This window comes from Pseudomonas sp. FFUP_PS_473, assembly GCF_002858665.1.
Taxonomy (GTDB): domain Bacteria; phylum Pseudomonadota; class Gammaproteobacteria; order Pseudomonadales; family Pseudomonadaceae; genus Aquipseudomonas; species Aquipseudomonas defluvii.
In genome coordinates this window covers 1-57,443 of the sequence record NZ_PJQQ01000025.1, presented here as the reverse complement: position 1 = coordinate 57,443, position 57,443 = coordinate 1, and the positions used below count along the sequence as shown (strand labels likewise).

Annotated in this window: 56 protein-coding genes, 1 tRNA gene and 2 pseudogenes (1 of these 59 running past the window's edge); 23 read left to right on the top strand and 36 right to left on the bottom strand. The window is 55.2% G+C overall.

Going from position 1 to position 57,443, the window contains the following annotated elements:
* The 3 genes from CYD26_RS17400 to CYD26_RS17390 all read left to right on the top strand — a co-directional run.
* Positions 1–765, top strand: the 3' portion of a protein-coding gene (locus CYD26_RS17400; protein WP_102053193.1) for an MFS transporter. The gene continues 429 nt to the left of window position 1, outside the view; only the last 765 of its 1,194 coding nucleotides appear in the window; its start codon lies off the left edge, out of view; it ends in the stop codon at positions 763–765.
* Between the two features lie 102 nt (positions 766–867).
* Positions 868–1,254 carry a hypothetical protein gene (locus tag CYD26_RS17395; RefSeq protein ID WP_065761888.1) on the top strand — a complete coding sequence of 129 codons (387 nt, stop codon included), beginning with the start codon at positions 868–870 and terminating at the stop codon, positions 1,252–1,254.
* A 233-nt stretch (positions 1,255–1,487) separates the two neighbouring features.
* Positions 1,488–3,638 (top strand): TonB-dependent siderophore receptor, encoded by a 2,151-nt coding sequence (locus tag CYD26_RS17390; RefSeq protein WP_102053192.1) that lies wholly within the window; start codon positions 1,488–1,490, stop codon positions 3,636–3,638.
* A 64-nt stretch (positions 3,639–3,702) separates the two neighbouring features.
* Here CYD26_RS17390 and CYD26_RS17385 read toward each other — a convergent pair whose 3' ends face one another.
* Entirely contained in the window at positions 3,703–4,218 is a 516-nt protein-coding gene (locus CYD26_RS17385) for a hypothetical protein (protein ID WP_099775476.1), read from the bottom strand.
* A gap of 78 nt (positions 4,219–4,296) precedes the next feature.
* Positions 4,297–4,386: transfer RNA gene (locus CYD26_RS17380), tRNA-Ser, on the bottom strand.
* 289 nt (positions 4,387–4,675) lie between these two features.
* On the opposite strand from CYD26_RS17380, the gene CYD26_RS17375 reads away from it, so the two are divergent.
* From CYD26_RS17375 to CYD26_RS17365, 3 genes are all read left to right on the top strand, one after another.
* The gene (locus CYD26_RS17375) at positions 4,676–5,365 is read left to right on the top strand and encodes a crotonase/enoyl-CoA hydratase family protein (RefSeq protein WP_065759895.1); all 690 of its coding nucleotides are present in this window, start codon (positions 4,676–4,678) and stop codon (positions 5,363–5,365) included.
* A 176-nt stretch (positions 5,366–5,541) separates the two neighbouring features.
* Positions 5,542–6,264 carry a 1-acyl-sn-glycerol-3-phosphate acyltransferase gene (locus tag CYD26_RS17370; RefSeq protein WP_099775477.1) on the top strand — a complete coding sequence of 241 codons (723 nt, stop codon included), beginning with the start codon at positions 5,542–5,544 and terminating at the stop codon, positions 6,262–6,264.
* Between the two features lie 62 nt (positions 6,265–6,326).
* On the top strand, positions 6,327–7,298 hold the full coding sequence (locus CYD26_RS17365; protein WP_065759893.1) for a magnesium and cobalt transport protein CorA: 972 nt from the start codon (positions 6,327–6,329) through the stop codon (positions 7,296–7,298).
* A gap of 9 nt (positions 7,299–7,307) precedes the next feature.
* On the opposite strand, the gene CYD26_RS17360 is transcribed toward CYD26_RS17365, so the two are convergent.
* Positions 7,308–8,036 carry an amidotransferase gene (locus CYD26_RS17360; RefSeq protein ID WP_099775478.1) on the bottom strand — a complete coding sequence of 243 codons (729 nt, stop codon included), beginning with the start codon at positions 8,034–8,036 and terminating at the stop codon, positions 7,308–7,310.
* Positions 8,037–8,565: 529 nt separating this feature from the next.
* On the opposite strand from CYD26_RS17360, the gene CYD26_RS17355 reads away from it, so the two are divergent.
* Positions 8,566–9,369: a cytochrome c gene (locus tag CYD26_RS17355; RefSeq protein WP_099775479.1), complete on the top strand. Its 804-nt coding sequence runs from the start codon at positions 8,566–8,568 to the stop codon at positions 9,367–9,369.
* 2 nt (positions 9,370–9,371) lie between these two features.
* On the opposite strand, the gene CYD26_RS17350 is transcribed toward CYD26_RS17355, so the two are convergent.
* The 14 genes from CYD26_RS17350 to aroC all read right to left on the bottom strand — a co-directional run bounded on the left by CYD26_RS17350 (position 9,372) and on the right by aroC (position 22,573).
* On the bottom strand, positions 9,372–10,169 hold the full coding sequence (locus CYD26_RS17350; RefSeq protein ID WP_099775480.1) for a transglutaminase family protein: 798 nt from the start codon (positions 10,167–10,169) through the stop codon (positions 9,372–9,374).
* Positions 10,166–11,116, bottom strand: coding sequence for an alpha-E domain-containing protein (locus tag CYD26_RS17345; protein WP_099775481.1), 951 nt, complete (start codon positions 11,114–11,116; stop codon positions 10,166–10,168). The genes CYD26_RS17350 and CYD26_RS17345 overlap by 4 nt, the downstream gene beginning before the upstream one ends.
* Positions 11,117–11,119: 3 nt before the next feature.
* Positions 11,120–12,529, bottom strand: coding sequence for a circularly permuted type 2 ATP-grasp protein (locus CYD26_RS17340; RefSeq protein WP_065759888.1), 1,410 nt, complete (start codon positions 12,527–12,529; stop codon positions 11,120–11,122).
* A 184-nt stretch (positions 12,530–12,713) separates the two neighbouring features.
* Positions 12,714–13,046, bottom strand: a complete 333-nt coding sequence (locus CYD26_RS17335) for a ribonuclease E inhibitor RraB (RefSeq protein WP_065759887.1) — start codon at positions 13,044–13,046, stop codon at positions 12,714–12,716.
* A gap of 248 nt (positions 13,047–13,294) precedes the next feature.
* Positions 13,295–15,379 carry an LTA synthase family protein gene (locus tag CYD26_RS17330; RefSeq protein WP_099775483.1) on the bottom strand — a complete coding sequence of 695 codons (2,085 nt, stop codon included), beginning with the start codon at positions 15,377–15,379 and terminating at the stop codon, positions 13,295–13,297.
* Between the two features lie 207 nt (positions 15,380–15,586).
* Entirely contained in the window at positions 15,587–16,447 is an 861-nt protein-coding gene (speE, locus tag CYD26_RS17325; protein ID WP_065759885.1) for a polyamine aminopropyltransferase, read from the bottom strand.
* Between the two features lie 127 nt (positions 16,448–16,574).
* On the bottom strand, positions 16,575–16,766 hold the full coding sequence (locus tag CYD26_RS17320; RefSeq protein WP_099775484.1) for a PLDc N-terminal domain-containing protein: 192 nt from the start codon (positions 16,764–16,766) through the stop codon (positions 16,575–16,577).
* Between the two features lie 70 nt (positions 16,767–16,836).
* Positions 16,837–17,367, bottom strand: a complete 531-nt coding sequence (locus CYD26_RS17315; protein WP_065759883.1) for a hypothetical protein — start codon at positions 17,365–17,367, stop codon at positions 16,837–16,839.
* A gap of 58 nt (positions 17,368–17,425) precedes the next feature.
* Positions 17,426–17,947: an ankyrin repeat domain-containing protein gene (locus CYD26_RS17310; RefSeq protein ID WP_102053191.1), complete on the bottom strand. Its 522-nt coding sequence runs from the start codon at positions 17,945–17,947 to the stop codon at positions 17,426–17,428.
* A gap of 463 nt (positions 17,948–18,410) precedes the next feature.
* A complete protein-coding gene (gene mtnC, locus CYD26_RS17305) occupies positions 18,411–19,094 on the bottom strand; it encodes an acireductone synthase (RefSeq protein WP_065759881.1) in 684 nt (227 codons plus the stop codon).
* An 11-nt stretch (positions 19,095–19,105) separates the two neighbouring features.
* Complete coding sequence (locus CYD26_RS17300) at positions 19,106–19,651, bottom strand: acireductone dioxygenase (RefSeq protein WP_102053190.1); 546 nt, start codon at positions 19,649–19,651, stop codon at positions 19,106–19,108.
* Positions 19,652–19,677: 26 nt separating this feature from the next.
* Positions 19,678–20,298: a methylthioribulose 1-phosphate dehydratase gene (locus CYD26_RS17295; RefSeq protein WP_102053189.1), complete on the bottom strand. Its 621-nt coding sequence runs from the start codon at positions 20,296–20,298 to the stop codon at positions 19,678–19,680.
* Positions 20,295–21,443: an MFS transporter gene (locus tag CYD26_RS17290; RefSeq protein WP_102053188.1), complete on the bottom strand. Its 1,149-nt coding sequence runs from the start codon at positions 21,441–21,443 to the stop codon at positions 20,295–20,297. The genes CYD26_RS17295 and CYD26_RS17290 overlap by 4 nt, the downstream gene beginning before the upstream one ends.
* Before the next feature lie 38 nt (positions 21,444–21,481).
* Entirely contained in the window at positions 21,482–22,573 is a 1,092-nt protein-coding gene (aroC, locus tag CYD26_RS17285) for a chorismate synthase (protein ID WP_065759877.1), read from the bottom strand.
* A gap of 136 nt (positions 22,574–22,709) precedes the next feature.
* Here aroC and CYD26_RS17280 point away from each other — a divergent pair, with 136 nt between their 5' ends.
* Complete coding sequence (locus CYD26_RS17280) at positions 22,710–23,669, top strand: alpha/beta hydrolase (protein ID WP_102053187.1); 960 nt, start codon at positions 22,710–22,712, stop codon at positions 23,667–23,669.
* 106 nt (positions 23,670–23,775) lie between these two features.
* Complete coding sequence (locus CYD26_RS17275; RefSeq protein WP_102053186.1) at positions 23,776–24,573, top strand: hypothetical protein; 798 nt, start codon at positions 23,776–23,778, stop codon at positions 24,571–24,573.
* 82 nt (positions 24,574–24,655) lie between these two features.
* Here CYD26_RS17275 and prmB read toward each other — a convergent pair whose 3' ends face one another.
* Positions 24,656–25,564 (bottom strand): 50S ribosomal protein L3 N(5)-glutamine methyltransferase, encoded by a 909-nt coding sequence (gene prmB / locus CYD26_RS17270; protein WP_065759874.1) that lies wholly within the window; start codon positions 25,562–25,564, stop codon positions 24,656–24,658.
* 187 nt (positions 25,565–25,751) lie between these two features.
* Between prmB and CYD26_RS17265 the strand changes: the two genes are divergently transcribed.
* The 5 genes from CYD26_RS17265 (at position 25,752) to CYD26_RS17245 (ending at position 28,388) form a co-directional block, all read left to right on the top strand.
* On the top strand, positions 25,752–26,342 hold the full coding sequence (locus tag CYD26_RS17265; protein ID WP_065759873.1) for a cysteine hydrolase family protein: 591 nt from the start codon (positions 25,752–25,754) through the stop codon (positions 26,340–26,342).
* Positions 26,343–26,410: 68 nt separating this feature from the next.
* Entirely contained in the window at positions 26,411–26,731 is a 321-nt protein-coding gene (locus CYD26_RS17260; RefSeq protein WP_102053185.1) for a hypothetical protein, read from the top strand.
* A 53-nt stretch (positions 26,732–26,784) separates the two neighbouring features.
* The gene (locus CYD26_RS17255; protein WP_065759871.1) at positions 26,785–27,342 is read left to right on the top strand and encodes a Smr/MutS family protein; all 558 of its coding nucleotides are present in this window, start codon (positions 26,785–26,787) and stop codon (positions 27,340–27,342) included.
* Between the two features lie 69 nt (positions 27,343–27,411).
* On the top strand, positions 27,412–27,957 hold the full coding sequence (folE, locus tag CYD26_RS17250) for a GTP cyclohydrolase I FolE (RefSeq protein WP_102053184.1): 546 nt from the start codon (positions 27,412–27,414) through the stop codon (positions 27,955–27,957).
* Positions 27,958–28,016: 59 nt separating this feature from the next.
* Positions 28,017–28,388 carry a glutathione S-transferase N-terminal domain-containing protein gene (locus CYD26_RS17245; RefSeq protein ID WP_099775493.1) on the top strand — a complete coding sequence of 124 codons (372 nt, stop codon included), beginning with the start codon at positions 28,017–28,019 and terminating at the stop codon, positions 28,386–28,388.
* A 95-nt stretch (positions 28,389–28,483) separates the two neighbouring features.
* Here CYD26_RS17245 and CYD26_RS17240 read toward each other — a convergent pair whose 3' ends face one another.
* Entirely contained in the window at positions 28,484–29,086 is a 603-nt protein-coding gene (locus CYD26_RS17240) for a glutathione S-transferase family protein (protein WP_102053183.1), read from the bottom strand.
* 147 nt (positions 29,087–29,233) lie between these two features.
* Between CYD26_RS17240 and CYD26_RS17235 the strand changes: the two genes are divergently transcribed.
* Entirely contained in the window at positions 29,234–30,427 is a 1,194-nt protein-coding gene (locus CYD26_RS17235; protein ID WP_102053182.1) for a benzoate/H(+) symporter BenE family transporter, read from the top strand.
* A 32-nt stretch (positions 30,428–30,459) separates the two neighbouring features.
* Here CYD26_RS17235 and CYD26_RS25995 read toward each other — a convergent pair whose 3' ends face one another.
* Together CYD26_RS25995 and CYD26_RS25990 are read right to left on the bottom strand one after the other, a co-directional pair.
* Positions 30,460–31,323, bottom strand: coding sequence for a methyl-accepting chemotaxis protein (locus tag CYD26_RS25995; protein ID WP_371917241.1), 864 nt, complete (start codon positions 31,321–31,323; stop codon positions 30,460–30,462).
* A 3-nt stretch (positions 31,324–31,326) separates the two neighbouring features.
* A pseudogene (locus CYD26_RS25990) lies at positions 31,327–31,545 on the bottom strand (HAMP domain-containing protein); the annotation flags it as partial.
* Between the two features lie 1,194 nt (positions 31,546–32,739).
* Here CYD26_RS25990 and CYD26_RS17225 point away from each other — a divergent pair.
* Positions 32,740–33,744 carry an NADP-dependent oxidoreductase gene (locus tag CYD26_RS17225; RefSeq protein ID WP_102053180.1) on the top strand — a complete coding sequence of 335 codons (1,005 nt, stop codon included), beginning with the start codon at positions 32,740–32,742 and terminating at the stop codon, positions 33,742–33,744.
* Here the strand turns inward: CYD26_RS17225 and pyrF are convergent.
* Positions 33,734–34,435 carry an orotidine-5'-phosphate decarboxylase gene (gene pyrF, locus CYD26_RS17220; protein ID WP_102053179.1) on the bottom strand — a complete coding sequence of 234 codons (702 nt, stop codon included), beginning with the start codon at positions 34,433–34,435 and terminating at the stop codon, positions 33,734–33,736. The two genes, CYD26_RS17225 and pyrF, sit on opposite strands and share 11 nt — an antisense overlap.
* A gap of 146 nt (positions 34,436–34,581) precedes the next feature.
* On the opposite strand from pyrF, the gene CYD26_RS17215 reads away from it, so the two are divergent.
* On the top strand, positions 34,582–34,749 hold the full coding sequence (locus CYD26_RS17215) for a DUF2897 family protein (RefSeq protein WP_065759863.1): 168 nt from the start codon (positions 34,582–34,584) through the stop codon (positions 34,747–34,749).
* Between the two features lie 175 nt (positions 34,750–34,924).
* Here the strand turns inward: CYD26_RS17215 and CYD26_RS17210 are convergent, their stop codons facing one another.
* Positions 34,925–35,245, bottom strand: a complete 321-nt coding sequence (locus CYD26_RS17210; RefSeq protein ID WP_102053178.1) for a helix-hairpin-helix domain-containing protein — start codon at positions 35,243–35,245, stop codon at positions 34,925–34,927.
* A 273-nt stretch (positions 35,246–35,518) separates the two neighbouring features.
* On the opposite strand from CYD26_RS17210, the gene CYD26_RS17205 reads away from it, so the two are divergent.
* The 6 genes and pseudogenes from CYD26_RS17205 to CYD26_RS17180 all read left to right on the top strand — a co-directional run bounded on the left by CYD26_RS17205 (position 35,519) and on the right by CYD26_RS17180 (position 42,676).
* Entirely contained in the window at positions 35,519–36,373 is an 855-nt protein-coding gene (locus CYD26_RS17205; protein WP_256588043.1) for a lipopolysaccharide kinase InaA family protein, read from the top strand.
* A 1,053-nt stretch (positions 36,374–37,426) separates the two neighbouring features.
* Positions 37,427–38,452: a UDP-glucose 4-epimerase GalE gene (galE, locus tag CYD26_RS17200; protein WP_102053177.1), complete on the top strand. Its 1,026-nt coding sequence runs from the start codon at positions 37,427–37,429 to the stop codon at positions 38,450–38,452.
* A gap of 192 nt (positions 38,453–38,644) precedes the next feature.
* Positions 38,645–40,090 carry an undecaprenyl-phosphate glucose phosphotransferase gene (locus CYD26_RS17195; RefSeq protein WP_305886598.1) on the top strand — a complete coding sequence of 482 codons (1,446 nt, stop codon included), beginning with the start codon at positions 38,645–38,647 and terminating at the stop codon, positions 40,088–40,090.
* A gap of 32 nt (positions 40,091–40,122) precedes the next feature.
* Positions 40,123–41,346, top strand: a complete 1,224-nt coding sequence (locus CYD26_RS17190; protein WP_102053175.1) for an O-antigen ligase — start codon at positions 40,123–40,125, stop codon at positions 41,344–41,346.
* A gap of 308 nt (positions 41,347–41,654) precedes the next feature.
* Positions 41,655–41,810, top strand: a complete 156-nt coding sequence (locus tag CYD26_RS25560) for a hypothetical protein (protein ID WP_256588042.1) — start codon at positions 41,655–41,657, stop codon at positions 41,808–41,810.
* A pseudogene (locus CYD26_RS17180) lies at positions 41,803–42,676 on the top strand (transposase). The gene CYD26_RS25560 and the pseudogene CYD26_RS17180 overlap by 8 nt, the downstream one beginning before the upstream one ends.
* 250 nt (positions 42,677–42,926) lie before the next feature.
* On the opposite strand, the gene CYD26_RS17175 reads toward CYD26_RS17180, so the two are convergent.
* The 13 genes from CYD26_RS17175 to ihfB form a co-directional block, all read right to left on the bottom strand.
* The gene (locus CYD26_RS17175) at positions 42,927–44,795 is read right to left on the bottom strand and encodes an acyltransferase family protein (RefSeq protein WP_158240138.1); all 1,869 of its coding nucleotides are present in this window, start codon (positions 44,793–44,795) and stop codon (positions 42,927–42,929) included.
* The gene (locus CYD26_RS17170) at positions 44,792–45,484 is read right to left on the bottom strand and encodes a WecB/TagA/CpsF family glycosyltransferase (RefSeq protein WP_158240137.1); all 693 of its coding nucleotides are present in this window, start codon (positions 45,482–45,484) and stop codon (positions 44,792–44,794) included. The genes CYD26_RS17175 and CYD26_RS17170 overlap by 4 nt, the downstream gene beginning before the upstream one ends.
* The gene (locus tag CYD26_RS25025) at positions 45,459–46,403 is read right to left on the bottom strand and encodes a hypothetical protein (protein WP_145991799.1); all 945 of its coding nucleotides are present in this window, start codon (positions 46,401–46,403) and stop codon (positions 45,459–45,461) included. The genes CYD26_RS17170 and CYD26_RS25025 overlap by 26 nt, the downstream gene beginning before the upstream one ends.
* A gap of 233 nt (positions 46,404–46,636) precedes the next feature.
* Positions 46,637–47,335: a 6-hydroxymethylpterin diphosphokinase MptE-like protein gene (locus CYD26_RS17165; protein WP_158240136.1), complete on the bottom strand. Its 699-nt coding sequence runs from the start codon at positions 47,333–47,335 to the stop codon at positions 46,637–46,639.
* Between the two features lie 84 nt (positions 47,336–47,419).
* On the bottom strand, positions 47,420–48,067 hold the full coding sequence (locus CYD26_RS17160; RefSeq protein ID WP_102053171.1) for an HAD family hydrolase: 648 nt from the start codon (positions 48,065–48,067) through the stop codon (positions 47,420–47,422).
* Positions 48,064–48,750, bottom strand: a complete 687-nt coding sequence (locus CYD26_RS17155; protein ID WP_102053170.1) for a cytidylyltransferase domain-containing protein — start codon at positions 48,748–48,750, stop codon at positions 48,064–48,066. Before CYD26_RS17155 ends, CYD26_RS17160 begins: the two co-directional genes overlap by 4 nt.
* Before the next feature lies 1 nt (position 48,751).
* A complete protein-coding gene (locus CYD26_RS17150) occupies positions 48,752–50,371 on the bottom strand; it encodes an aldolase catalytic domain-containing protein (protein ID WP_178081718.1) in 1,620 nt (539 codons plus the stop codon).
* Between the two features lie 6 nt (positions 50,372–50,377).
* Complete coding sequence (locus CYD26_RS17145; protein WP_158240135.1) at positions 50,378–51,688, bottom strand: flippase; 1,311 nt, start codon at positions 51,686–51,688, stop codon at positions 50,378–50,380.
* A 295-nt stretch (positions 51,689–51,983) separates the two neighbouring features.
* A complete protein-coding gene (locus tag CYD26_RS17140; protein WP_102053168.1) occupies positions 51,984–53,324 on the bottom strand; it encodes a Wzz/FepE/Etk N-terminal domain-containing protein in 1,341 nt (446 codons plus the stop codon).
* Positions 53,325–53,501: 177 nt separating this feature from the next.
* Complete coding sequence (locus CYD26_RS17135) at positions 53,502–54,575, bottom strand: LPS O-antigen chain length determinant protein WzzB (protein WP_102053167.1); 1,074 nt, start codon at positions 54,573–54,575, stop codon at positions 53,502–53,504.
* Between the two features lie 353 nt (positions 54,576–54,928).
* Positions 54,929–56,380 (bottom strand): MBL fold metallo-hydrolase RNA specificity domain-containing protein, encoded by a 1,452-nt coding sequence (locus tag CYD26_RS17130; protein WP_102053166.1) that lies wholly within the window; start codon positions 56,378–56,380, stop codon positions 54,929–54,931.
* 145 nt (positions 56,381–56,525) lie between these two features.
* Positions 56,526–56,768 carry a LapA family protein gene (locus CYD26_RS17125; RefSeq protein ID WP_102053165.1) on the bottom strand — a complete coding sequence of 81 codons (243 nt, stop codon included), beginning with the start codon at positions 56,766–56,768 and terminating at the stop codon, positions 56,526–56,528.
* Positions 56,769–56,792: 24 nt separating this feature from the next.
* On the bottom strand, positions 56,793–57,086 hold the full coding sequence (ihfB, locus tag CYD26_RS17120) for an integration host factor subunit beta (RefSeq protein WP_099775518.1): 294 nt from the start codon (positions 57,084–57,086) through the stop codon (positions 56,793–56,795).
* Positions 57,087–57,443: the final 357 nt, after the last annotated feature.

The following is a 57,443-nucleotide window of genomic DNA, read 5'->3' as shown; positions in this document are numbered from 1 at the left end:
TTGCTGGGCATCCTGCTGGCGCGCACCGCAGCCGGTTTCATGGCAACCCTGGGGGACTGGCGCAGTATTTACCTGCTGGCAGCCGGGCTGATGACCCTGTGCACCCTTGCCCTGCTGCGCGCCCTGCCATCGCGCCATCAACCTGCAGGCATGCGCTATCCCGCCTTGATCGGCTCGGTGTTCCGCCTGTTCGCCGAAGAACCGGTGTTGCGCCTGCGCTCACTGCTCGGCCTGCTGGCCTTCAGCCTGTTCGCGCTGTTCTGGACACCGCTGGCCTTCCTGCTGTCTGCCGAGCCTTATCACTACACCGACGCGATCATCGGCCTGTTCGGCCTGGCCGGTGCCGCCGGCGCCCTGGCTGCCAACTGGGCCGGACGCCTTGCCGACCGAGGCAAGGGCTCAATGGGCACCCTGGTCGGCCTGCTGGCATTGCTGCTGGCCTGGTTGCCGCTGGCCTTCGCCCAATCGTCACTGGCTGCATTGCTGGTTGGCGTGCTGGTTCTGGATCTGGCGGTACAACTGGTACACGTGAGCAACCAGAATGCGGTGATCGCCCTGCGCCCGGAGGCACGTAATCGGCTGAACGCAGGCTACATCACCTGCTACTTCATCGGCGGCGCACTGGGTTCATTGCTCGGTACACAACTGTTCCAGGCTTATGGCTGGGACGGGATCGCGCTGGCCGGAACGATCATCGGTGGCCTGGCGCTACTGGTATGGCTACTGGCACAGTACAAACGCGCTCGCCTGACCAGTCCCGCCTGAAAATCAGACCACGACCCTCCGTCGCCTGGTGATTGACTTGTCATAGCGCAAAGGGCTGAGTAGGGCGTTGGTCAACAGCCCCTTTACTCACTGGGAAGCGCTATGACAAGACTCACGGTTCAAGCCGGCGATTTCTTGCAAGGTGAGGGCGAGTACCGCAATGGATCGCTCACACTCAAGACCTGCAAAAACCCCATGCCCGGAGAAAAAATCACCCTGTCACGCATCAGGGACATGAAAATCGCCAATCAGGAGTTTAATCGCAGCCTGAGCAGCGCCCTTGGCTGGGGCGTGGCCGGCGCACTGATGGCAGGCCCTCTTGGCTTGATCGCCGGCCTCTGGCTGGGCGGCAAGGAAGAAGAGGTGACCTTCGTGGCCACACTCAAGGACGGGCGCAAACTGATGGCTGTCACCGACGGCAAGACCTGGTCAAAGCTTGACGGCCAGTGGCGTAAACACAAGCCATCGTCGCCGCCGTCAGAGCACTAGAGCCCTCCCCCCTTCTTACAACTCACTGAATTTTCGGTGAACTCAGGGGCGCCTTGTCCATGGCGCCCCTGCTAAGATAGCGGCCGTTTCTCGCCCCCGCAGCTGTCCGGCGCAATGCCGGTAGTTATCGCGTTCTAGCGCACTTAATGTTTCGCCGCACCGGGCCTCCAGCACTTGGGTAGCAGCCGAGCTATAACGGCGCACCCGCTGCAGGCCCTCAAGGAGCTTTTCGCATGACCCTGCACCGCCTGCCCCTCGGCCTGCTGAGCTTCAGCCTGGCCTTGAGCTCATCGCACACCATGGCCGAAAACGGCATCACACTGGCACCGTTGACAGTCTCTGAGCAACTGGACGAGGGCTACCAGGCCCACGAAGCGACCGTCGGTGGCTTCCAGCCCGCCCCACTGCTCGATACGCCCGCCTCGGTCTCGGTGTTTACCGAGTCGCTGATTGCCGACCGCCAGGTGCGTCTGCTCAGCGAAGTGCTGCAAAGCGATGCCTCTGTCGGCGAAAACTATGCGCCAGTGGGCTACTACGAGAACTTCATGGTGCGCGGCTTCAGCCTGGATGCGGCCAGCAGCTACAAGATCAACGGCCAGACCATCGCCGGGGAACAGAACGTAGCACTGGAAAACAAACAGCAGGTGGAACTGCTCAAGGGGCTCTCAGGCTTGCAGAGCGGCGTATCCGCGCCGGGCGGAGTGATCAACTACGTCACCAAACGCCCTGAGGACGTTCGCTCACTGACCCTGTCAGGCGATGATCAGGGTGAGCGCTACATGGCCGCCGACCTGGGCGGCTGGTTCGGCAGCGAACGGCAATTCGGCCTGCGGGCCAACCTGGCACATGAAGACATTCGCTCGTATGTCGAACACGCCGATGGGCAACGGGACTTCGCGTCGCTGGCGTTCGACTGGCAGCTCAACCCCGACGCCCTGTTGCAGTTGGACGTCGAGTATCAGCAGCGCGAGCAGCGTTCGGCGCCTGGCTATCAACTGCTGGGCGGCAACAGCCTGCCGCACAGTGTCGACCCCGAGGATCACCTGGCCTACCAACGTTGGGCCAAGCCCGTGACGATTGACTCGCTGAACCTGGGTGGGCGCTTCGAGTACCGCTTCAGCGATATCTGGACCGGCAGCCTCAGCGCCTCGCGCAGCAAGGTGGTGATCGACGACTACAGCTCGTTTGCCTTTGGGTGCTGGGATGCCACCTGCAACAACCCTCCGCCAGGCAACTTCTTCAGCCCCAGCGGCGACTACGACATCTACGACTACCGCAGCCCCGATGATACCCGACGCATCGACGAAGCCCAGATTACGCTCAATGGCCGTTTTACCGCTGCCAGCCTGGAGCATGACCTGACGGTCGGCAGCAGTGCGCAGCGGCGAACACTGGATCAACGACCTACTGTTTCCAATCCGGTAGGCACTGGCAATATTGCTCAGGATCCTGCAACGATGCCCACAACCGAGGCGGATGTTGGCCAGAGCACCCGCCGCCTCGACAGCCGCCAGTACGGCCTGTTCATCAGTGACCGCATCAGCTTCAACGAACAGTGGCAGACCGTGCTAGGCGCGCGCGAGGTGCGCCTGGATGAGCACGCCTTCGATGAAGACGGCAATTCAACACGCACCACACAGCGCTACGAACTGCTGCCCAATGCCGCGCTGATCTACAAACCGCGCCAGGACATTTCGATCTACACCAGCTACAGCAAAGGGTTGTCGTCGGGCGGCACCGCACCACTTTTTTCCAGCAACGCATCAGAAACCCTGGCCCCTACCCTGTCACGCCAACTGGAAGTCGGCATCAAACGCGACTGGCAACGCCTGAGCCTCAGCGCAGCGCTGTTTCAGTTGCGCCAGGCGTACCAGTACATGCGCCCGGACGGCGCCGGGGCGTTCACCTATGTGCAACAGGGCCAACAGAAGAACACAGGCCTGGAACTGGGCGCGAGCGGCTGGGTGACGTCAAACCTGCAGATCAATGCCAGTGCTGCGGCGATTCGCGCCCGGGTCGAGGGTAGCGACACCGCCGATTACGAAGGCCACCAGGCCCTCAACGTACCGAACTTCCGCGCCGCCCTGCAGGCCGACTACAGCCTGCCCGGCCTACCCGGCCTGGCGCTGCTCGGCGGTGCACGCTACAGCGCCAGCAAATACGCCAACCATGCCGGCAGCGTGGCCGTCGGCAGTTATGCCGTGTTTGATCTTGGCAGCCGCTACCGCACCCGCATCGGCGGATACGACACGGTACTGCGCCTGACGGTGGACAACCTGTTCGACCGCCGTTACTGGCGTGACGCCAGCGAATACCTGGGGGATGGCTACTTGTTCCCCGGTGCGCCACGCACAGCCAGGGTATCGGCGTCGGTCAGCTTCTAAGGTCGACACGGCAGCGGTCGACAGCCGCCATCGCGCCCGTGAAGGGCGATGGCGGCCGCTGGCATTAAAACGACTCGCTGCCTTCGCGAATCTCGACACTCAGGACCTCGGAAACGGTCGCCATCACAGGCGCCGCGTCCGGGCGACTGATCCAGCCGCCATACGCATCACCCTCGGTGTCCCAGTTCCACAGCACCAGGCCTTGTGCGGCCAGTTCGGCGTGAGCGCGGAGCATCAATTCAGGCACCTCGACTTCGTCGAGAAACTCTTCGGCCAGCGGGTCTTCAACGCCGAAGCTCAGCGTCACACCGCGGCTTTCGGCAAGTTCGCCCAAGCATTCGACGAAGGACTCCGTGTCACTCCAGTCGACGTAAAAACCGGTTTCCCAGTCGATGATGTCCTTGATGATCCACAACAGCCGGGATGGGTCGCCCTCAGCCTCTTCGGCGTCATCGCCATCCAGCTCGGTTTCGCGCAACATCTGCAGATGGCGATCGCGCAGCTCGTCCGAAGCGCTGATGGCAATGATCAATTGCTCAGCCGCTTTTACCTGTGATGCGTTGAAATATTCACTGATCATATGAAACGCCTTACTCCCTGATTCCATGGCATAAACAAAAAAGCCCCGAACTACTGGAGTTCGGGGCTTTCATTTGTCTGGCGGTGAAGAAGGGATTCGAACCCTTGATACAGTTTCCTGTATACACACTTTCCAGGCGTGCTCCTTCAACCGCTCGGACACTTCACCGGATCTCGTCAAGCTGTTCAGCCTGTCGAGGGGCGCTAATGTAGTCGAAAGTTTTTCTTTTGGCAAAGGTTTTTTTCAGAATTTTCATGCGCTTAAGGGCCACGGCCACGCTTGCCTGCCAAATAGGGCAAAGCCGCCAATCTATAAAGCGCTTTACCCGCCTTTCACCGTCGCCCCCCAGCGTACGGGGCCGCAGGCGCCAGGGCTGACCGGCCAGTCAGCCTTGGCGCTTTACCTGGCTGCAGAGGCTGAGTAACGTCTGCCTCACTCTTAACAAAGGATCCCTCTCATGAGTGAGCTGATTACCTACCACCTGGACGAGGGTATCGCGACCCTGACCCTGAACAACGGCAAGGTCAACGCGATCTCTCCCGATGTGATCGCCGCGTTCAACAGCGCGCTGGATCGTGCGCAGCAAGACCGTGCAGTGGTAATTATCACCGGCCAACCGGGCATCCTCTCCGGCGGTTATGACCTGAAGGTGATGACCTCCGGGCCACAGGCGGCCGTGAGCCTGGTCACGGCAGGCTCTACCTTGTCCCGGCGTCTGCTCGCTCACCCGTTCCCGGTGATTGTCGCCTGCCCCGGGCACGCCGTGGCCAAGGGTGCCTTCCTGCTGCTCTCGGCCGATTACCGTATCGGTGTCGAAGGCCCTTTCAGTATCGGCCTGAACGAAGTACAGATCGGCATGACCATGCACCACGCCGGCATCGAACTGGCCCGCGACCGTCTGCGCCGCTCGGCGTTTCACCGCTCGGTGATCAATGGCGAGATGTTCGACCCGATCAGCGCCGTCGACGCCGGCTTCCTGGATAAAGTCGTGGCTGCCGAGCAGTTGCAGGAGGCCGCCCTGGCCGCTGCCCGGCAACTGAAGAAAATCAACATGAGCGCGCACAAGAACACCAAGCTCAAGGTGCGCAAGGCCCTGCTCGACACCCTGGACGATGCAATCATTCTCGATCAGGAACACCTGGGCTAACGTCTCCGACGCATCGCAGGCGAGCCTGTTCACCACAGGCCCCACACAAGGCATTGGCTTTCACACCGGGCCGACCTTGCCTGCGATGCCTTGGCCCTCGGCCAGCACCATCAGTGTTTGCCCCCACGAGTGCACAGCCGTACACTGCGCCGCGTTTGCCCAGTGTGAGTCACTCGATGCTTTATCTGATCCGTATGCTTCTGTTGGGCATACACTTTCTGCTGGCGGGTACGCTTGGCTTGTTGATTGGCCTGTGCCGCCCCTTCAACCCAGACAACAGCCGGATTTTCGCTCGCCTGTATGCCTGGCCCATTGGCGGGTTGCTGCGCCTGCGGGTCAAGGCCGAAGTCGGCCCCTTGTTCGACCAGCCGCCCGGCTGCGTGATCATCGCCAACCACCAGTCCAACTTCGACCTGTTCGTCCTCGGCGGTGTCGTCCCGCCACGCACGGTGTGCATCGGCAAGAAAAGCCTGGGCTGGATACCTTTTTTCGGTCAGATCTTCTGGCTTGGCGGCAACATTCTGGTCGACCGCAGCAACGCCTACCATGCACGGCAGGCGCTCCATGCCACCACCCGGATAGTGCAGCACAACAACACCTCGATCTGGATTTTCCCGGAAGGTACACGCAACCCCGGCAACCAGTTGCTGGACTTCAAGAGCGGTGCGTTCCGCTTGGCGATTGAAGCAGGGGTTCCCATCGTGCCGGTGTGCGTCAGCCGTTATGCACAGCGCATGCGCCTGAATCGCTGGAACAGCGGCGACGTCATCATCCGCTCGCTGGCGCCCATCTCGACCAGCGGCCTCGGCAAAGAGGACATCCCGGCGTTGATCCAACAGTGCCGAGAACAGATGCAGCGCTGCATCGACACGATGGAAAACGAACTGCCGTCGGCCTGAGCAGTTGCCGGATCGATGCAGTCATACCAAGCTGACAGGATCACCTGAAGAAGCGAGCAGTCATGGGACGAGTCGTTGCAGCCGCGGTGTACAGCGCCGGCAGAAAAGTTACGTCAATCGAACTGGACGAAGGCAGCCACTGGGCCAGCAAGCCAGGGCACTTTGTCTGGATCGGCCTGGAAGAGCCTGATGCGCAGGCGCTGGCCAATCTGCAGCGCCAGTTCAACCTGCACGAACTGGCCATTGAAGATGCCCTGGAAAAACACAGCCGGCCGAAGCTGGAAACATTCGGCGACGCGCTGTTCATCGTGACGTATTCACCCGTGCGCCACGAGGGCAAGCTGGAGTTCATCGAGACGCACATCTTCGCCGGCAAGGGGTACATCATCACCTGCCGCAATGGCCACTCGAAGTCCTACGCGCTGGTACGCCAACGCTGCGAAGCGCGCCCGCTGCTGCTGGAGCATGGCGAGGACTTCGTCCTCTACGCCCTGCTCGACTTTGTCACCGAAAACTATCAGCCAGTCAGCGAAGCGATTCACGGCGAAATCGAAGAGCTGGAACAGAGCGTACTGAGTGGTGCACTCAACGAAGACGACATCAAGCGCCTGCACGGCCTGCGCCGGGACATTCTGCGCTTGCGTCGCTATGTGGCGCCGATGGTCGAGATCAGCGAGGAACTGCAACGCCTGACGTTCCCGTTCATCGACAAGAACATGCGCCCGTACTTTCGAGATGTGCAGATTCACGTGACCCGACAGATGGAAGACCTGGCCGGTATTCGTGACATCGCCAGCCAGACCATCGAGATCGGCATGCTGCTGGAGTCATCGCGGCAAAGCATCGTCCAGCGCAAGTTCGCCGCCTGGGCGGCGATACTGGCCTTCCCCACCGCCGTGGCCGGTATCTACGGCATGAACTTCCAGAACATGCCTGAGCTTGGCTGGCAGTACGGCTACTTTGCCGTACTGGGGGTGATCACCGTAGGCTGCTCCGCACTCTTTGCCAGTTTCAAGCGCTCCGGCTGGCTCTGAGGTGCACCCTCAGGCCGTCGTGCCTTCGGGCTTATGGGCCACGAAGCGCATCATCCATTCGGCCACGGTTTCACCCTGGTGCTCGCTGGACAGGCTGGCCAGCCCTTGCCGATAGACCTCATCGCCCAGGTGCTGCTGACGCAAATCAAGCAGCGCCCGTGAGTAATCGTGAACGAACTCGGGGTGCCCCTGGAAACACAGCACCTGATCGTCGATGTGATAGGCCGCATACTGGCAGAACTCGCTGGACGCGATCAGCGTGGCGTTTTCCGGCAAGCGGGTGACCTGGTCCTGATGGCTGATCAACAAGGTCAGGTCTTCGATCGGCGGGGTCATCCACGGCTGCTGTGCGTTCAGGCGATAACGGTGAATACCGACGCCCCAGCCCTGCGTCGCACGCTCGGTCTTGCCCCCCAACAGCAGCGCCAGCAACTGATGACCAAAGCACACGCCAAGCAACTTGTCGCCACGCTGATAGCGCTCAAGCAAAAAAGTCTTGAGGGTTTGAATCCAGGGATCGCTGCCAAACGAATCGGCCTTGCTACCGGTAACCAGGTAAGCATCGAACGATTGCTCATCACTGGGGTACTCGCCGTTCATTACGTTATACAGGCTGAACTCGGCGGCGATGGGTTGGCGGGCAAACAGTTGCTCGAACATCCGGCCGTAGCCCTGAAACTGCTCGACCAGTTCCGGCCGCAGGACGTCGGTTTCAAGGATGCAGATGCGTAGCGACATAGAGATAGTCCCGAACGACAAAGGCGAAATGCGTGCTAGAGCCTGCCGCGATTAAGGCCTGTAAGCAAGTAGAATGCACTGACGAACGGTCATGCAGACTGGATCCACCGACGAACTGCACGCACGTGTCTAGCAAGGGCGATCATCATGGCATGGCAAAACGCCTGATAGCCAAAGCAAAGATTCTAAACGCTGGAAATACCAAACCGTTCTAAAAGATGGGTGACGTTGACCCTAAGGTTAGTTGTATACCCACTTTCAGCAGGTTTGTGTCGGCGCCTGGCAGGCCCGAAATCACACGTAAAACCTTCGACAGGGAAGCCACTCGGCATTCAGGAATAACAACAAAAAGGCAGTCAGCCATGTTCAAGCACACGAAAGTACGTCAGGCAGGGCTCATCCTCTTTGCCACTACCCTACTCTTGATTCTGCCGAATCTATCGCGGCTGTTCGGCTGAGCGACGCGCACGCCTCAGGAACCTATCAGCCGTAGTGTATGCTGCCGGTCTCATTGGTTGGAGACTGTTCCATGCGACGCTGCCTTGCCCTGCTGTTTGCCGTGCTGAGCCTACCGTTACAGGCCGCTCAACTGGTTCTGGAACTGGGTGATGCGCCGATCAACTGGCAAACCGAAGACTTGCTCAAGCACCCGCAAGCGCAGTCGATCAGCATCGCGGACGATGTTTCCTACAAGAAAGCCATGCACTACCGCGCCATCCCCCTCAGCGCCCTGCTGACCGGGGTTTCGGCACAGGATCACCTGCAGGCAGTTGCGCTGGACGGCTTCGCCGCCGAGATGCCAGCGGCGCCACTGCTCGCCAAGGGGCCAGCACGGGCCTGGCTGGCCATTGAGGACCCCGCCAAACCCTGGCCGGGCCTCGGCAAAGGCAAACCAAGCGCAGGCCCCTTCTACCTGGTATGGACGAACCCGCAGGCAGGTCATATCAGCCCTGAACAGTGGCCTTTCCAGGTTGCCAGCATTCGCCGCCTGGACGCCGTCGCCGAACGCTTCCCGGCCATGCGCCCCGCACCTGGGCTTGCAGACAATAGCCCGGTCAACCTCGGCTTTACCGTGTTCCAGAAAAACTGCCTGGCCTGCCACACGCTCAACGGCGCCGGCGATGCACAGTTTGGCCCGGACCTGAACCTGCCCTACAACCCGACCGAGTACTTCCACCTCGACCACCTGCGCCGCTATATCCGCGACCCGCAAAGCCTGCGTCAGTGGCCACAGGCGAAAATGCCCGGCTTCAGCAGCAGCGTGCTTAGCGACGGCGAGCTTGACGCCCTGCTCGCCTACCTCCAGCACATGGCCGGGCACAAGCAGCCCTAGGGCTATTGCTGCTGCGCGCCGAGGGTCGGGGTGACCAGCACCTTGGCGTGCATCTGCTCAAAGCCACCACCCCGGCGCATGCCGCGCACCGGGCACGCGTCCAGGTAATCCAGGCCGACCGCCAACTTCAGGTGCCGTTCGGGGCGCTGCAGTTGGTTGGTGACATCAAAGCTGTACCAGCCATTGTCCAGCCAGGCCTCTGCCCAGGCATGGCTGGCCAGGTGCTGGCTGTCGCTGTCGAACAAGTAACCAGACACATATCGTGCCGGAATGCCAAGGCTGCGGGCGCACGCTAGGAACGCGTGGGCGTGGTCCTGACAGACGCCCGCGCCACCCGCGAACGCTTGCGCGGCACTGGTCTCCACCACCGTCGCCCCGGGGGTGTAGGCAATGCGCTCGTGCAATCCATGCATCAGGTCAATCAGCGCGGAACGATCACGGCGCTTGCGGCATTGGCGCTCGGCAAATGCGCGCAGCGCTTCGTCGGCCTCGGTCAACCGCGTGAAACGCAAGAACGGCAGTGCCGAACCCGCCTCATGTTCAACCTCGAACTGCTCGTCGATCTCCACCTGCCCCCGAGCCCGGATAATCAATTCGGAATGCGGTTCATCCAGGCTCAACACGTGCAGGATGTTGCCGAATGGGTCTACTTGCGCCCGTGCCGGTCGAGGCAGGTCGAGGTGCCAATTGAATACCTGCTGCCGCTCGGTGTCGTGTGGGGTCAGGCGCAGGTACTGGATGCTGGTGCGTACCGGGTCTTCATAGTGATAGGCGGTTTCATGACTAATGGTCAGTCTCATACGACCTCCAGGTAAGCGCTGTGAATGGCGTTGCCCAACTGGCGTACCAGCGGGATGTAGTCGCTCAACCAAGGGTGCAGGCCTGCATCGAGGATTTCGTCGATACCGGTGTAGCGCAGGCGCGCATCCACCTCGGCAGCCAGGCGCTGTGCCGGACGGCCGTTGGCGCCGGGCAGGCTGGCCAGGATCTGGTCGATCTCTTCAGTGCAAGCCCTTAACGAACGCGGCACATCCGCACGCAGCAACAGTAACTCGGCCACATGCCGCGCCGCAGGTGCATCGCGGTAGATCTCGGTGTAAGCCTCGAAAGACGACAGGGCCCTGAGCAAGGCGCTCCACTGGTAGTAACCCCGGGCCGAGCTGTCACTGACCGCATCGGCTTCATCACCAAGCACTTCATAGCGGGCGTCGAGCAGGCGCAACGTGTTGTCGGCACGCTCGATAAAGGTGCCCAGCCGGATAAAACGAAAGGCATCGTTGCGCATGATGGTGCCGTAGGTAGCACCGCGAAACAGGTGTGAGCGCTCCTTCACCCACTCACAAAAACGGCTCAGGCCATAACGCCCTACGCCCTGCTCGGCAATGCCACGGATTTCCAGCCAGGCCGCATTGATGTTCTCCCACATGTCGGCGGTAATTCGCCCACGAACCGCATGGGCACAGGCCCGTGCCGAGCCAAGACAACTGTAGATACTGGCCGGGTTGCCCGGGTCCAGGGCGAAATGCTGCAACAGTCGCTCGGCGTGCAGTTCGCCATGACGTTCGAGGTAGTCATCAAGGGTGCCCGTGATCAGCAACGGCATCGCCAACTCATCAAGGCCGCCTCCGCGGCCGTCCTGCGGCATCAGTGACAGTGAATAACTGACATCAAGCATCCGCGCGAGGTTCTCCGCCCGCTCCAGATAACGCGACATCCAATACAGATCCGAGGCCGTTCTACTCAACATGATTCAATCCTCAACGACCCAGGTGTCCTTGGTACCGCCCCCCTGGGACGAGTTGACCACCAACGAGCCCTCACGCAGCGCCACCCGGGTCAAACCACCGGGCACCACGCGGGTTTCCCGGCCGGACAAGACGAAGGGACGCAAATCGATATGCCGTGGGGCAATGCCGTTCTCGACAAAGGTCGGACAGGTCGACAACGACAACGTCGGCTGCGCGATGTAGGCCGCAGGACGCGCTTTGATCCGCGCCGCAAAGGCTTCGAGTTCGGCACGGCTGGCGGCAGGCCCGACCAACATTCCGTAGCCGCCCGAGCCCTGGGTTTCCTTGACCACCAGCTCCGGTAAATGCGCCAGCACATGGGATAACTCAGCCGGTTTGCGGCATTGCCAGGTCGGCACGTTCTTCAGAATCGGCTCCTCGTCCAGATAGAAACGGATCATGTCGGTGACATAGGGGTAGATCGACTTGTCGTCGGCGACCCCGGTACCAATTGCGTTGGCCAGTACCACGTTGCCGCAGCGGTAGGCAGACAACAGGCCGGGTACGCCCAGCATTGAGTCAGGGTTGAAGGCCAGTGGATCGAGGAAGGCATCGTCCAGGCGCCGGTAAATCACATCGACCGCCTTGGGGCCGTCCGTGGTGCGCATGTACACATGCTCGTCCCGTACAAACAGGTCCGCGCCTTCGACCAGTTCCACGCCCATTTCACGGGCGAGAAAAGCATGCTCAAAGAAGGCACTGTTAAAACGACCGGGGGTCAACACCACAACACTGGGGTTATCCAGCGGGCTGGAACTTTTCAGGGTGTCGAGTAACAGGTTCGGGTAGTGATCGATCGGGGCGATGCGTTGAGCGGCGAACAGCTCCGGGAACAGGCGCATCATCATTTTGCGGTCTTCGAGCATGTAGCTCACACCGCTGGGGGTACGCAGATTGTCCTCGAGTACGTAGTAGCTGCCGTCGCTGTCGCGCACCAGATCGACCCCGGAGATATGCGCGTAGAGATCACGGTGCAGATTCAACCCCTGCATTGCCAACTGATACTGCTCGTTGGCGAGCACCTGCTCGGCCGGAATGATGCCGGCCCGCAGAATGCGCTGATCATGGTAGAGGTCGGCGAGAAACAGGTTGAGGGCCTTGACCCTCTGGATGCAGCCCCGCTCGATCACGCGCCATTCAGCGGCGGGAATACTACGGGGAATGGTGTCGAACGGGATCAGGCGTTCAGTGCCTTGCTCATCGCCATAGAGGGTGAACGTAATACCGGCACGATGAAACAGCAGGTCGGCTTCCCGACGACGCTGAGCCAACAGTTCCGGCGGGGTCTCGGCCAGCCAACTGGCGAATCCGCTGTAGTGCGCTCGGACTTCACCGTTGCCGGCATACATTTCGTCATAAAAGCTGCGGATCATGCCGAACTCCTTGTCATCCGGACCAAGACGTCATCGCAAGCCCCGTGCCATCGGCATAAATGCTTTTATTTCAAGTGGTTATAGAAGCGAGGAGAAAACACCGCACCAGAGCAGTGCGAGATACACCGTCAACCGGGCGACGGCGCCTCATTGCGAGGCAGTGCCCGGCTGACGGTTGATTGGCTCAGGCCAGCAAACGCTCTTGCTTGACCCCCCAGCCTTGAACCTCACCACCCAGCGGTGCGATCACCGCCTCAAAGCCCTGTTCGAACTCATCGATGCCGCCATGGGTGGCATACATCACCTTGCTCAACTCCAGATGCCAGCCGCCATCTGCACATTCACAGACCTGTGCATTGAGCGACTCGCCGCGGAATTTCCCGGCTGCTCTGCGGGCACGCTCCTCATCGGGGAAAACGGCATAGAACTCGATGGGGTGGATACGGGCAAAGTCGAACCCGCCTTCCTTCATGCTGCGCAAGACATTAATGCTGATGTCATCATATTGGCTGCTCATGAATCGTCCTCCGCAAATACCGATGGATTAACCTTCAGTGCGTGACGCTATCGCCCACAGTAGAGGCGCGGGCCTTCGAGCTAGTGATCAAGACAGGGCCGGGAAGCGTGAATCAGGTAGACCCTGAGTGCATCCTAGCGCTTGCGCAGCGCTCGTGCCAACCGATGTAAGTCGTATCGACACATCAAAAAACAAAAGCCCCGATAAATCGGGGCTTTGGTCAAACAGGCATCACGTAGTACCGGTGATCAGTCCGGCACGCCGTGAACCACACCGGCGGTGTTGTCCAGCAGGCTCTTGGTCGCCGTCTGGATGAACGACTCCAGCTTGCGCGTCAGTTCAGCCTGGTCCGGGCTTTCGATTCGCTCGGCCTTGAACTCGCGACCCAGTTGGTAGCGGTACATGCGTGGCGACATGTCCTTGGACTCGATCAGAATCCGATCACCCGTTACCAGGCCAACGGTCTGCTCGCTACCCGACGGTTTGATCATGCCAAAACCCTGGTCGCCTTCCGGCAGGTTAAGCAGGTCACGCCCCCAGCACTGATGACGGGTTTCGCCACCGAGGCGACCCATGATGGTCGGCACGATATCGATCTGGGTACCCACGGTGTGGCTGACCGCACCGAACTTCTCCTGGATACCCGGCGCAATGAGCAGCAGCGGTACGTTGAAGCGGCTCAGGTCGAGTTCGGTGACCTGCTGGTTGTTGCCGAAACCATGGTCGCCAACAATAACGAACAGGGTTTCCTTGAAGTAAGGCTCTTTGCGCGCCTTCTCGAAGAACTGACCCAATGCCCAGTCGGAATAACGCATGGCGGTCAGGTGCTCGTCGAGACGACCCTGGCCCGTCACAGGTTCTACCGGCAGGTTTTTCGGCAACGCGTACGGCGTGTGGTTGGACAGGCTTTGCAGCAAGGCATAGAACGGTTTCTTGCCATAGTTTTTCGCCAGTTCTTCAGCACCACGGTCGAACATGTCCTGGTCAGACACGCCCCAGGTCGGGTCGGAGAACACTGGATTGACGAAATCGTTACGGCCAATGAAAGTGGTCATGCCCTGGTTGCTGAAGAACCCGGATTGGTTGTCCCAGGCAAAGTCGCCGTTATAGACATAGACGTCATCGTATTTGCGTGCACTGAGCAGCGCTGGCAAACCCGACAGTTTGTGGCTGCCTTCAGGCGTCTGCATCAGGTATTCGAAACCTGGCAGGTTGGGGAAGCAGCCCATGGTGGCGAACATACCCTGGTGGGTATGGGTGCCGTTGGAGAAGAAACGGTCGAACAGCAACCCTTCCTTGGCCAGTTTGTCGAAGTACGGCGTAATGTTGGTGGTGGCACCCAGCGCACCCACCGAATGCCCGGCGAAGCTTTCCAGCAGGATCACCACGACGTTCTTGATCGGCAGGGTTTTCTCGACTGGCGGGGTGAACTCACGGCGCACAGCCGCTTCATCGGCATCGACCAGCTTGTCGTGAGGCGTCAGCAGCATGCTGCGCACGGTCTCCTGCGCTTCATCCTGCGGCAGGGTGGCCTTCCAGATGTTGTCACGCTCTTCGGACATCCGGCTCTTGGCAGCGGTGATCAGGGTCAGCGTACCGTTCAGGCCCAACTGGTTGGCAAAGTTCGAATCGGTGGTGTAAGCGTCGCCCCAACGCATCGGCGGGCCTTGACGCAAGGTACCGCGTGCGGCAACCACGGCCACCAACAGCACCATGAAGAACACGCCGCCGCGCACATACCAAGGCGCTACGCTACGCGCACCGGCCACACTGCTGCCGTATACGCCACGAGGCCGCGTCATGCGGTCGACACCTTTGAACAGCAGGCTCAGCAACCAGGTCCCGAAGGCCCAGGCCAACAGGTAACGTACGACAGGGAAGCCGTACCACAGCATGCTCAGTACGGTCTTCGGATCTTCCTTGACGTACTGGAAGACCAACCCGTTAAGGCGCTGGTGGAATTCACGGTAGAAGTCCATCTCCATCAGGCCGAGGAACATGGCCACACTGGCGGTCACGGTCAACCAGAAACGGAACAGGCCGCGTGCGGCCATCGCCCGAACACTCAACAGTGCCAGCATCAGCGGAATGCAGAGGTACACCACCAGGCGCAGGTCGAAACGCAGGCCGTTGGCGAACGCCTCGGCCAACGTCGAGACCGGGGTGTTGCCGATCTGATCGCTGTTGTAAACCAGCAGCGCCAGCCTCACCAGGCTGAGCATCAGCATGATCACCAGGCCGCTCAGCAGCGTATAGGCCAGGTGCGATTTGACGGTCGGTTGCAGCGCGCGCGAAGCAGCACGCTGATGACTCAAGGCGTCCGTGTTAGCCATGAATAGGAAGATCCCAAAGATTCAGATTTGAAAGAAACGAAGAGCGAAATAACAAGCCTGCCCTAAACAACCGGGCACTGGGGAGCCATTCGTCGAACAGGCATTTGAGCGCACGAATTGTCGGCAATCGAATGTGAAAATTCTGTTCAGAAACTTGCCACGCTTCATGAAATCGACTACGGCGCCCTAAGGCGCCGTAGTGCAGCATCAATCGTTGCTGGGCTTGTTTACAGCCTGCAGCACGTATTGCGGCAAGGCAAACGCACCGATGTGAATCTCCGGGTTGTAATAACGCGTAACGATTCCACTGCCGGCGAAACGCTGACGCAGGGTTTCCAGCGGCAGTTTGCGGTAACTGGTGTTGGTAGCGCCCCACGCGAAGGTCATTGCACCGCCGATGTAGGTCGGTACCGCGGCCTGGTAGAAGTGCCAATCGGCGAACAGGCTGCGCATGCGGCTTGCGGTGGTTTGAACTTCAGACAACTGCATGAACGGCGTGCCGTTCTGAGTGACCAGAATACCGCCGTCGTTCAGGCAACGGTGGCAGGCCTGGTAGAAGTTCTCGGAGAACAGCACCTCTCCCGGACCGATCGGGTCAGTGGAGTCGGAGATGATGACGTCGAACTTCTCTTCGGTGGTGGCGACGAACCGCATGCCGTCATCAATGACCAGGTTCAGGCGCGGGTCATCGTAGGCACCCTTGGAGTGCTCCGGCAGGAACTCCTTGCACATGTCGACCACAGTACCGTCGATCTCGACCATGGTGATGTGCTCGACGCCACGGTGCTTGGTCACTTCACGCAACATGCCACCGTCACCGCCGCCAATGATCAGTACGCGCCGCGCAGTGCCATGGGCCAGGATCGGGACGTGGGTGAGCATCTCGTGGTAGATGAACTCATCGGCCTCGGTGGTTTGGATCACACCGTCCAGCGCCATCACGCGCCCCATGCGCGGGTTCTCGAAAATCACCAGGTGCTGGTGCTCGGTACGAACCTCGTGCAGCAGCTTGTCCATGCGAAAGCGCTGGCCATAGCCTTCGTACAACGTCTCCAGGTAGTCGCTCATTGCGGGACCTCCAATAAAAGCGGCTGACAACGGGCGCAAACGCACCCGCCATAGAAAAGGGCGCAGTGTACGTTGTCGATCATGACAGGTCGAATATTCGTCGAGGTACCGCAGGCCGCGCAGGCACCTACAGACGGACATTGCCCCGGGGGCCGGCAATCGCCCAGATGATCAGGCCCAGCACCGGCAACAGCAGGATCAGCAGCACCCAGAGCACCTTGGGCCCGGTCCCTACGCTGCTTTTAATCACGTTGATGATTGCCCAGATGTCCAGGGCCAGGATGATCAGGCCAAGAAAGCCATTAAATGTCGAACCCATGATGCCGCTCCTGTGACGGGATGTGTCACTGAGCATAGCCAGCGCTCAACACCCTGGTGTCCACACCGACTTAAACGTGCAAGGCCAGCCGCAGTGCTTCAAGCGACGGCGCGGCGGAAATCCCGACTTCGGCAGACAACTCAAGCACCCGCTCCAGGTCGTTGCCGTAAACCAGCACGACCTGCAATTCATCGTCGAGCGGCTCACTGAAGTCGAGCAACACATAGCCGCCCGCCTCTTTGTTCATGCTGCTCATCTGGATCTGGATGCGGTTGAGTGCGGTCAAGGCTTCAGTCTTGGCCAATTGCTTGGGCTTGATGTTGAACGCCACATCGGGGCCGAAGGAGGCGACGATCTGGGCGAACAGGTCCTGGTAGCTGTCAGCCTGGAACAGCACGGTGTCCGGCAGGCTGCCCACCACAACCCATTCACCCAGGGGAATCGGGAAGGTGTCGTCGTAGTTGATATCGGGGTTGGCGGCCAGAAACCCGGCTGGATCGGCATACGCCTGAGCGGCTTCGTCAGCGATCCGCTCGATGTCATCCTCACGCAGGCAGCCGGAGCTGATTTTGCCGATGAGTTCGACCAGTTGGTTTTTCATGAGGGGCCCCTTACGACGATAAAAGGCGCCAAGGATAACGGTAAACACCCACCGAGGGTTAGCCGGCCAGCGCTTGCAACTGCGTCACGGCGTCCTGTGCGCCCATGGCCTGGGCTGCGCCTAATGCAGTCATGCCCTTGGCATCTGCACGTTTGGGGTCGGCCCCCTGTGCCAGCAGATAGTCCACGATTGCGGTTCGGTTGAACATCGCCGCCATCATCAATGCCGTACGACCATCAGCCGTCGCCGCCTCGACGCTGGCGCCCTGCTCCACCAGCAGTTGCACCATGGCCAGGTCGCCCTTGAATGCGGCACCGGCAAGCGGCAGTTGGCCATTGTTGTTGGCGACGTGCGGATCGGCACCGTGCTGCAACAACATACGCACCGCCTCGACATGGCCATGGTAGCTGGCAAGCATCAACAGGCTGTCGCCTTTGTGGTTGCAGAGATTGGCCGGCAGCCCCTGCTGCAACAAGCGCTCAAAAGCAACGGCATCACCTTGACGGGCGCAATCGAAAACCTGCTCGGCAAAGGCAATGGCTTCGTCGTTGAGTTGTTCGCAAGTGAGTTGGTCGGACATGGGGGGCTCCTGGCTGCCGGAAAAGCCCAAGTCTTGGCCAGCACGGGCTGGGGGTCAACGCGGAATAACGCATGGATGCAACAGAAGAAATCTATTGGTACGCAGGGGTGCCCGCGAGTGCGCGGCGTCTGCATCGCGGGCAAGCCCGGCTCCTACAGGCTGCGCGGGCTCTGTTGGAGCTGGCTTGCCTGCGATGGCGTCGGTGGGGTGCCCGTGAGTTCGCGGTGGCTGCATCGCGGGCAAGCCCGGCTCCTACAGGTTGCGCGGGCTCTGTTGGAGCTGGCTTGCCTGCGATGGCTTCAGCGGGGTGCCCGTGAGTTCGCGGCGTCTGCATCGCGGGCAAGCCCGGCTCCTACAAGCAGGCTGGCCTGCGATGGTGTCGGTGGGGTGCCCGTGAGTGCGCGGTGGCTGCATCGCGGGCAAGCCCGGCTCCTACAAGCAGGCTTGCCTGTGATGCAAAGCGTCAGAACTGGTTTACGTCGATCAAGGCGAAGCTGACTACATTGCTGTGGCCCGCCAGCTCCCCACCCTGGCGTACCAGCCCGCAGGTCGCCATGCCGGCCTGCTGAGCCGCATCCAGTTCTTCGACGATGTCCGAGAGGAACAGGATCTGCTCTGCCGGCAAATCAATCGCCTGGGCGATGGTGCGGTAGGATTGCGCCTCGCGCTTACCACCGGACGTCGTGTCGAAATACCCGCTGAACAGCGGGGTCAGGTCGCCGGCTTCAGAGCAGCCGAAAATCAGCTTCTGCGCCTGAATGGAGCCCGAGGAATACACATACAGGGCATAGCCTTCCTGATGCCAGCGCTTAAGCGCTTCAACCGCATCCGGGTAGACATGCCCCTTGAGCAGCCCCGCCTGATAGCCCTCGGCCCAGACCATGCCTTGCAACGCCTTGAGTGGCGTGGCCTTGCGGTCTTCAGCAATCCACTGCAGCAAGATTTCAATTACCCGCTCAACGTCAGCGGCGGGTTCATTGCTGTCGGTGCGCACAGCCTGCAATTGGGCCGCCACGGCAGGCTCAGCCGCATGGGTACGGACAAAATCGGGCAGGTGCCTGGCCGCGAACGGAAACAGCACGTCGAAGACAAAACTCACCGCGCTGGTAGTGCCTTCAATGTCGGTGAGGATGGCTTTGATAGTCATGCAGGCTCCGGTCAGTCGTCGATACGCGGGAATTGATCGGCGATTTTGTCGCCGGTGAACTGCGCTACCCAACCCTCAGGGTTGTTGAACAGGCGAATGGCAACGAAATGCGGGTTCTCGCCCATGTCAAACCAGTGAGGGGTGCCGGCCGGTACCGAGATCAGGTCGTTCTTCTCGCAGAGCACGGCGTAGACATACTCGTCGATGTGCAGGGTAAACAGGCCTCGCCCGGCGACGAAAAAGCGCACTTCGTCTTCCGCATGGCGGTGTTCATCCAGAAACTTGGCACGCAGTTCGGCCTTCTGCGGGTGATCACTGTTCAGGCTCACCACATCGACGGTGATGTAGCCGCATTCGGTCATCAGCTTGTCGATCTGGACCTGGTAGGCCGCAATCACCTCTTCCTGGCTAGCGCCCGGCTGGATCGGCGCATTGGCGGCCCAACGCTCGAAGCGCACGCCCTGCTCTGCCAGGGTCGAGGCGATGTCCTCAACGTGGGTCAGCACCTTGTTCGGGATGTCCGGGGTGGACTGGTGGTACACGGTCAGGCTGCTCATCAGGGGCAACTCCTAGTTGTAGCGACTCAACGACCGGTAACCGATCGCACTTTCAATTCACACTCGAAGAGGAATTCGAAGGCTTCGACCTGACGCAACGCATCACTCATGCGCGGGCCCCAGGTGTACAGGCCATGGCCACGGATCAGGTAGCCGACGCAGTCGGGGTGCGCCTCAAGCCAGGGCTGAACCTTGGCCGCCAGGCGGGCGATGTCCTGATCGTTCTCGAAAATCGGCACCTGCACCGTCGACTCGTGGGTCGAGATACCACTGAAGGCTTTCTGCAGTTCATAGTCTTCGAACACCAGGTAGTCCCCAGCGGTCACCCGTGACAACACCGTGGCATTGACCGAGTGGGTATGCAGCACAGCCCCGATGTCTGCCCGCCAGGCGTACAACTGGGTATGCAGCAAGGTTTCCGCCGAGGGTTTCTTGCCCGGCTCCAGGCTATTGCCAGCGAGGTCGGTGGCCAGGACATCGTCCACGCCCAGCTGACCTTTGTGCTTGCCGGAGACCGTCAACAGCGCCTGATCCGCCGCCAGGCGGGTGGAATAGTTGCTGCTGGTGGCCGGCGACCAGCCACGGCCATAGAGAAAGCGCCCGGCTTCGATGATTTCCAAGGCCAATTGTTCACGGGTAAGGCTCATGCCCTGTCCTCTTTCATTCGAGTCGCAATGATAACGGCTGCCGCCACGGCAGCGACGCTGGCAATACTAAAGGTTGTAGTGGGGCCCAGCGCATTCCAGCTGTAGCCCGAGTACAAGGCACCCAATGCGCCACCGGTGCCAGCCAATGCGGCATACAACGCCTGCCCCTGCCCTTGCTGGCGCGCCCCGAAGCTGCGCTGCACGAAGGCGATGGCCGCGGCATGAAAACTGCCGAAGGTGGCCGCGTGCATCAACTGCGCGACCAGCAACACGGCCAGGTGCTCGGCGTACTCGCCCAGCAGCATCCAGCGTAACGCTGCCAACAGGAAACTGGCCAGCAGCACCCGGCGCAACGACACCCGCGCCATGATCCAGCTCATGGCCAGAAACATCAGCACCTCGGCCACCACGCCCAACGACCAGAGCAGGCCAATGGTGCCACGGCTGTACCCCAAGTGCTCAAGGTGCAAGGTCAGAAAGGTGTAGTACGGGCCGTGGCTCAATTGCATCAGGGCCACACATGCATAAAAAGCCAGCACGCCGGGGCGAAGCAATTGCCGGATAAACCCCTCGCCAGCATCGCGCACATGCTGCCCGGGCGGGTGTGCATTGGGCACCCACAGGCTGGCCAGGACGATACCGGCCATGATCACGGCCAGCGCCACCGGGTAGATGTCCAGGCTCAGCCATTCGAACAACCGGCCCAACCCGGCAACCGTCAGGATAAAGCCGATTGACCCCCACAAGCGGACCTGGCTGTAGCGTGCGGTCTGCCCCTGCAAGTGTGCCAGGGTAATGACCTCGAACTGCGGCAGCACCGCGTGCCAGAAGAACGCATGCAGGGCCATCACCAACGCCAGCCAGGCGTAGCTCTTATCGATGAAGATCAGCGAAAAACTCGCCAGCGTCGACAACGCACCAAGCCGCACGATCAGCAGGCGCTGGCCGGTGCGATCCCCCAGCCAGCCCCACAGATTCGGCGCCACGCAGCGCATCAGCATGGGGATGGCCACCAACTCGCCGATCCGCGCACTGGAAAACCCCAGGTGATCGAAGTACAGCGCCAGGAATGGCGCTGTCGAACCGAGCAAGGCGAAATAGAACAGATAGAAGCTGGACAGTCGCCAGTAGGGAATCGGCGCCACGGCTCAAGCGGCCATGGCGCGATCGAACACTCGGGGCATTACAACTGGCCCAGTACCGGCGTGCTGACCTTCACATCGGCATTCTGCCCACGGTGACGCAGCAGGTGGTCCATCAGCACGATGGCCATCATCGCCTCGGCAATCGGGGTGGCACGGATGCCTACGCAAGGGTCGTGGCGCCCTTTGGTGATGACGTCGACCGGGTTACCGTCGATATCGATCGAACGGCCCGGGGTGGTGATGCTCGACGTTGGCTTGAGCGCCAGGTGCGCGACAATCGGCTGACCCGAGGAGATCCCGCCCAGAATGCCGCCAGCGTTGTTGCTGAGGAAACCTTCCGGGGTGAGCTCGTCGCGGTGTTCGGTACCGCGCTGGGCCACGCTGGCGAAGCCCGCACCGATCTCCACACCCTTGACTGCGTTGATGCTCATCAGTGCATGAGCCAGCTCGGCATCCAGGCGATCAAAGATCGGCTCGCCCAGGCCAGGCATGACGCCTTCGGCGACAACGGTGATTTTCGCCCCGACCGAGTCCTGATCGCGACGCAACTGGTCCATGTAGGCTTCCAGCTCTGGCACTTTGTCCGGGTCTGGGCTGAAGAACGCGTTCTGCTCAACCGACTCCCAGGTCTTGAAGGGGATTTCAATCGGCCCCAACTGGCTCATGTAGCCACGAATGGTGATGCCCTGGCTGGCCAGGTACTTCTTGGCGATGGCACCGGCGGCCACCCGCATCGCGGTTTCGCGCGCCGAGCTACGGCCACCGCCACGGTAGTCACGTACACCGTACTTGTGGTGGTAGGTGTAATCGGCATGCGCCGGGCGGAACAGGTCCTTGATCGCCGAGTAGTCCTTGGACTTCTGGTCGGTGTTGCGGATCAACAGGCCAATTGCGCAGCCGGTGGTACGGCCTTCGAAAACGCCAGAGAGGATTTCGACTTCGTCGTCTTCCTGACGTTGCGTGGTGTGGCGGCTGGTGCCAGGCTTGCGCCGGTCCAGGTCGTGTTGCAGGTCGGCCAGCGAAAGCTCGAGGCCCGGCGGGCAGCCGTCGACAATGGCGACCAACGCCGGACCATGGCTTTCGCCAGCGGTGGTGACAGTGAACAGCTTGCCATAGGTATTGCCGGACATGCAGGACGCTCCGCGAATCAGCCTGATTTGAACAAGGCCGCCAGTATACGCACGCTAACCGGCGAGTTCATCCCTGTTGGCGAACCTTCTAGCCCGGTGTTTGTCCAACTTTCATCTTTCCAGCAGCGGCCCTGTAATGTTACGCGCCCTCACCCTGCTTCTTCTGTGCCTCAGCAGCCTCGCCCAAGCGGCGGCCCCCAGCGTTCTACAGCGGCCCCTGGACCTCGATACAGGTGCCGGCATCCTGCGGGGCAGCCTGCTGCTGCCCCGCAGCGAGCGACCGCCGCCCGTGGTGTTGATCATTGCCGGCTCAGGCCCGACCGATCGCGACGGCAACAACCCCAACGGGGCTCACACCGACAACCTCAAACGCCTGGCGCTGCTGCTCGCACGCAACAATATCGCCAGCGTGCGCTATGACAAACGCGGCGTTGCCGCCAGCCTGGAGGCGGCACCCGACGAACGTGACCTGAGCGTCGAGGGTTATGTTGCCGATGCCGTAGCCTGGGGCCGTGCGCTCAACGCCGACCCACGCTTCGGCCCGCTGGTGTTGCTGGGCCACAGCGAAGGTGCATTGATCGCCAGCCTCGCGGCCGAACCGGCCGGGGCCAGTGCAGTAATTGCCGTGGCTGGCAGCGGGCGCCCGGTGCATGACGTGCTGCATGCGCAGATTGCCGAGCGCGTACCTGATCGTTACCAAGCACGGGCCCAGGCGATCATCGACCAGCTCAAAGCCGGCCATACATCGAGCGACGTGCCCCCGCCCTTGCAGGACATTCTGCGCCCCAGCGTTCAACCCTATTTGATTTCACTGTTCCGGCAAGACCCGGCGGCCGCCTTTGCCCGTCTGAAAATCCCGGCGCTGATCGTGCAAGGCAACCATGACGTGCAGGTCAGTGTCGCCGATGCCCTGCGCCTGAAGGCCGCCAAACCCGATGCCGAACTGGCACTGATCGAGGGCATGAACCATATGCTGCGGATCGCCCCGGCTGACGTGCACCAACAACAGCAAAGCTACCTCAACCCGGCCCTGCCACTGGCCAGCGCACTGGGCGAGAGAATTGTCGAGTTTATTCGTCGATTGCCGGCAGCTTGAGCAGAAGTTCCGGAAAAATGCACTCCAGTCCAGGCCAACCCTGCCGATAAGCCGGTGCTGGCATCCGAATTACGGCCAGCCTGCTGCGCACAAGAGGATTGCCGTGATGACCGATGCCCCACCCCAGGATGCCCCCGAAGCAAACGCCGAAACGGCCGCTCCAGAACCTGCCCCGCTGCCGTGGGAAGACCTGAAGCCGGAGCACTTTCGCATGCTGCGCCTGGCCCCGCTGCCGACCGACCGGGCCACCGGTGCGCGGCCCTTGCGTTTCGTCCAGTACGGCTATGCCGAACGGCACAGCAAGACGCACAGCCTGCTGCGCATGGAGATTCGTCTGCCTGGGCAAAAAGTGCGCAAGGAGCAGAATCGCCTCGACATCCGCGTCGACCATGAGACGCACCACGTGAGCTTCGGCCCTGACAGTGGCCTGCAGATGGAGCCACTGAACCGTGGCCTCGGGCGTTTTCTGCTGGCTCAGGGGGTGCAGTGGGCACAACACAAGTGGTCGCACTACCGGATCGAGGGTGCGGCACTCCCGAGCAAGGACGCGCTGAACGAAGACACCCGCCAACGCCGTGACCATGTGCTGAAAAACGTCGGGCTGGAGGTCGAATACGCCGATGTCCAGCACATGAAAGGCCGCTACCTGGAAGTGCAGGTGGGTGAGCTCAAGGGTGGCTGGAACAACGAGAAGGTCCAACAGGTCGAGATCATCGAGGCTGCGGGCATGCTCCAGCAGGCCGAACAGACCCTGCAGGAAAAAGAAACGCAACTGCGTGAGCGGGACGAGCGCGTGAACAAATACAAGCGCGAGGACAGCGGCCTGCGCTTCACCATCACCTGCCTGGTCGCCTTCGCCGTGTTCCAGGCCGGGCTGCTGATCTGGATTGCAACCCACCGCTGACAACCTGCAGGTGCTATCGCTGGCAAGCACCCCACCGTACTTGTGGGGTTTGGCTTGCCAACGATACAGACGCCGCTAGCGCTTACACCCGCGAAGCAAACAGCGCCTGATGCTCACGGCACTGCTGCGCCGTCAGCATGAATACGCCGTGACCACCGCGCTCGAAGTCCAGCCAGGCAAAATCCACCTCGGGGTACAAGGCCGACAGGTGCACCTGGCTGTTGCCCACTTCGACAATCAACAAGCCCTTTTCGGTCAGGTGATCCGCCGCTTCAGCCAGCATCCGCCGGACCAGGTCCAGGCCATCGTCGCCACAGGCAAGGCCCAGTTCCGGCTCATGGTGGTACTCCTGCGGCATGTCGGCGAAGTCTTCGGCATCGACATACGGCGGGTTGGACAGGATCAGGTCGAAACGCTGCCCCGGCAGCCCCTCGAAGCCATCGCCCTGAACCGTAAAGACGCGCTCTTCCAGGCCATGACGCTCGATGTTCTGATTGGCGACTTCCAAGGCCTCGAAGGACAGGTCGGCCAGCACCACTTCAGCGTCCGGGAACACTTCGGCACTGACGATACCAATGCAGCCAGAGCCGGTGCACAGGTCGAGAATGCGCTGCGGCTCTGCCGCCAACCATGGTTCGAAACGCTTTTCGATCAACTCGCCAATGGGTGAACGCGGAATCAGTACACGCTCGTCGACGATGAACGACATACCGCAGAACCATGCCTCACCCAACAGGTAAGCCGTCGGAACGCGGTCTTCGATACGACGCTTGAGCAGTGCCTGAAGGTGCGCCACTTCCTCGTCTTCGAGGCGGCAGTCAAGGTAGCTGTCGGCCACTTCCCATGGCAGGTGAACTGCGCCCAGCACCAGCAGGCGCGCCTCGTCCCAGGCGTTGTCGGCGCCATGGCCGAAGAACAGCTCCTTCTCGTGAAAACGGCTGACAGCCCAACGAATATGGTCGCGCAGGGTGCGCAGGCGGGAAGTGGTCACGGTAGACTCCTAGAGAAACGACCGGCGATTCTAACAGCCTGGCCAGGAATATGGCTGCCCATGACGTTTTAAGCGATTGACCAACATGGCTGCAGGCCACTAACCACGCCGCTTGTACGCTAAGCGATTCACATCTGCGTCCAAGCAGGGGAGAATAGGCAAAAAGCCCTATCCAAAGGAGCCCCTGATGTCCGTTCCAATGACGATGTTCCACCTCAGCGGTCGCGGTTATCCGCCGGCCAAGCTGAGTAACGCCAGCCTGGTGATTATCGATGCGCAGAAAGAGTACCTGAGTGGTCCTCTGGCGCTGTCAGGCATGGACGAAGCCGTGGCCAACATCGGCAAACTGCTCGACGCGGCGCGCAAGGCCGGCCGACCAGTGATTCACGTACGCCACCTCGGTACGGTTGGCGGCCTGTTCGACCCACAGGGCGAACGTGGCGAGTTCATCCCCGGCCTCGAGCCACAGGGCGATGAAGTCATCATCGAAAAACGCATGCCTAACGCGTTCAAGAACACCAAGCTTCATGAAGAACTGCAGAAACTCGGTCATCTGGACCTGATTGTCTGCGGTTTCATGAGCCACTCCAGCGTCAGCACCACCGTACGTCGGGCCAAGGACTACGGCTACCGCTGCACCCTGGTCGAAGATGCCTGCACCACCCGCGACCTGCCCTTCAAGGGCGGCGTGATACCCGCAGCGCAGATCCAGCAAAGTGAAATGGCTATCATGGCCGACAACTTTGCCTGCGTGACCCAAGTCGCTAGCCTGATTTGACCTGACAGCTGGCGGAACCACATCGGTACTTTCAGGTCGAAGGCCCGATATCCATAGAGGAAATCGGAATGAAGTTATCCGATGGTTTCGACGCCAAGCGCCTTCGCTCACGCGAACCGCGTAATTGGTCAATGCGTTTTGCGGCTGCCTTTTCGGCCCTGCTGGCGACCCTTGGCGTACTGCTGGCGATGGCTGGCACCGCCAGCCTGTTGGGCCATGCATCCGCCTTGGGCGAGCTGACCAACAACCGAGCCGCGGCGGCTGTCATCGTCGGCGCGGGCGTGTTGCTGCTGTGGCTGGGCGTATGGCTGTGGCGCCGTTGCCGGGCACGGCTGCGGCGTGGCCGGGAACTCAACCTGGCGCCACACTTGATGAAAAAGCACGATTGAATTAACGAGACGCGGGGAGTCGCGTAAACTGCGCCGCCCAGGCGGAGGCTTACATGCAAGACGACGATTTTTCCCTGTTCAAGAGCGAAGTGCGCGGCGTCAAGCCGATCAAGCATGATCGCGCCGAGATTGGCAAACCCAAGGCCGACCGCAAGCAATTGGCCGGCCTGCGCCAAGCGGCGACCGTGCGCAGCGACCAGACAATAGTCGACGGGCTTTCCGACCAGTTCGTGATCGATGTCGGCCCGGAAGATGACCTGCACTGGAGCCGTGACGGAGTCCAGGAAAGCCAGATGCGCAAGCTCAAGCTTGGGCAGATCGCCTTTGAGGGCAGCCTCGACCTGCATGGCATGAGCGTGGAAAAAGCCCGGGAAACCCTCTGGGACTTCCTCGCCGAAGCCACCCGCTTCGAAGTGCGCTGTGTACGGGTCACCCACGGCAAGGCGGTACGCCTGGATGGCAAGCGGCCAATGATCAAGAGCCACGTCAACACCTGGCTGCGTCAACATCCGCAGGTGCTGGGTTTCACCTCCTGTCAGGCCCGTCACGGCGGCACTGGCGCAGTGTATGTCATGCTCAAACGTACCATGCTCGAAGGCCGCGACGAGTAAGCTGTGCTTGCAGCGCCGCCGCCGCCGCCGTACCCTTCGCGTTTGCGATTATTCCCCACAGGTAGATCCATGTCCCTGGAACAGAACTACACCGCGATCCTCGGCCAACTGGGCGAGGATGTCTCCCGCGAGGGCCTGCTCGACACGCCCAAGCGTGCCGCGAAGGCCATGCAGTACCTTTGCCGCGGTTATTCCCAAACCCTGGAAGAGGTGACCAACGGAGCGCTGTTCAGCTCCGACAACAGCGAAATGGTCCTGGTCAAGGACATCGAGCTGTACTCGCTGTGCGAGCACCACCTGCTGCCGTTCATCGGCAAGGCGCATGTTGCCTACATCCCGTCTGGCAAGGTGCTGGGCCTGTCGAAAGTCGCGCGTATCGTCGACATGTACGCCCGCCGCCTGCAGATCCAGGAAAACCTCAGCCGCCAGATCGCCGATGCTGTCCAGCAAGTGACTGGTGCCCTCGGCGTGGCCGTGGTCATTGAAGCCAAGCACATGTGCATGATGATGCGCGGCGTAGAAAAGCAGAACTCGTCCATGGTCACCTCGGTGATGCTGGGTGAGTTCCGCGAAAATTCCGCCACCCGCAGCGAGTTCCTCAACCTGATCAAATGATCGGTTGTACACCTTCAAGCCGACCTCACGGGGTCGGCTTTTTATTATGAGATGCCGTCATGATCGTCAAAGCCCTTCGCATTGGCCTCGGCCAACTGATCGTCGTTCTCGACCTGATCACCCGCCCGCGCAAACTCAAGCGTGACCCAGCCGCACAAGCCAAGATCGAACAGCATGCAAAAGGCCTGAGCCTGTATCAGTTCCACGCCTGCCCCTTCTGCGTGAAGACCCGCCGCACCCTGCACCGCCTGAACGTGCCAGTGGCCCTGCGTGATGCAAAGAACGACGAACAGCATCGCCAGGCCCTGCTGGAAGGTGGCGGCAAGATCAAAGTGCCGTGCCTGCGCATCGAAGAAGACGGCAAGACCACCTGGATGTATGAATCCAAGGCGATCATCGCGTACCTGGATCAGCGCTTCTCAGCAGCCTGAGGCGACGCCATCGCAGGCAAGCCAGCTCCAACAGAGCCCGCATAACCCACATGCCCTGCGCGGCCCACGGTGGCAGGCGCCGCGACTTCAGATAGTTAGCCCGGCATGGTCACATGGCGAGGATGGCTGGCCACGCGCTTGAGCCATGCCTGGATCGCCGGGTAACCAGAAAGGTCGAAGCCGCCTTCATGGGCGACATGGGTGTAGGCATACAAGGCCACGTCGGCTATCGAATACTTATCGCCCACCAGATAAGGCGTTAGCTGCAGCTGCTTCTCCATCACCCGCAGCGCCTTGTGCCCACCTTTTTGCAGCTTCTTGTACTCGTCCAGCCGGTCTTCAGGCAGCCTCAGGTAGAACTGGATGAAACGCGCCACGGCCAGGTAAGGCTCATGGCTGTACTGCTCGAAAAACTGCCATTGAAGCACCTGGGTTCGCAGGCGCGGCTCGGTGGGCAAATACTCCGTACCGTCCGCGAGGAAGTTCAAAATGGCGTTGGACTCCCACAGGCAGGTGCCGTCCTCAAGCTCCAGCACCGGCACCTTGCCGTTGGGGTTCTTGGCGAGAAACTCGGGGGTCTCGGTGTCGCCATTGAGGATGTTGATAGGGTGCCACTCATAGGGCAGGTTCAGCAGGTGGAGCATCAGCTTGATCTTGTAGCAGTTGCCCGACTGGTAATCACCATAGACCTTGTACATTTCCCCTCCCCATTTGAGTGCTGAAACGAAACTGTCTGCAATCGTTGGTGACTGTACGGCCAAATGCAACGATTGCTGTACTGCAAACATCGAGGTGGTGCAGGTTAGTCTGAAAAATCTGCTTACACACGAACAAGGACTGCCCGCATGACCGACGCCACTTCTGCGCACCTGCGCCCACTGGCCGATTCTTCCCCCTCCGCAGTGGTCGCCGGCTTTATCGCCATGCTCACCGGCTACACCAGTTCATTGGTGTTGATGTTCCAGGCGGGTCAGGCGGCTGGGCTTAGCAGCGGGCAGATTTCTTCCTGGATCTGGGCCCTGTCGATTGGCATGGCGGTTTGCAGCATCGGCCTGTCGTTACGCTACCGCACACCGGTGACCATCGCCTGGTCAACCCCGGGGGCAGCGTTGTTGATTACCAGCCTGGGCGGCGTCAGCTATGGCGAAGCCATCGGCGCCTACATCACCTGCGCCGTGCTGGTAGTGATCTGCGGCCTGACCGGGAGCTTCGAGCGCTTGGTCAAGCGCATCCCTGCCTCGTTGGCGTCGGCCTTGCTGGCGGGCATTCTGTTCAAGATCGGCAGCGAGATTTTCATTGCAGCCCAGCACCGCACCCTGCTGGTACTGGGGATGTTCTTCAGCTACCTGGTGATCAAGCGCCTTTCGCCTCGCTATGCGGTGCTCGCGGCCTTGCTGGTGGGTACGGCGCTGTCCGGCGCCCTTGGCCTGCTGGATTTCAGCGGCTTCAGCCTGGAAGTGGCAACGCCGGTGTGGACAACCCCGTCCTTCTCACTCGCCGCCACCATCAGCATTGGTATCCCGCTGTTTGTCGTCGCCATGACGTCGCAAAACATGCCAGGTATCGCTGTGCTGCGCGCCGATGGTTATCAAGTGCCAGCCTCGCCACTGATCACGGTCACTGGCCTGGCCTCGCTGGTGCTAGCACCATTCGGCTCGCACGGCATCAACCTCGCAGCCATCAGCGCGGCGATCTGCACCGGCCCGCACGCGCATGAAGACCCGAGCAAGCGCTACACCGCCGCCGTCTGGTGCGGGATTTTCTACGGTATTGCCGGGGTATTCGGGGCGACGTTGGCGGCCTTGTTCGCGGCGCTGCCCAAGGAGCTGGTGCTGTCGATTGCCGCCCTGGCGCTGTTTGGCTCGATCATGAACGGGTTGACCGTGGCCATGAACGAAGCCAAGGAGCGTGAAGCAGCACTGATCACCTTTATGGTCACCGCCTCGGGCTTCACGCTGTTTTCCGTGGGTTCGGCGTTCTGGGGGATCGTGGCCGGGGTGCTGACGCTAATGATTCTGAACTGGCGCAAGGCCGCCTGAGCGCAGCGGCCTTAGGTGGGCAGCACCAGCCCTCACAAGCGGAAGTGCCCAACCATCCCTTTCAACTCGGTGCCCAGCTGTGCCAGTTCAATACTTGAACTGGCATTGCCCTGCATGGCCAGCGCGGACTGATCAGCACTGCAGCGAATGTTGCTGACGCTACGGTTGATCTCCTCCGCCACCGAACTCTGCTGCTCGGCAGCGGCGGCAATCTGCTGATTCATCTGCTGAATCAACGACACTGCAGCCGCAATACTGCCCAAGGCACTCTCCGTCTGCAGTGCATCGGCAACCGCCAGCTTGACCAGCTCACCACTGCCCTGAATCTGTTCAACCGAAGCCTGGGCGTTACTGCGCAGGCTGCTGACCAACCGCTCGATTTCTTCGGTGGACTGCTGGGTACGCTTGGCCAGTGCCCGCACCTCATCCGCGACCACCGCAAAACCACGCCCCTGCTCGCCTGCCCGTGCGGCTTCGATGGCCGCGTTGAGCGCCAGCAGGTTGGTCTGCTCCGCCACGCTCTTGATCACCTCGAGCACCTTGCCGATGTTCTGCACCTCGGCACTCAAGCGCTCGATGCCTTCACTGGCCGACGTAGAAGCACTGGCCAACGCCTCGATACGCTGCATGCTCTGGCGCACCACCTGATGGCCGCTCTCAACCTTGTCATCCGCCGCCTGGGCCGCTTGAGCGGCTTCTTCGGCATTGCGGGCCACATCGTGAACGGTCGCGGTCATCTGGTGCATGGCCGTGGCAACCTGTTCCGTTTCCTCCTTCTGGCTGCTGACCTCACGGTTAGTCTGCTCGGTGACGGCCGACAACGACTGAGCATTGCCGGCCAACTGCTCGATACCTACCTGCAACCCACTGACGATACCCGCCAGGCCACTGCCCATCTGCTGCATGGCCAGAAGCAACTGGCCCACCTCATCATGCCGATCAACGGCAATGTCGCCGCTCAAATCGCCAGCAGCGATCTGCTGAGCACGGCCAATCACCCGGCGCAGCGGCCCAACGATTGCCCGCGTAATCAACCATGCGGCAACAACACCGACCACCAGCGCCAACACTGAAGCGGCAATAATCAGCCAGGTGTTGCGCCCAAGCTCAGCCTGCATGGCCGCTTCTTCGGCGGTCGACGCCTGATCGACCTGCGCCATGACCTGCTCGGCGCGCTGCTGCAGCTGCTGTTTAAGTTGTTGTTCGCGGGCCAGCAGGTCGGTGTATTCGCCGAGCTTCTCACCAAAGCTGGCAATATGGGTGGCCACCTCCGTGAGCACGGCCTGGTAACCGGCATCCTGCACACTGCCCTTCAATTGCGCGACCAGCGCTGCCGCTTGTTCCGCCTGCTCGATACGCCCCTGACGAACGTCCTCTGCGCCCTTGCGGCTCTGCTCCAGACGTACCCGGGCCTCGTCCATGGCCAGCAGCATCAGCCGCGCCACCTGGGCGACCTGACCGGCCTGCTCAACGAACTCCGCCCCTCGCGTGCCCTGTGAGTCTTTCAGGGTCCAGGTGCCGTCATCCGCGAGCCCGGCTTGCAAGACGTCAAGGTTGTTGGCCACGCTGGAAACCGACCAATTGGCCATGTCCAGCGCCAGCTCCTTGGCCTGAGTCAACTCGACGACCTGGTCGAATGCCTGGCGATAGGCAAGCAGTGACGGTTCGACACTCGCGCTGGCCAGCTGCGGCAGTTCACGGGCCTGCGCCTGCAAAACCTCCACCCCTTGGTGCAAGGCTTCAACCGCCTTGGGATCGGACGTCAGCGCGTAGGTCTGCTCACGCAGGCGTACCTGCAACAACGCATCGTTGACCGCAGTCATTTGCTTGAGGCCATCGAAACGTTTGCCAACGCCAAACAACGCAGCAACACCCAGCCCCGCCACCAGCGTCGTCAACAACAACACCAGGCTAAACCCAAGGCCCATCTTGCGAGCCATTCCCCAATTGGCAAAACCACCCTTGCTGGCCGAATTCATTGCGCCCCGCTCCCCTGCTGCCATCCCGGAAACCCCGGAAAATCCCCAGGACGCAGAGTGGCAATCACGCAAGCCGCCGCACAAGCCTTTGGCGTCGGAATAATGGCAAAAAGCTAGGTGTGCGTCGTTTTCAGTAACCTGAAGGTCGCGCTGAAGATGCCTGGGTTACTGCCTGAAAATACCCGCAGTACGTGACAGGCCACATTCGGCAAACAGCCCTTCAGGCTCAATCACCCAGATCAATCATCGAGTATTTCGCCAAACGCTAACCCTTGCCGATAAAGCCCGCAGGGGCTATGAACAGGCTTGACCTTTTCATTAGAGAACGACGCCATGCCCGCCTTGAACAACCGCCGTTTCCTGCTCGCCAAACGCCCAGTGGGCGCCGTGACGCGGGATGACTTCACCTTTGAGCAGGTGCCCGTCGACGAACCGGCAGACGGCCAGGTGCTGGTCAAAAACCTCTACCTGTCACTAGACCCGGCCATGCGCGGCTGGATGAATGAGGGCAAGTCCTACATTCCACCAGTGGCACTCGGTGAAGTGATGCGCGCCCTGGGCGTTGGTGAAGTGATCGCCTCCAAACACCCCGACTTCGCCGTGGGCGACTACGTCAACGGCGCACTCGGCGTACAAGACTACTTCCTCGGGGCGCCCAAAGGCTTCTACACCATCGATCCACGGCTGGCACCGCTGCCGCGCTACCTGTCGGCACTGGGCATGACCGGCATGACCGCCTACTTCGCTCTGCTGGACGTTGGCGCACCCAAGGCCGGTGAAACCGTGGTGATATCCGGCGCGGCCGGTGCGGTCGGCAGCATCGCCGGGCAGATCGCCAAACTCAAAGGGTGCCGCGTGGTCGGTATTGCCGGTGGGCAGGAGAAGTGCCGCTACCTGATCGATGAGCTGGGCTTCGACGGCGTCATTGACTACAAAGCCGAAGACGTCCTCGAAGGCCTCAAGCGCGAGTGCCCCAAGGGTGTGGATATCTATTTCGACAACGTTGGTGGCGACATCCTGGATGCCGTGCTCACCCGCCTGAACTTCAAGGCGCGGGTGGTGATTTGCGGCGCCATCAGCCAGTACAACAACAAGCAGGCGGTCAAAGGGCCGGCCAACTACCTGTCGCTACTGGTGAATCGGGCACGGATGGAAGGCTTTGTGGTGATGGACCACGCCCCGCAGTTTGCCGCCGCCGCGCAGGAAATCGCCGGCTGGCTGGCCACCGGCATGCTGAAAAGCCGGGAGGACGTGGTCGAAGGGCTGGAAACCTTCCCCGAAACCCTGTTGAAGCTGTTTAACGGGGAAAATTTCGGCAAGCTGGTGCTTAAGCCCTGATCTCGGCAACCACGTCGGCCAGCGCCTTGGCTGGATCGGCGGCCTGGCTGATCGGACGACCGATCACCAGGTAGTCGGAGCCGGCATCCAGCGCCTGACGAGGTGTCAGGATACGGCGCTGGTCATCCTGAGCGCTGCCCGCAGGGCGGATACCCGGGGTGACCAGTTGCAGCGACGGGTGAGCCGCCTTCAGCGCCGGGGCTTCCAGAGCCGAGCAGACCAGGCCGTCCATACCGGCCTTCTCGGCCAGCGCAGCCAGGCGCAGCACCTGCTCTTGCGGCTCGATGTCCAGACCGATGCCGGCCAGGTCTTCGCGCTCCATGCTGGTGAGCACGGTAACACCAATCAGCAGCGGCTGCGGGCCGCTGCGCTTGGCCAGCACGTCACGGCAGGCCGCCATCATGCGCAGGCCACCGGAGCAATGCACGTTCACCATCCACACGCCCATTTCGGCAGCCGCTTTGACAGCCATTGCGGTGGTGTTCGGAATGTCGTGGAATTTCAGGTCGAGAAACACCTCGAAGCCTTTTTCACACAGGCTCTCGACGATGCCCGAAGCGCTGCTGGTGAACAGCTCCTTACCGACTTTGACCCGGCACAGGCTAGGGTCCAGCTGATCGGCCAGCTTCAGGGCGGCGTCACGGGAGGGGAAATCCAGGGCGACGATAATAGGCGTCTGGCAGACGGACATGGGCAAGTCTCTTGGCAAGTCGAAATCGGCGCGCATTGTAGCCGATGCAGCGGTGCAAGGGGGCCAACTGATGACGAATTCGCCGTCAACCCGCTCGCCCTCTTATACTTCAGGTACTACACCCAACACTGGACAAGGAGCACCCCATGCCTTGGTATGCCTGGTTGATCCTGGTGGTTGCCCTTGGCTCCATCATAGGCGGCCTGATGCTGCTGCGCGACACCGCACAAAAACTGCCGCTGACCGAAGAACAGCTCAAGCGCATTCACGAACGCAACGCCGAAATGGACGCCAAAGACGCCAAGGACCGCTAAACATACGGGACCGAGCCCGCCCGAAAAAATAGACTGCCCACCAAGGGTTGGATTTGTGTCCAATTTCTCGGAGGCAGTCCAAAAAGTAGGAGCGGGCTTGCCCGCGATGGAAGGCAACACCTCCCCAGCGCCAAACGCTCACAACGCCGCGCCGACACATCCGCCCCACTCCCGATCAGTTAACCGTCAACTTATCGCGATTGCGCTCCAGCAGCGCTTTGCCAATACCCTTGACCTCCAGCAGCTCATCAACCGACGCAAAGTCCCCGTGAGCCTCACGGTAGGCGACGATAGCCTCGGCCTTGGCTTTACCGATACCGGTCAATTCACTTTGCAGGGCAGCGGCACTGGCTTTATTCAAATCAACCTTACCCACGCTTTGCTCAACAACAACCTGAGCGACAGGCTGGGCCGGGGCAGTTGGCGCCGCCGACGCGGGCAATGAAAAGGTCGCGAACAGGGCTAACAGCAGAGAGGACAAGTACATATGGCGCATAAGGTGACACTCCTTAGGTCGTTTGCTTGCTGAGGCAGCTTTTCCTTGGCTGCCCCTGAAACCTAGCCCCTGGGTACCGTGCGTCAAACGCGATAAGCCGAGGATTTTTTACTAAATTCGACAACGCGTTCGCCCCCAGCCTTGCCTGCATACCTCAACAGACACCCACCCAAACGAATGCAAAATTCGTAAAGGAAATGTAAAAAAAATGTAAAAAAACCTAAAAATGCTATGTTCCTCAGTCACATGGCATTTTGATATAGGGCTTCAAACGTGGGCAGGGATGCGAAACAACTGGTCAAGGACTTCCCTTTTACCTACACCCATCAGCGCTCGACCCTGCACTTCAGCACGCCGATTACGCCCCGTGTGGCTGACGCGATGAAACATTTGCTAAACCAGGCACGCCAAGACAAACGCGTGAGTGCGCCGGTACTCAGCAGCGGTTGCCGCCTGTTCGCAAAACGCCAGCCCATCGACACCTTCAAGAAAAAAATACGTATCGCCAGAGGCCGCGCCAAACGTTGCGGCATGTATGACTGGCCCATAGAAGAGTTGATGAACACGGCTGAAGCCCAACGGCGCGGTGTACGCGTGCCGTCGTTGATCGCCTTTGGCTACACCCGCTCGCCTGTGGGGCTGGCAAACGACGTGATCATCATCACCGAGCTACTGCCCGACCACACCGATGGCCTGGAATGGGTGAATGCCAACTCTCATGGGGTTGAACACCTCATCGCAAAAACGTTCGAATTGCTGCACGCCCTGAACAGCAAAGGCATCATCCACATGGACCTGTGGGCCGCGAATGTGATGCTCGCCAACACCGGCGACGCCCCTGCCCATGCCATCGACCTTGAAAACTGCTTCCTGAGATCGCCCGACGACCTGAGCGAAACCCTGGGCTTTCAGTTTGGCTTTTTCTACCACCGGGAAATTTATCGGTTCATCACAGAAGCGCGGTATGACGCGCTGGTGTATGACGCGCTGAACGCGTACCCAGCTGTGGATAAGTCACGGTTTGCCGAGGTGTACGAGGAGAGCAAGCACCAGCATATTGGGCGCAAGGAACGGCGGGGATGGTTCGTTATTAATAAAAAAGAAAAGAATAAATCTAGAAAATTCTAAGCCCAACAGTAACCCCAAACGCATACAATAAAAACCTAAACATGACCTAAAGGCATGAGGTCTCGCCATCACCCTAAACTATTCCATATAGCGCCACCCAATACAACAGACAAGTACACACTCGCAATCCAGCACAAATAACGTATAACAACCTACAGAATTTTATTAACGTAAAATTTCACCGCAGTGGCCTGCACGCCAGCGAGAAAGCAAATAACCAAACACCAAACTTCGCCGACATTAATACCCCCAACACAAAATCAAAGCTTTAAGCTCAACATCAAGTGCAAAGACCAGTGCAAACACACCGCAACCACGCCCTAAACTAAAAGCAAAAACGCAATACATAACATATTACGCATTGCGACATAGACAGCCAATTAACCGTCGCACAACTATAAATAAAATTTAAAATATTCAGACTCCCACACAAAGCATCTTGCACATCAGCAGCAAATTAACATAGGCGCCAAATGTGAGCCTTAGTCGCCAAACAATACATCCCATATAACCAACGACACGCAGATTTCTTGTTCCTTTTTTTTATTTTGGCTACACACGACACATGAACTATGCCTTATAAAACATAGTGATGAATCCAAAATCAGTCGCACCGACTGGCACGCCTTCAGCCGTGCAATGAGGCTACTCATTTCGTGAAGCTCAAATGACGCTCAATATGAGCGAATCGCAAGAAAGCTTCTCGCAGCTTTCAAACACCGCTATGAGGGCTAAAGGTGGGCCGAGCCTCCAGCGGAGGGTATAGCTAAGTAGCCCGCAATGGATCGCTTGACCGAGCTCGGCCAGAAACGAGTCTTTACAGATTGCTTGCTACTCCAGAACGCCCGCCATCATCAAAGGCCACTTGCCCCGCCGAAAATTCGATTAATAGAGTTGGCCCGCTTTACCATCCTGCGGGAAGTCTTTTGCAGGATTTCCCCTGATGAAAATGATATCTTAGGGGTTTAGGACAAACGCGGAAGCGCTCAATTACTATTGACTCCCGCCAGACGGTATGCTATAGCGCTGCTGTTTGACTTGAGAGGAAATGCTTTGAAAGAGACCTCATTAGTATTAGTGACTGGTGGTGCAGGTTATATAGGGTCGCACATAACTCTCTCTCTACTTGAGGCAGGGCATGGCGTTGTTGTCTTTGATAATCTTTCTAACAGCTCAGCCGAATCCATTTCTCGCATTGAAAAAATTTGCGGAAAAAAGCCGCACTTTGTAATGGGCGATATTCGTGACAAACAAGCCTTATCAAACCTATTTAACAGATATCATATTGACTCCGTTATACACTGCGCCGGACTTAAGGCTGTAGGGGAAAGTGTTAAGGACCCCCTAACCTACTTCTCAAACAATTTAGTAGGTAGCGTTACACTTTTAGAGGCAATGGCACGCGCAAATATTTTTCGTTTGGTTTTTAGCTCCTCAGCCACGGTATATGGGGACTCCCCAAATATGCCAGTAAATGAAAAGCATCCAACAGCAGCTCCAACAAACCCATATGGCCGCTCAAAGCTAATGGTAGAGGATGTTCTTCGCGATTTAGCCACATCGGACCAGCGATGGAGCATTGCGACAGCCCGTTATTTTAACCCTATCGGGGCACACTCAAGCGGGCTGATTGGTGAAGCACCTAACGGCATTCCCAACAATCTAGTTCCATACATCAGTCAAGTTGCCATTGGAAAATTGAAAAAGCTTCAAATATTCGGCGGTGACTATCCAACACCAGATGGTACAGGAGTAAGGGATTACATTCATGTCATGGACTTGGCACAAGGGCATTTAAAAGCACTACATGCAATAAGCTTGAAAAACGGATTAAATATTTGGAACTTCGGCTCTGGCAAAGGTTATAGCGTGCTAGAACTCTTAGATGCCTTTGAAAATGCAAGTGGCAAAAAAATTCCCTACGATATCGTTGCTCGTAGAGCTGGGGACATACCAAAGTGCTGGGCGAATACAGACAAAGCACGACAAGAACTAGGCTGGCGGGCCGAAAAGAACTTAAATGATATGATGATTGATACTTGGCGATGGCAAAAAAACAATCCAACAGGATACAACTAATTCGAGCATATTAAAAATTATGCGAAAAATAATTTTGCAGAACAAGCTACTGGAATAATATTCCACGATGGAGTTAGAGCACGATGCTAATTTATGAATTTTTGACGTCCAGTCACGTGAGGAAAACTGAGCACTCTGTGACCATAGACATGAAAATTATGAGCTATCACTCTACAACCTCAAGAGATTTTCTTGCAGCGTGTCGCTCCAAAACTTAATAATTATTCGCTCTTTGGAGTTATTATAAAAGCCATGCAAGTAATTCGACGCTACCAGCCGACTTTTGCAGAGCGTTACCCGGTGCCACTTTTTGTAGCACTCTTGGATATGACCATTGTCTTTCTTGGGGGACTACTAGCGCATTTGTACAGATTTGGTACCTTTGAGTTATTAGAGCGTTACAGCACTGCAACGCTGGTAAGCAGTGTTGTCGTGGTACTTTGCTTGTCTCTAGGGGGAGTTTATGGATCTCAACGCGGACACTCTTTAGGACGTCAACTAAGCATAGTGGTAGTTTGCTGGCTAGCTGCAGCAGGCACCCTCCTGTCCATTTCATTCTTTCTAAAGCTGTCAGAAAGTTACTCTCGCATATGGTTTACAGCAATGCTGATAATAGGGGGTTCGTTGTGCCTCCTATTACGTCTGACATTTTATATTTTGCTACGAAATTTACGCGCGTCAGGCATGAATCTTAAATCGGTACTTTTGGTCGATTCAGGAGAAGGCTCTACCAATCAACTAAGCAACGGCCAAGCGCTAGCGGAATATGGCTTCAAAGTTTCTAGCAGCCTGACATTTAACCCAAGTGAAAACTGGCTGGAGTATTTAGTTTCAAAAGTTGATGAAGAGCGAGTTCATGAAATCTGGTTATGCTTACCACTTAGTGAAGGTGGCGCAATAAAATCCATTCTATACGCTTTGCGACATCATACTGTAGCTGTACGCTTCATACCAGACTGGGGAGATATACGCTTACTTAATCATCGTGTAAGTCATATTGCCGGCCTATACTCTCTTGACCTTAGTTGCAGCCCTATGGACGGACCTGCACGCATTATAAAAAGAGTTGAAGACCTCATGATAGGAGGAGCAATTACGCTATTAATTCTTCCGGTTTGCGTGATAATTGCTCTCATGATAAAACTAACCTCACCTGGACCTATCCTATTCAAACAGTTGAGAATGGGTATAAACGGGAAGCACTTCAAAGTTTACAAATTTCGCTCTATGGTAGTTCATGCAGAGCACACAGGAAAGGTAACTCAAGCAACGCGCAATGACACTCGAGTTACCCGGATTGGTGCATTTTTACGACGAACAAGCCTTGACGAACTACCCCAGTTTTTTAATGTTCTACAAGGACGAATGTCAATCGTTGGCCCCCGCCCACATGCGTTAGCACACAATGAGTACTATAAGGACCTTGTAGAATCATATATGCAGCGGCATAAGGTAAAGCCCGGAATCACAGGTTGGGCGCAAGTAAGTGGGTACAGGGGAGAAACCGACACACTTGAAAAAATGCAAAAGCGTGTAGAGTTTGACCTTTGGTACATTGATAATTGGTCATTAGGATTAGATTTAAAAATAATCTTTCTTACTGTATTTAAAGGTTTTATCAATAAAAATGCTTTTTGATAGCTGATCAGGATAAACGGGGTAACTACGGAATGTTGTTAGGGCATGAAGACGAAAACAGATGGCTAAAAATCTTGGGCTGGATTTTAGCATTTGGGTTATTTGCACAGCTATCGAGCAAAGTCTGGATGGAGTCAGGCAGCGCAAGAAGCACACAAACATATATTTGGTTATTACTACCAGCTCTTATTTATTTCCTGTACAGCCTTATATCGCGACGCCACTTGAATTTCAGTTTCGAGTATATCCCTTGGGTACTTTTTCTCTTCTGGGTTGCACTAAGTACCCTTTGGTCAACAGGATCAGAGCATAGTCACTCCTCGTTAATGAAACGCGGGCTATATATTTCAATTTACCTTATATCTATTTTGCTATTAATGGGTATCAGTGAAAATCTTTTGCGCAGGGCACTTTTAGCGGGCATAGCAGTCATTGCTATTGGCGCACTTGTTAGTCTGATCTATCAATTTAAATTTCTTGAGCAGCCATTGGCCTACAGGGCATTCCGAATTGATCGCTCGGGAATTGGAAACTTTGCGAACTATGGCTGGCCTGTTGTGGCTGGAATTCTTCACGGGGCAATAGCAACTTGGGCTCTTGGTATAGCACTCGATCGCCGAACAAGTAACCGACTTGCACTTTTCTGGCTAATCGCATTTACAATATTGACTATTTATGTATTCCTCACCTATGCTCGTGGTGCTTGGTTTGGCTTGATTGTTAGCTGCTTGGCAGTAGTATTTATTCAAAACTCTCGCAGAGGCTGGCTTTTCCTTACGCTTAGCTTACTCGCGGTACTGACTGCGGTTTTCTTGTGGTGGGATTATCTAGTTATAGAGGCTACTGAGCGTCAGCTTTCGGGTCGCGGTCCAATTTGGGAGTTCTTTTTCTTAAAGATACAAGGCCACTGGCTATTTGGATATGGTCTGGGGACGCCCTTTAATTATATATGGCCTGACGAGAAATATATTTCGCCCCATGCGCATAGCCTTTACTTGCAGCAAATTTATGATAGCGGCGTAATATCCCTAGTACTTATGGCCACGGGGGTTATTTCATTAACTCTCAAAGCATGGCAAACACGGAATAACCCATGGGTACGCTTAGCATTCCCAGCCCTAATTTTTGCACTGATTGCAATGCTAACTGACGTTGAGAGAATATTTACTCGCCCAGGCGATTACTGGACTGTGTTTTGGCTTCCAGTAGCTATTTTGCTCGCAGTTCCAAAAACTTATACCCCAAAAAATTTGTAAGCGTGAAATAGCAAAAAAACTTAAGCAATGCAATCCCGCCTACTCTTCGATAAGTTTAACTTAGCCTATCGAAGAGCGGGCATTAGTAAACAGTCATATCTAAGAGTTTAGCTTCAGGCGGATGGCTACCATTGGGAACTGAACGAAGAATAATCGTCAGAACTCCATGATCCCCACATTCAAAGCGCTAGCTGATCCTGGACGCTGTGCTCCCGATCTCTTTCTGGAGCCCTGCTAACCATGATGCGACCCAACGCCAAAGTCGAAGAATGTACCTCTACCCCAATCCCGTCGACTTCCGAAAATCCATGGATGACCTGGCCGCGCTGGTCGAACCCGATATCAAGGTGGCCGATACCGTGCGGTTCCCCTTCCTCAACAAGCCGCGCAACCGCGTGAAGATCCTGTACTGCGAACGGTTCAAAATATCGCCTGATCTAACCGACGTAGTAGCCCATGCATGAGGCCTGCGACAAAGAAGTGGTTGCGCCAACCAAGCGCCGTGCCAAACGTAAGCCGCTGCCGGCTGATTTGCCGGGCATCGAAGTCGTCAAATATGCCATCGAAGAAGAAAGCAGCTTAGAATCGTCCAGATACAGATCCGCGCCATCAAGACTGTTCGAAAGGTATACGGCTGCCGAAACTACGAGTCAGCGCCCGTTAGGACGGACAAGCCAGCTCTGTTAATCGAGAAAAGCATGGGCACCAAGTACGTGAATAGCCCGCCGCTAAGTCGTTGCGAAAAAGTGCTGTGTCGTCACGGCATCGATATCCGGCGCCAATGCCTTGCGCTTTGGGTGATTCAATGCGGCGAGCACTTACGATAAAAATGGGCGGGCGGATATCGCACTGAATTTGTTCGACAAGCTCTATAGCATCGAGCGTGATCTGAAGGACGGCGGCGATAAGGCGCGTAAGTTTGGCCGCCAAGAACGCAGCCTGCCGGTGTTGACTCAGTTGAATAACTGGAGAGAGAAAACACAGCCCTAGGTCACGGTTCAGAATGCGTTAAGTAAAGCAATCGCTATCTGGCCAGCAACTGGAGCAGGTAGGAACGCTACGTCGAGCACGGCGACTTGCCGATCGACAATAAGGCCGCCGAGCGTGCCATCAGCCCCTTTGTCATCGGCAGAAAGAACTGGTTGTTCAGTTGCACGCCAAGGGGGAAGACCAGTGTGCAACTTGACCGCTTGGTCGAGACAGCGAAAGCCAACAGCAAAAGCCTTATGCGCGGCCGTGCAAGACACTGGAACGCCTGCCGCAGGCGCCCTCAGTGGAAGACTACGAAGCCCTCCTGCCGTGGAACTGCGTGCCCCAACTAGATCGCTGAGGCCCCCCATCTTTGACAAGCTGGGGGTTATGGAGCGCTTACGTAAACTCTACAAAATCTCAGCTTTCGAGGGGCGGCGATTGGATTTCTCGGGATTTCGTACGGTTCAGGCTGCCAAGTGCTGGCTCCAGAACTATATCCGAAGCGCAGCACAAATAATCAACTACCCTCTTTAATATTATAAAGTGATGCGGCCAAAAAATCGTCAAACTGAGATTTTATGCTATGACCAACATGATTTGGTCTCAATTCATAACTCTGCACCGAAAACTTTCTTAAAAAGAGGAACGAGTTTTCTATTACCATACTCTGTCAAATGAGTATCATCATAGTAAATAGGAAGCCCTCTATAAGTGCCACTACATTTTCCGTCTTCACACATGTAAGGCAAAACATCTAGATATGCAACCCCACAGTCTTCCACTGCACTTTCAAGCATCGAAAGTAAACGACTGTGCCGAGACATATAATCTGAAGATGTAGAGTATATATCTCTGCTGGTGTCAGCTTTAATCGATTGAATAAGAAGATCCGGGACATTACCTGGCATTTCAGGTATTTGTCCTAAAACGTATACCTTTCTAGACTTCGCAAGACCACATAAGGCATTCTTATAGCTGGAAAGATACATATCTACGAATCCAGCATCTGTACTGGACACGCCTCCTACATAACCGGGTGGAACCCCCATCATCGCTGATGTTGTGCGACTAATTACAAGAACAGGAACGTTTAGATAAGTTTCATTAAGGCGATCTATGACCCTCTGATTGTAGGCAGCACAGTCCTGGAAGTAATCAGAGTGCCACGGGATCAAAGGCCTACATCCATCAGCCCCCATGAAAAGCACACCTCCTGAAGCTGGACCAAATGCCTCTGCGACAGCCGTAACAATAGCATTTGAGTGACTATCACCGACAACAACAAGTGCAACACGCTTACCATCACCGCCATAAATACAACCTGGGAAGGTGTCAGTCTTTTTAGGATAGACATTACACTTAACTGAACGCGGATTTTTGTTATTTCTTTCTTTATCAATCTTAACTACATTAGTGCTAGCGCGAGTAGGAACACCATTCTGGAAAAAAACATATGATGCAGCCGAAGCTAAAACAATAAGCGCGGCAACCGCTATTGGAAAGAGCGCTTTATTAACTCTAAATGCTCTTTCAACAAAATAGTAAGAAAAGCAGGAAATAGCGAACGCAATTAGCATCGCCGAGATCTTGTAGCCCCACCCCATTCCAAAAGCCAGCACAGAAAAAGGCCAATGCCAAAGATAAAATGAATAGGAGACGTTACCTATAAAACCAAAAAGCCGCCCTCCTGAAAAGCTAATCTTAGACTGTGAAAATGATATAAATAAAAAAGCCATAGACACAGGAAAAAGGGTAGATATTCCTGGCCAATTAGTAATTTGCCCCATGAAAAAAGAGAAGCCAAGTAAACCCAAAAGAGCACCGAGCTTCACAAAAGCTCCACTCCGAGTTGTTGACCAATAAAAGGCCATTCCTCCTACAAGCATCTCCCACGCTCGAGTGGGAAGCAAATAGAATGCAGCAGACTGATCGCTTTTAGATAAATACAAGCACAGAAAAAAAGAAAGTACGCAGAGGGATGCAAGAAAGTACTTTACATACTTTAATCCAATAAGCCTGGTAGCAAAAGCTATCAATAAAGGATAAACTAAATAAAACTGCCACTCCACCGACAATGACCAAGTGTGCAAAAGCCATTTACCATGCGAGGCCACATCAAAATAGCCACTCTCCCCCCAATATATGAAATTAGAATAAAATAGCAAACTACCAACGGCGTGTAGCGCAGCACTAGAGTATTTACTAGGGGAGAACTCAAACCAACCGTATAATAATAAACAAAGGCATAAAAAAATCAAAGCAGGCATAATACGCCTAGCTCGAGAAAGACAAAAACCTATATAAGAAAAATTTGGCCCCGCAGTCAATATCATCCCAGTCATCAAATAACCAGAGATAACAAAGAAAATATCTACGCCAATATATCCGGCAGAAAATCCAGGCACAGAGAAATGATATAACACGACCAGAAGAACGGCTATCGCTCTTAAGAAATTGATATCATCACGAAATTTCACTTCAAAAACCTCAGCGCGTCGTTCAAAAAGCGTAAGACAAATTTAGGATAATCCAAAACATAACGTCTAAAAAGCGCAGGCTCGTCATAAATTCGATATATCCAGCGAAGATTATACCTATTCAAGATTTCAGGATAATAGCGAACTCCTCTTTTCACTGTCTGATGAAAAAATCCCCCGCACGTAAAGCCATAGCCCGACCATCCAGAGGTAACAAGATCTAATATAAACCGCTCCTGAATACCTGCCCCCATACCGACGATCACAATATCCGGCGAATCGGAACAAATATTAGTAATCAGAGAGCTACGATGTTCTTCGCTAGAAAAAAAACCGGAATATGCAGAACATATATTCAGATCAGGGTAAGTTTTAATAAACTGTCCCTTGGCTTTTTCTGCAACTCCTGCCTCTCCACCTACCAAACATATTGAAAGTTTTCGAGCAATGGCTTGCTCAAATACTAGAGGTGCAAGAGATGTCATATCAAAGCTTCGCCGTTCAACCTTTAACCCAACAAGCCGAAGAAACTTCACCAGCAGAATGCCGTCACAATATATGCGATCGAACTGCTGATAAATATCCAAGCTTTTACTTGCAACTAAATATGAGTACGGATTAAGAAAGGTAGTTATACCTGGCTCAAAATCAGGAGAAGACTTCTTAGATATCAGCTCTATCAGGTTCACTTTTACCTCCACAACAGATAAGCAAAATCAGCATCATGAAAAATATATTTATAGAGAACAGATTTGACTCAAATATATTTATATATATCATGAATACTCCGTACAAAAATCCTAGCAATGCCCCCTTGCTTTCACAAAAAACTTTGTAGAAAAAAGAAAACACAAGAAACAAAGCAACCATACCAAAGGAAAAAAAAGCGTCAACAAATCCGTTATGAGTACTTCTTACGTAAAAGCCAATTGAGGAAACCAGTAGATCACTATTAACCTCTGAAAACTTTGGATATTGATACAGTCCATGCCCCAGAAAAAGGGCATCGAAAGATTTCTCAACAGCAAAACTCCAGATGCGTCCCCTATTATTTAAAAACTCTGGATCAATACCAGTAAAGATCCATACAGCTAATAAAAATAAACATAAAATCAGAAACACAAGGAAAACTAATGATAATCGTAAGCGACCAAGCCTCACAGACCAGAGAAGCGCCAAAATAGGTAAAAGAAACAGAAACGATAAAGCCGCACTAGACTTACTTTTATAGACAGCTAGCACACAAACTGTGATTAGTAGCGCCTTCAGAGAAACCGGCCAAGTTGAAAAAGCAACAAATATCAATGACAAAACAGCAATGTAACCAAACCTATTTTTATGATTAAATATCCCCTGCCAACTGCCTTCATGCCAACCAACACTTAGCCCATAAGTTGGAACAAAAAGTGCGACAGCAATAGAAACTGCAACCATTGCAAATAAAAAAACAGCCGCAGTGTTTATTACTTTATTTACTCCCACGGCGGCAATATAAGCATTAATGAAAAAATACCAAGAAACCAAAAAAAGTCCGACCCCAAGAGAAACATAAGGGAAATCAGAATAAGCCGAACTTAATACAAACAGCACCAGGGAAATAATTACCATACTGCCGCCGCCTAATCTAAGAATTCCTCGATTAAGCAATGTATTAAAAAAAACGTACAACCAAAGAAGAATCACACAAACACCAAAAAGAGAATTAACTATCTCCGTTTCAACAGAAGATATGTAATTCTCTAATCTAGCGCCCCCCCTCCAGAAACAAGTAAAGACTTCCAGAACCCAAGTAGAGCGAAAAAAATAGCAGAACCGCCCCTGAAAAAGTGGAAAGTACCCGCCTACTTTTCACTTGATAATACATACTCTAACGTCCTCCTTTCAAAAGCCTCTAACTCGCCACCCCTTGTACAATTAAAAATTTTAATTCCATTTTCTTTAGAAAACTCTTCAGCCTTCTGATATGCCATTCCAGAGTACTGTAGATTTGGCAATGGACCGATAACTTGTTTACCCTGCGCTTCAAAAAAATGATTATTGGCCACGCCTTCAGCTTTTAATGTATTGCCCTGATTATCTTTGTGTGCTGAATATTTAAAATCAACACCCAATAGATAAATCTCCTTAAAGCCCATGTATATGGCTAGCTGCATTGCAGAATATAAAACAGTGAATCCCTCATACGATCTTTCGGAAAAATCATGACTAAATCTAGGCGGGTTTACTACATCACTGCGATCCAAATAGAACCCAACATCGTCACGTGAAAAATAAAAATTCTTTAGCATGACATTCATAGATATAAAACGCTGTTTAGCATTAACTGAGGGTATGTGTTCAACTATACCTCGCGCATACTCAGCATCTTGAACAACATAATAGGTGGGACGCCAAGAAGTTTTTTCAAATATTTTAAAAATACTATTGGCTGCGAATGAGGGCTCATTTTTAATAAGCTCTAGGTCAGCAGCTACAAGACTAGGTCCATTACCAATGATGAAACATCGCTGGCCATCATGCACTCCTTTGAACTGAATCAAGCGTCTACGATAGAATATATTCGACAAGTATTTCTCGAGAATCCAAAGGATTTTTCTTACCATAGCCCTCATAACCACCCCCACCTAAAGCAAATCACTTAACTGACCGACTGACAACACATCTGAGAAGTCTTCCTTCTTACACTCAGACCATTCACTCACGAATATAAAATCTACATTATACTTTTCTGCAACAACTCGATCGTATTTACTGTCACCTAGGAAAACTGAACAAGAACTTATGTTTCTAGAGGCTATCTCTCTTTCTAGTATTTTTTCTTTATCATCTGGGCTACCAAAAATACCGCCATCAAAGAATTTAGATATCCCTCTTTCCTGAAACACCCGGCGGATCTCCTCTTGATCACCACCGGAAACAACTAACCAATTAGCGCTCTTGGTTAATTCTCGGAGCTCGTAGAGCTTTTCTGAAACTGCACATTGCATCAGGCCGGCTTCAACATTTTTAGCATACTCTGAAAGCATCTCTTCTATAACAGCATCGTTACCTAGCGGCAAAATAAATCTTTTAAAAAAATCAAATTTTTTATATCTCGATACTCCACCATTACTAACATGATACTGAACAAGTTTTTCCGCACTGTCCAAGCCGTATTGTTTGGCTACATTAAAAAAAGCTTCAGTCTTTACACGATTAGAATCCAGAAGCACACCGTCACAATCAAATATGAGCGAAGAATACTTACGAATGTCAATTTTCGGTAGTCTCATAGACTAACAACCCCTGATGACGCAATTATCTCCGCAAGAATAAAATCTTCCGGCCAATCAACATCAAAACTCTTCAATTTAGGCATTGGCAAAAGAAATGGCTTGCGTCCAATTCGATCATCATATCGCTTATAGTTTTCAGAGTGACTTATAAATGCAGCACTATTGACCTCGTGAATAGGCGAGAGCGTTTGAGTGCGCGGCCATTTTTCCTTTTCTCTGTCATAGTTCATAGCGCCATTTTCATCCCATAGAAAACCATGAATTAACGAGGTTGTCATAATAGAATCAAAACCGCTATCTAATGATTTAAAGTACGCTTCAATGATCTCGCTATAATCCTGCGCATTGACAAATGGAGAAGTAACATGTGTCCATAGAATATGATTTTCGGGGAGCAAATCTAACGCGTGTGCAACAAGTGCATCAGTACTTGTTGCACTTGAGGAGAGACTATCTATTCTTTTATGAATGACTAAGTTGTCAATACCAAGCTCTTTGGCAAAATCGATAATTTCCTCATCATTGGTTGACAGGACAATATTTTCAATCAATTCTACTTTAGAAAGCTGGCGCAGCTTCAACTCAACCAATCCGTGATCGTATGATACGAAAGGCTTAATATTTTTACGAGGAACACGTTCGCTTCCTTTACGACACGGCAGAAAACAAGAAACTTTCATGTCAAACCTCTATTAAGCCGTAAACGCTTTGCACAGGCAAATCGTAACGAGTTGATGTTATTGAAACTATTGGCAACGCACCAGGTGCGTCAAAATACAATTTGAAAATTTTATTTATCTCTTGATTACGCAGAGTGTCAGCTTCATAACCATCAAACCCGGCTAGAAAAATTTCGTGCGCATGCCCACTTGAAATCATTGCCAATGCATATGCGATAACTAGCGATGTGGGGACTACGCCATAATAATCACAAAAAGCAAAACTATCCTTACGTACTTCAATGCCAAAATCATGCAACTCTTTGTCTTTTAGAGCATGGCGGACTTCTTCTGGCAGCATACTTGCAGGAGTGATTAATGGATGAGGCAATTTTACATGGTGCTCGCAATCGGCCAACAGTCGTACTGGGTGACATGCTATTCTGGCATCGATTAGCTTAGGATCAATTTGCTCTTGTGTATTTAGAGCCAACACAACTGGCTTAAACTTAATAATAAATTCTTCTAAAGCTGCTCGATGCAATTCAACTCCAGGACCTGTTCCTAAAAGAAGTACTGGTCGTCCTTTCACAAGTTGCGCTGGTGACCACGCGCCTCTCGGCTCACCTTGATAAAAATGCCTTGCCGAATTCAACGTATTCCGAGTAAATTTTTTGCCACCTTCAACGCGCAGGCGATTAATGACCGCCAATATATCCTCTTCACTATATCTAGAGTCGCTGAGCATCTCTTGAATATATGTCGGATGGATTCCATATTTTCCTGCGAGATAGTAATAGGTATTAGTTCCCCAGCCGCATTTATGCTGCATTGGTTGGAAAACCTTCCTGATTAGTTCCATTAAAGGGACAATATTACAAGCACGCCCGGTTAGCTCAGCTAACTCAAGGGCAAGATGTTCCGTTTTAGCATTACCCGGACCGCGCCCCATGCCAGTAACAGTGGCATCCAACCAACTAACACCATTTTCCTTCGCCGCTAAAGTATTTTGCAGAGCCAAACCAAGGTTATCATGTGTATGAATTCCCAAAGGGCCGTGCCAGAACTTACGAAGCCAATTTACAATTTCAATAGTCTGCGCAGGCTCCATACTGCCCATACTATCTGCGAAATAAAGCGCATCTAATTCCCACTCAGACGCTATTCTAGATAAATCTTCGACCTCTGCCTGAGAAAGGTCAGCAATCTGCATAAGATTATATGCGACCAAAAAACCTCTATCTTTTAGCCACTTACTCGCAGGTAATGAGCATGCAAATTCGTGTACATGACAGGCCACACGAACCAGTTTCAGCGGTGATATCCCAGAAGACTCAGGAAATAATTTTGATAAATTATTAAACATATTGGGACCGATCAACTCTGAGGCATTGACCATGACACCAATTTTAATATCAGGCGGAATACTTAATCGACGTACAAAACTATCTGTAGTATATGCACACGCGCCCTTAAAACCTTCATTCTTGAGCGAGCGCAATCCTAACTCTACTATGTCTACGCCCGCGGCGCTCATAGCCTTAAGATACACATTGATCAGATCATCTGAGAAATCCCAACTATTGTAATAACCACCATCTCGCAATGTACAATCCAGAAAAACAATTGAATTACTAGCCATGGTTTTTTACCTAAATGGGTTACCGAATACCGCACGATGCTTAATTGCCAGCAAGTCTCGTAAGTCTTTATCAAACCAATCCATCAAATAATTTGCAAAAAAAGTACAGATCAACGTTGCAACTGCAGCGCCCATAATTCCATACAAAGGAATTAAAATAAAATTCAAGGCGACATTAATTATAGCTGCAAGCGCTGTCCTAAGAGCAAATTTTCTTTCCATGCGTTCAACATTATAATAACGGGCATTTACCGAGCCAATCGCAGCAAACACCGCTGTCCACATCACGACGCTCACGACTGGGGCTGACTGTCTAAATTTTTCACCAAAGGCAAAAACCATCAGCCACTCATTACAAAACCCGACCACTAGTGCAGCGAGCACACTTAAATAAATTAAGACGCGAAACAGCCTAACCAACATTCGACGATATTCCTCCTCACTTTTCTCCTTCGACTTAATAATCAAAGGAAGTAGGGATACGGATATAACAAACGGCAAAGTCATCCACGCCTCATATATTCTGGTTGCCGCCGAATATATACCAACCTCTTGCATACCTAAAATATTACGTATCATAACTTGATCAATACGCATATAAATCAAAACACTTACAGCACTCAACATCATAGGCCAAGCACTTTTAAGCATATTCTTCGCAACTACACGATCAAAGCTAACAAAAAAAGATAAGCGTCCCTTACCTAGAAGCATCGCACACAAAAATATCGCCAACAACAAATGATCCATCAAACTAGCATAAACAAACCAATTCAAACCTGCCTCACTCCAAATAAGAAGCAGTTTAAAAATAGACATCACGAGCAGAACAAGCGTTTTACATGCCGCCGGAAATTTCGCCTTAACTTCAGACTGAAAGTAATAATCGACAACTAAAAATGCTGTAAGAAAGCAGCTCAGTGACATTATCAAAAGATAAAATTTAACATCCAGCTGCTCATCAAGAAAATAGAGTGCACATAGGAGAATTGAGTAACATATCGCTGCTACCGAAGCCATAATCCAAAAAGCAGTCCCCATTAATATCTGCTGCCGATGTGGATTATCTACCATTTCCCTGACAAGTACTGCATCCATCCCCATCCGACTGACCGCCATCAAAAACGCCGCCACAGCCAAAACATAACTCAGTACACCGAATTTTTCTGGTCCTAAGTACCGTGCGATATAGATACCTACAAACACCGCCGAAATAATTCTAAGTACTTGTTCAGCAAGCATCCATGATGAGTTTCGAAAATATATTTGAAAAGTTTTATTTTCGAAAACAGCCTTTAGTGATTTCAGTGATCTCAAAAAAACTCTCCACCAAAAATAATGCATCTAGAATCTGAAAATCAACGCTAACACTTACCAACAATAGCCACAAAAAACACCAATATTATGGACCAAACGGTATCTCCGGCCGAGACGCAAAATGCAGTGTAATCGAATATAAATGCATTACCATTCAACACACTAACAAGCCGCATAAATTTCGAATTTTATCTTGGCAAGTAAAATCAGTTACCAGCTCCTATAAAAACTCAGGCTCACAGCATTTACAAGAAGTTATGCAGCAAAAAACCTACTATTCATAAACAACCAAAGCTCAACTGCTTTTTCCTAAATTCGCTTCAGAATCAATAACTTTAGATCTCGACATCAAACTGGCTTGAAGACTTTGAATACGGTGAGACATCAGAAAATGACGAGAAATAGCAAATATCAAACCACACAAGATACCGACCAGTAACCCCAAACCTACTACTAAAGCTTTTTTAGGCTTAATCGGATCAACAGGCTGCAAAGCCAAACGATCAACATTTACAAGGTTTAACTGCTGCATATCTATATTGATATTTGCTAAACGCATACGTTCCGCTCGAAGCGGTTCGATACCACTCAAGAACACTTCTTCGTTTTCCCGCTGGTTGAGCACCTCAACCTGGCGGTTCGTGTTCAACAACAAGAGCTCCTTGCGAATTTGCGCTACCTGTGGGTCGACAAAATCGTCAGACGTACGTTGACGCAAAGCTTTACGCTCTGCCTCGAGGGCGTCGGTGCCCATGAAGTACAGGGGGATTTGCTGGTTGTTGACTTCGGTTCGAATGATGTTGCTGCCCGCCCCGCCTTCGCTGGCCATGGACGATGGCGTTGACGGCTTTTTCAGGCCGAGCGAACGCGCAATACTGATGGATTCATCCAGTTGGGCGATGCGGTCTTCACGGCGTACTTTTAGCTGCACGCGCAGCGCCTTGAGCTCGTCCTGCAACTGCGCACGCTTGAGGTTATCGGCCTCCAGCAAGGTCGCAATCTTGCCTTCTTTCTCGGCATCATAGGCAGCACGGGCGGCGTCCAGCTTGTCGTCTAGTTCACTCAAGCGGTTACTGATGATGACCTTCAGGTCAGCAGCGATCTGTTTACGTTCATTTTCAATGGCGTATTGAACAAACCCATTGAGAATTTCATCACCCGCTATCCCTTTGGGGTAACGCATCTCCAAACCAACGTAGGCGCTAAGCAGGTCAGCTTTTTTGGGATCTGGCTGTACCAGCTTGAGTGAGTCGCGGTTGAACTCCTCAAACACCTGCTCGGGCGACTGCCCTGCCTTGCCGAACGCTTCAAACAGTTTGGGGTTGGCGCGAAAGTAGCTGAGGCGCGTGTCGTAGGAGTCCAGCGCCGCACCTACTCGCACCAAGGCCTTGCCAGGCGGCAGGGAATAGACCTCGGTACGGTTCAAGGCATCCAGGTCGTTGAGGGCTGCAGGGCGCAGCAGCGTGCTCACTTCATACTCAGGCGTGGCCAAAAACGCATAAGCGCCGGCAATGGCGCCCACGAACAGCGCCATAGCCGCAATCAGCTTCTTTTGCTTCCAGATGGACTGCATCATTGCAAAAAGGTCAATTTCATCGTGGGCGACAACGGAAGGTACGCGGGTAATACTGGTCACACCAAATGCCTGTCTGATTGAGTTGAACTGACTCGCCCAAGACAGGCAAAAACGTCCATCGTCATCGCTGCCGACTACGATGTTGGAACACTCCCTGTCGTCAGACGACGCAAGGCGGCATTGTGACAGTTTCTGTAAAAGTGGACCACCATTGAAACAAAGTAGCGGTAACGACTCTTATTCCGTGCCGATTAATGGGGAGCGCCTCGGCCTGAGCACTTGCCGGAACAAGTGGCGCATCAAGGCCAACCCCACACCCACCACCCCACCTGCAACCAGGCCAAGCAGTACAATCAGCAACTTCTTGGGTTTAACCGGCTTGTCTGGCAGCTCTACCACACCGTCCTGCCGGTAAGCCGCAACCAACGCAGGGTCGATGCTCAGGTTGCGATAAAACGTCAAGGCTGCCTGTTGCTGGCGAAGGTTCTGAATAAACGGGTCATCGGACTGGCGCTTCTGCAGGTTTTCAATTTCTGCCTCCAGTGCCTTGCTGCCACGCATATAGGTCAGCGAACCTTCCATGCCCGCAGACACTTCAGTAGAGAGGTTACCGGAAATGATCGGCGGCCTTTCCAGGCCAATGGACTTGGCGACCAGAAGCGCCTCTTTCAATTGCACGATGTCATCTTCGCGTTGCTTGCGTGAGGTTTCCTGCGCGGTCAGGATTTGCCGCTGCAGGTTGTTGGCCTTTACCGTGGCATCGCTTTTGATGTTCTTGAGCACTTCCTCCTTGGCGCGCTCCCCTGCCAACTGGGCATAGTTCGTCACCCATTCGGCAGCCTGTTGCGGGCTGTAAACGTTCGCGGTAATGGCAAAGCGCGTCGGGGTGTCCTTGGCGGCGACCGCCACAACCAGCAACTGGTTGAAATCGCTGTACAACAGATCCTGAGAGCCTTTGCGCTCCTGCTCTGTGAGCGTAGGAAGGTAGGCGGTCTGGAAAAAGCTACGGCGCAGCGACTCGGACTGCAGGTGCTTCACGTAGACATCGTAAATATCCTTGACCGTAAGCGTGTCTAGCCCGGTGTCGGGGCCGCGCCCATAGTTGAAGTGCGCGATGTCATTCTGTGTCGGGGGCTGGACGAATACCTTGGCTTCATAAACAGGCCTTGCCAGAAGCGCATAGGCAAGGGCTGACAGAAAAATCACGGCGGTCGTGACCATAATCAGCATTTTCTGCTGCCATAAGCCTTTGATCAGCTCAATCAGGTCGATGTCATCGGATGCGATCAAGCGTTCGCGGTCTTGGGCCATTTATTCTTTTTTTCCTGGATCCAAATTGTAAATGAGTTGTGATATCAACTCCTAAAACGTTCAGGGCACTCGCGAGCTGGAAATGACAGGAAATATGGCAATAAGCCATGAATTGAAGAACTGCCTTTTACCTTGCTTGTTTCTGACCTTACCGCTCGGTTTTTCTCCAGGTACCACGCAGTAAGGCCCCGCTTTTTTGCGCTCTATTTACAACTGTTCCATGTCAGAAAAATACAGATTAATACGACTAGCCAGATGAAGTGAAGTTCATTTCACCTGGCTGCCGATCGTCGAAAAAACTGCATTTATCATTAATGATAATAACTAGCAGTAGCGCTATTCACCTTGGGGCTTTATGCGGGTATTTCCACCGAAAGTGCCTTTCCTTGCTCGTTGTAACGGCACGTCAATGCGTGCGCCAATGCGGCCTTGGCCCGCTTCTCTCCGTGCACCAGCAGCACCCTTTCAGGCCACTGCTGCATTCCGGTGACGAAATCCACCAGGCCTTTTTGGTCGGCGTGGGCCGAGTAGCCACCCAGCGTTGCGACTTTGGCCTTGATTTCGTACATCTCTGCATCCAGGTCAATCATCACAAAGCCTTCGGCGCCCTCGCTGGCCTGGATCACCGCACCCGGCGTGCCCCTAGCCTGATAGCCCACAAACAGCACCTGGTGCCGCGGGTCGCCGAGCATGGCCTTGAGGTAGTTAACGATTCGCCCACCTGAGCACATGCCATTACCTGCAATGACGATAGCAGGCCTGCCGGTGCTCGCCAGGTAGTTGACGGTTTTCTGGTGCTGCACATGGCTGTCGAGGGTGATCAGTTGCCTGAAGCGCAGCGGTTTTCGCCCCTCGCTAAGGCGTTGTTGGGCTTCATCGTTCCAAAAGTCGTTGAGTTCACGGTAGGCCTGGGTGAATCGGCTGGCCAGGGGCGAGTCAAGGATGATGGGCAGTTGTGGCCAGTCGATGGGCAGCCCTTGCTGCGCTTCCCGCTCGCCTGTGCAAGGCTCGGCAGGCAGCAGCGCCTTGCGATGGAGGATGTCTTCGATTTCGTAGAGCAGTTCTTGGGTGCGGCCGGCACTGAATGCCGGAATGAGGATGGTGCCATGGTCAGCCAAGGCCTGGTCTATTGCCTGTTCGAGCCGTTGCTGGCGGTGAGTGCGGTCTTCATGCAGGCGGTCGCCGTAGGTGCTTTCCAGCACCAGGATGTCAGCGCGCTCTGGCGATTTGGGCGGCTGCAACAACGGTGTATGGGCCGCACCAAGGTCTCCGGAGAACACGACGCGCTTGCTGGTCGCGGCTTTCGGGTAGTGGATATCGCACTCGATGTAAGCAGACCCCAGCACATGCCCCGCACGCTGAAGGCGGATGTTGCAGGCCAGCTCCGGGGTATTGATGAGCGCATGCCACTGGTCATAGGGCACGGCAACGATGGATTGCTCTACGCGCTTGAGGTAGCGGTCTACCGTGCTCTGGTCACGGGTAACGCTGAGTTTGAAAGCATCTTCCAACACCAGCGGCAGCAGCTTGGCAGAAGGCTGACTGCAGATGATCGGGCCATTGAAACCTGCGGCGAGCAGGTTGGGAATGCGCCCTACATGGTCGATGTGAATATGGCTGATCAGCAGGGCCTCGATGCCCTCGACCGGGAAGTCGACTTCAAGGTTGGCCGCAGGGCTCGACTCGTCACCCTGAAACAGGCCGCAATCGATCAGCAGGCTGTGGGCAACATCAAGATGAAGCTGGTGACAGGAGCCGGTTACGCCTTGGGTGGCGCCGTGGTGGGTAATAGCGGGAAAAACCATACGAGCCCGTTCCGTGCGTATTTATGGAGCGCTATTACTCCACAGAAGCGTGCGGGCACGGTGCCAGAATCGGAGGGGATGACTGTAGGAAAAGCCCTATTTTTTAGTGCTCTCCAGTATTCCGCTGCCTGAAGCCAGGCTGACCTCAGACACTGGAGCGGCGAGCACGGCCTTTGGCGCGCAGGGCGATGTACATTCCCAGCAGTGGGCCTACGGCGAGCCCCATCAACAGCGCCACCAGCACAATCACCGCAACAGGCAAGGCCGGTGCAGACCAACCAAACAAGACCAGCGCCACGGATTGTTGGTTTTCCAGCACAAACAGCAGCACAACCGCAGCCACCGCCAGAACGAACAGCACCAGCAGCAGGCGTTTAAGGTTGCGCATGTTTATCTCCTTTTTCAGACAGTATCACGCCTGTTCCTCGTCTTCATTGACCCGATCCCGTAACTCTTTACCGGGTTTGAAATGCGGCACGAACTTGCCATCAAGGCTGACAGACTGACCGGTCTTGGGGTTGCGCCCTACGCGGGGTGCGCGGTAGTGCAGCGAGAAGCTGCCGAAACCGCGAATTTCAATGCGGTCACCTGTCGCAAGGCACTGGGACATTTGCTCAAGCATGGTCTTGATGGCCAGCTCCACATCTTTGGACGAGAGCAGCCCCTGATGGGTGACAATACGTTCGATCAACTCGGACTTCGTCATATTTTTCCCTTCTTTATCAAGCAGCTAGATCATTGCTTCTTCTGTTTGTAGCATGCTCGGAGGGATTTGAACAGGGTGGATCTTGACTTAATCAAAAATTCAAAATTGCACCATGGTGGGGATGGCCCAGGATGATGGGCTGGCATCAGGAAGCGGGTGCCGGTCTGCAAGGGCTGGGTTGGGGCTGATGACGCTATCGCGGGCAAGCCCGCTCCTACAAAGGCCGTGCAAGCTATAAGAGCCGGGCTGAACTGCAATGCAGACGCCGCGAACTTACTGACACCCCGCCTCGTCCAACAAAGGCCGTGCAAGCTGTAGGAGCCGGGCTTGCCCGCGATGCAGGTGCCACGAATTCAC

Coding starts and splice junctions, on each gene's coding strand:
- CYD26_RS17360 (WP_099775478.1), bottom strand. CDS start 8,036: ATGTCGCTACGCATCTGCATCCTTGAAACCGACGTCCTGCGGCCGGAA.
- pyrF (WP_102053179.1), bottom strand. CDS start 34,435: ATGTCCGTCTGCCAGACGCCTATTATCGTCGCCCTGGATTTCCCCTCC.
- CYD26_RS17260 (WP_102053185.1), top strand. CDS start 26,411: ATGAAGTTATCCGATGGTTTCGACGCCAAGCGCCTTCGCTCACGCGAA.
- CYD26_RS25995 (WP_371917241.1), bottom strand. CDS start 31,323: ATGGGCAGTGGCCTGGCGGGTATCGTCAGTGGGTTGCAGGTAGGTATC.
- CYD26_RS17315 (WP_065759883.1), bottom strand. CDS start 17,367: ATGAAAAACCAACTGGTCGAACTCATCGGCAAAATCAGCTCCGGCTGC.
- CYD26_RS17390 (WP_102053192.1), top strand. CDS start 1,488: ATGACCCTGCACCGCCTGCCCCTCGGCCTGCTGAGCTTCAGCCTGGCC.
- CYD26_RS17135 (WP_102053167.1), bottom strand. CDS start 54,575: ATGGCCCAAGACCGCGAACGCTTGATCGCATCCGATGACATCGACCTG.
- CYD26_RS17385 (WP_099775476.1), bottom strand. CDS start 4,218: ATGATCAGTGAATATTTCAACGCATCACAGGTAAAAGCGGCTGAGCAA.
- CYD26_RS17190 (WP_102053175.1), top strand. CDS start 40,123: ATGTTGTTAGGGCATGAAGACGAAAACAGATGGCTAAAAATCTTGGGC.
- CYD26_RS17125 (WP_102053165.1), bottom strand. CDS start 56,768: ATGCGCAACCTTAAACGCCTGCTGCTGGTGCTGTTCGTTCTGGCGGTG.
- CYD26_RS17255 (WP_065759871.1), top strand. CDS start 26,785: ATGCAAGACGACGATTTTTCCCTGTTCAAGAGCGAAGTGCGCGGCGTC.
- CYD26_RS17320 (WP_099775484.1), bottom strand. CDS start 16,766: ATGGGTTCGACATTTAATGGCTTTCTTGGCCTGATCATCCTGGCCCTG.
- CYD26_RS17155 (WP_102053170.1), bottom strand. CDS start 48,750: ATGAAAGTTTCTTGTTTTCTGCCGTGTCGTAAAGGAAGCGAACGTGTT.
- CYD26_RS17335 (WP_065759887.1), bottom strand. CDS start 13,046: ATGAGCAGCCAATATGATGACATCAGCATTAATGTCTTGCGCAGCATG.
- CYD26_RS17395 (WP_065761888.1), top strand. CDS start 868: ATGACAAGACTCACGGTTCAAGCCGGCGATTTCTTGCAAGGTGAGGGC.
- CYD26_RS17160 (WP_102053171.1), bottom strand. CDS start 48,067: ATGAGACTACCGAAAATTGACATTCGTAAGTATTCTTCGCTCATATTT.
- CYD26_RS17365 (WP_065759893.1), top strand. CDS start 6,327: ATGGGACGAGTCGTTGCAGCCGCGGTGTACAGCGCCGGCAGAAAAGTT.
- CYD26_RS17275 (WP_102053186.1), top strand. CDS start 23,776: ATGACCGATGCCCCACCCCAGGATGCCCCCGAAGCAAACGCCGAAACG.
- CYD26_RS17330 (WP_099775483.1), bottom strand. CDS start 15,379: ATGGCTAACACGGACGCCTTGAGTCATCAGCGTGCTGCTTCGCGCGCG.
- CYD26_RS17310 (WP_102053191.1), bottom strand. CDS start 17,947: ATGTCCGACCAACTCACTTGCGAACAACTCAACGACGAAGCCATTGCC.
- folE (WP_102053184.1), top strand. CDS start 27,412: ATGTCCCTGGAACAGAACTACACCGCGATCCTCGGCCAACTGGGCGAG.
- CYD26_RS17370 (WP_099775477.1), top strand. CDS start 5,542: ATGCTTTATCTGATCCGTATGCTTCTGTTGGGCATACACTTTCTGCTG.
- CYD26_RS17300 (WP_102053190.1), bottom strand. CDS start 19,651: ATGAGCAGCCTGACCGTGTACCACCAGTCCACCCCGGACATCCCGAAC.
- CYD26_RS17280 (WP_102053187.1), top strand. CDS start 22,710: ATGTTACGCGCCCTCACCCTGCTTCTTCTGTGCCTCAGCAGCCTCGCC.
- CYD26_RS17265 (WP_065759873.1), top strand. CDS start 25,752: ATGTCCGTTCCAATGACGATGTTCCACCTCAGCGGTCGCGGTTATCCG.
- CYD26_RS25025 (WP_145991799.1), bottom strand. CDS start 46,403: ATGGTAATTATTTCCCTGGTGCTGTTTGTATTAAGTTCGGCTTATTCT.
- mtnC (WP_065759881.1), bottom strand. CDS start 19,094: ATGACTATCAAAGCCATCCTCACCGACATTGAAGGCACTACCAGCGCG.
- aroC (WP_065759877.1), bottom strand. CDS start 22,573: ATGTCCGGCAATACCTATGGCAAGCTGTTCACTGTCACCACCGCTGGC.
- CYD26_RS17235 (WP_102053182.1), top strand. CDS start 29,234: ATGACCGACGCCACTTCTGCGCACCTGCGCCCACTGGCCGATTCTTCC.
- CYD26_RS17375 (WP_065759895.1), top strand. CDS start 4,676: ATGAGTGAGCTGATTACCTACCACCTGGACGAGGGTATCGCGACCCTG.
- CYD26_RS17345 (WP_099775481.1), bottom strand. CDS start 11,116: ATGTTGAGTAGAACGGCCTCGGATCTGTATTGGATGTCGCGTTATCTG.
- CYD26_RS25560 (WP_256588042.1), top strand. CDS start 41,655: ATGGATGACCTGGCCGCGCTGGTCGAACCCGATATCAAGGTGGCCGAT.
- CYD26_RS17150 (WP_178081718.1), bottom strand. CDS start 50,371: ATGGCTAGTAATTCAATTGTTTTTCTGGATTGTACATTGCGAGATGGT.
- CYD26_RS17355 (WP_099775479.1), top strand. CDS start 8,566: ATGCGACGCTGCCTTGCCCTGCTGTTTGCCGTGCTGAGCCTACCGTTA.
- CYD26_RS17215 (WP_065759863.1), top strand. CDS start 34,582: ATGCCTTGGTATGCCTGGTTGATCCTGGTGGTTGCCCTTGGCTCCATC.
- CYD26_RS17350 (WP_099775480.1), bottom strand. CDS start 10,169: ATGAGACTGACCATTAGTCATGAAACCGCCTATCACTATGAAGACCCG.
- CYD26_RS17240 (WP_102053183.1), bottom strand. CDS start 29,086: ATGTACAAGGTCTATGGTGATTACCAGTCGGGCAACTGCTACAAGATC.
- CYD26_RS17295 (WP_102053189.1), bottom strand. CDS start 20,298: ATGAGCCTTACCCGTGAACAATTGGCCTTGGAAATCATCGAAGCCGGG.
- CYD26_RS17130 (WP_102053166.1), bottom strand. CDS start 56,380: ATGGTTTTTCCCGCTATTACCCACCACGGCGCCACCCAAGGCGTAACC.
- CYD26_RS17210 (WP_102053178.1), bottom strand. CDS start 35,245: ATGCGCCATATGTACTTGTCCTCTCTGCTGTTAGCCCTGTTCGCGACC.
- CYD26_RS17245 (WP_099775493.1), top strand. CDS start 28,017: ATGATCGTCAAAGCCCTTCGCATTGGCCTCGGCCAACTGATCGTCGTT.
- ihfB (WP_099775518.1), bottom strand. CDS start 57,086: ATGACGAAGTCCGAGTTGATCGAACGTATTGTCACCCATCAGGGGCTG.
- CYD26_RS17340 (WP_065759888.1), bottom strand. CDS start 12,529: ATGATCCGCAGCTTTTATGACGAAATGTATGCCGGCAACGGTGAAGTC.
- speE (WP_065759885.1), bottom strand. CDS start 16,447: ATGAGCGACTACCTGGAGACGTTGTACGAAGGCTATGGCCAGCGCTTT.
- CYD26_RS17225 (WP_102053180.1), top strand. CDS start 32,740: ATGCCCGCCTTGAACAACCGCCGTTTCCTGCTCGCCAAACGCCCAGTG.